Source organism: Pandoraea nosoerga (assembly GCF_902459585.1).
In the GTDB taxonomy this organism is placed as follows: domain Bacteria; phylum Pseudomonadota; class Gammaproteobacteria; order Burkholderiales; family Burkholderiaceae; genus Pandoraea; species Pandoraea nosoerga.
The window spans coordinates 1-57671 of record NZ_CABPSC010000015.1; the positions used below are offsets into that span (position 1 = coordinate 1).

Sequence of the window (57671 nt, forward strand, 5' to 3'; positions counted from 1 at the left end):
CCAGACGCGGATCGGCCAGATTGACGTAACGGCGCACGAATTCCGGTGCGTTCGGATCTTGCGGGGCGAGGGCCATGTAGTTCTTGACTCCAGATAAGGATGCCGACGCGCCGCGCCGGCCGAAGGTTGTTTCAGTCGTTCATGCCAATTCGCACGGCGTGCTCAACGCGTGAGCGCCGCATTGGCCGGCGTGGAAGTCTCGACGCCGTCTTCGTGCGCAACGGCAATCGGCTCGTAGGGCAGGGCGCCGTCGAGGACGTTGTGCGCCCTCGCAAAGTCGACGTCTTTTTCCCACGCGGCAACGACCAGCGTCGCCACGCAGTTGCCCAGCAAGTTGGTAATCGCCCGGGCAATGCCCACGAACCAGTCTACCGGCAGGATCAACACCAGGCCGATGACGGGAATCGCCGGAATGGCCGCCAGCGTCGCCGCCAGGATCACGATCGCCGAACCCGGAATGCCATGCGCGCCCTTGGACGTGAGCAAGGACACGAGCACCACGAGGATCAGGTCGTGCGTGGACAGCGGCGTGTTCGTCGCCTGTGCAATGAAGATGACCGCCAGGGTCAGGTAGATGGAGAAGCCGTCGAGGTTGAAGGAGTAACCCGTGGGCACCACCAGACCGACCGTCGACTTCCTGATGCCCAGCCATTCGAGCTTGCGCATCACCGCCGGCAACACGGCGTCGGACGAGGCCGTGCCCAATACGATGGACAGCTCTTCACGGAAGTACTTGATGAACTTGAAGATGTTGAAGCCCGCCAGGCGCAACACCCCGCCGAGCACCACGGTCACGAAGACGAAGCAGCTCAGGTAGAACACGAGCACGAGCAAACCCAATTGCTTGAGCGACGCCGCGCCGTATTTGCCCGTGGTGAACGCCACCGCACCCAGCACGCCCAACGGCGCGAGCCGGATGATGAACGCCATCACGCGAAAAAAGACATGGCTCAGGTCTTCGATGAATCGGGCTACCGGCCGGCCACGCTCGCCGATGGCCGCCAACGCACACCCGAACATCACGGAGAACACGAGAATCTGCAGAATGTCGCCCTTGGCAAAGGCGTCGGTCACGGTGTTCGGAATGATCTTCAGCAAGAATCCCGCCGTATCCTTCAAGCTCTTCGCGTTCTCGGTGTACGCCGCCATCGCGCTCGGGTCGAGGCCGCGAACGTCAATGTTCATGCCCTCGCCAGGACGCGTGACCCACGCCAATACCGCGCCAATGACGAGCGCAAAGGTGGTGATGATCTCGAAATAGACGACGGCCTTCACACCCACGCGGCCCACCTTGCGCAAATCGCCCGCACTCGCCATTCCGCTTACCACCACGCAGAACACGATCGGGCCAATCACCATCTTGATCAACTTCAGGAAGCCATCGCCCAACGGACGCAACGACTCTGCCAACTGCGGAAACCAAATGCCGAGCGCCACACCCACTATCAACGCTAGGACGACTCGGCCAAACAACGAACGGAACAGCTTGGGCATGGTTTGTCTCCTGTGCCTGCGCAATCGCTCTCTTGCATTGCGCAATCTCTACGTTCTCTACGTCCGACGGACAACGCTCGGGGGCTGATTTCTGTACGGCGGCTTCTCGAACAACACATCGCCAACACCCTCGCACTTCCGGCTGCTTCAACAAGTCATACCGGTCTGACCAGTGGTGTTATGAGCAATATTAGAAAGCCAATATGGTGGGGTCAAGGCGCGTCTTCTGAGGGGATTCCCCAGGAATTGGACGCAAACGGGCCGCAAGTGGGGCGTCAAGTGGGGCGTCGAATGGGGCGTCGATTGGGGTGCAGATGGGTCGTAGATGGGCCGCAAATGGGCCGCAGACGGGCCGCAAATTGGCTGCAATTTGGCCTCGAACGGGGTCATCAAATGGCCGTCGGCGGAATGCCGTCTTCGGGCCGGAGACGCGGTTCCGGTCATGGAACCGGTGTCGTTCATGTCGCGTTGCGCCGGAACTTCGGTTTGCGCGCCGGGGTCGCATTTGCATCCGCCGCGCCCGCCTCGCGTGCGTGACGGTCCTTCGGCACGTATCGACAGGAGGCGCCATGCGAATGAAAGACACGGTTGTGCTGGTGACCGGCAGCGCGCAAGGCATCGGCCGCGCCATTGCCATTCGCCTCGCCCAGCAAGGCGCGCGTATCGTGGTGGAAGATCGCCAGGACAGCGCCATGGCGCAGCAGACGCTCGAAGCCGTGCGCACCGCCGGGAGCGACGGCTGCGTGATCGCCGGGGACGTCGGCAACGCGCAATGCGACCGTGCCATTGTCGAGCGGGCAGTCGCGAAGATGGGTCGCGTCGACGTGCTCGTCAACAATGCCGGCGTGGAAAGACGCGCCCCGTTTGTCGACGTCACCGAAGGGGATTACGACCTCGTGATGAACGTCAATCTCAAAGGCGCGTTTTTTCTCACGCAGGCGTTCGTGCGCCATTTGCGAGACACGAAGCGCGGCGGGCGCATCATCAACGTCAGCTCCGTTCACGAGGAACTGCCGTTTCCGCACTTCACGAGCTACTGCGCCAGCAAGGGCGGCATGAAGATGATGATGCGCAACCTCGCCATCGAGCTCGCGCCCCTCGGCATCACGGTCAACAACGTCGCGCCCGGCGCCGTCGGCACGGCGATCAACCAGCAACTGCTCGGCAACAAGGCGCAACGCGAAGCGCTCCTCGCCAATATTCCTCTCGGACGCCTCGCCGAGCCCGGCGAAGTCGCCAACGCGGTGCTGTTTCTCGCATCGCCCGAAGCCAGCTACGTGACTGGCACCACGCTGTTCGTCGACGGGGGGCTGCTCTGGAACTACGCGGAGCAATGACGATGACGCAGGCCGCACAGCGCACGCTCGCCGCCGGCGGCATGACGCCGGACGTCGCCCACTCGGCCCCCTCGGACGTGCTCTCACCCGCCGAGCGTTATCAGGAACTTTTCGTTGCGGTCCAGACGCAGCGCGTCTTTCCGGACAGCAAGACGTTCGTGGACTGTGTGCCCACGCGCGCGCCGCAGGAAGTGCTGCGCCGCTACCGCGAGGAGGCGGCGCAGCCCGGCTTCGATCTTTCGCGCTTCGTGGCGGCGCATTTCACGCTGGAGCGCACCCCGCCCAGCCACTATGTGTCGATCCCCGGGCAGGGGCTGGTCGAGCACATCGACGGGCTCTGGGACGTGCTCACGCGGCTGCCGCGCGCGCATCCGGCGCAAAGCTCGCTTCTGCCGCTGCCACAGCCCTATGTCGTGCCCGGCGGCCGCTTCCAGGAGCTCTATTACTGGGATTCGTACTTCACGATGCTCGGCCTCGCGCATAGCGGACGTCACGATCTGCTCGTGAACATGGCCGACAATTTCTCGTTCCTGATCGACACCTACGGTCACATTCCGAACGGCACCCGCACCTACTACCTGAGCCGTTCGCAACCCCCGGTGTACGGCCTGATGGTGGAACTGTTCGAGTCGCACGGGGTGGCGCGTGCGCTGCGCTATCTGCCGCATCTGGTGCGCGAATACCAATATTGGATGGAAGGCGAGGACGCGCTGGCCCCGGGACAGGCGCACGCCCATCTGGTCAGGCTGCCGGACGGCGCCCTGCTCAATCGCTACTGGGACGAGCGCGATACGCCGCGCGAGGAGGGCTATCTCGAAGACGTCAATACCGCCAGCCTCGCCCCCAAACGTGCCGCCGGCGAGGTCTACCGCGACCTGCGCGCGGGCGCCGAGTCGGGCTGGGACTTCAGCTCGCGCTGGCTTGACGATGAGAAGGATCTGTCCTCGATTCGCACGACCGCCATTCTGCCCGTCGACCTGAACAGCTTCCTGTATGCCACCGAAGTTCACATCGCCCGGCTCAGCGGCGCCGGCGGCGACGCTGGCGCCGCCCAGGCGTTCGCGCGACGGGCGCAGGCGCGCCGGGACGCCATGACGCGCTACCTCTGGCGCGACGATCCGGGCGCTTTCGTCGACTACGACTGGCAGCGCGGCGAGCAACGCCCGGCCCTGTCGGCCGCCATGGCCGCGCCGCTCTTCGTCGGCCTGGCCTCGGCCGAACAGGCGCGCCGCTCGGCGCGCACGATAGCCGGGTTCATGGTGGCGGCGGGCGGCTTGCGCACGACGCAGAGGTCGAGCCTCCAGCAATGGGACCCGCCCAACGGCTGGGCGCCGCTGCAGTGGATCGCCATTCGGGGCCTGCGCAGGTATGGGCAAGGCGCGCTCGCCAGCGACATCGCCCAGCGCTGGCTCTCGACGGTCGGCGCGCTCTACGCCCGCGAGAGCAAGCTCGTGGAGAAGTATTCGCTACATACGAGCGATGCAATGTGCGCCAGCGGCGGGGGCGGGGGCGAATATCCGCTGCAGGACGGCTTCGGCTGGACCAACGGCGTGGTGCGCCGGCTGCTCGGCGAACATCCGGACCACCACGCCCATCGCGTGGCCGCCGCGGGCCGCCCCGCGCGCAGCGGCGACGTCCGGTGAAGTCGAGCGAAGTGCCGCGAGGTGTCGTGAAGTGCAGCGAGGTGCAGTGAGACGCATGAGATGCATGAGACGCAATGAGGGGCAATGAGGGGCAATGAGGGGCGGCGCGCCGGCGGGAGTGAACCGGCAGGCGCGCCATTGCGGCCCCGGCGGTGCGGCGCAACGTGCGGCGCAACGTGCGGCGCGCCGGCCGCGCGGGAAGGCCAGCGCGGCGATGGCCGGGGCGGCTCTCCCGACGCAGGAAGGCCGGGGCGCGTGAGGGGATTTGGCGTCGTACAATGCGCCATACGTATCCCGCAATTCCAGTGAGGCCTCATGAAGCACTCGGCGCATGCCGTCACCGACGCCGCCGTCGCGACCATTCGCGAGCGCATCGAACGCCAGGTCTACCCGGCTGGCGCCATGCTGCCCTCGCAGCGCCAGCTCGCCGAAGAACTGGCCATCAGCCGCGCCTCGCTGCGCGAAGCGCTATCGACGCTCGAAGCGCTCGGCATGGTCGCAATCCGCCCGGGCAAGGGCGTGTACGTGAACGATGCCTCGGCGCGCGTCGGCGTGGCCTGGCGCTTCGCCGACCAGATCTCGCTTGCCGACACCTACCAGCTGCGCTACGCCCTCGAAGGCTTCGCCGCCCGTCTGGCCGCCCACGCCGCCAGCCACGAGGAGATCGAGTGGCTCACGGATAACGTCGAAACGATGAGGTCCGCGCTCATCGACGGCGATGTCGACACCGCCGCCCAGCTCGATTTCGCCTTCCACCTGCGCATCGTCGGACTGGCCGGCAACGGCGCGATCGCCGACATCCTGCGCGGCAGCACGGACATCGTCATGGAGAGCCAGCGCCTGCCGTTCTACCAGCGCGAACTCGTGCTTTCCACCTATCATGAACATCTGGAGATTCTCGAGGCCCTGCGCCGGCGCGACGGCGCCGCCGCAGGCAGTGCAATGGAGCGCCATATCGTGCTGGCGGCACAGCGGGCGGGCATTCACTTCCCTATCCCCTCTGCGTATTCGTCCGCCGGCAGCCTCCCCCCTCGTGAGAACGCAGAGCGTACTGGTGCCCCACACGTTCAGCTTTGAGAAGATCGGGATTTGCGCTATACTTTGAAGGTTTTAGTCATTTAACCCTCACCCTAGCGCCTACCCGCCCGACATCTCGTCCGCAGCCCGAGCATCCGCTGTGCGCATATTCCGCGCAATTCCGGTGCCCGCGCTGATGTCATCGCTAGCGGACGATGAGGCTGGCAGCCGGGGTGAACCCTTCAGGAGTTTCCCGTGCTGCCGTCATTCCCACCCGCCATTCTCGCGCTCGCTGACGGCACGGTCTTTCGTGGGTACGCCATTGGCGCTGCCGGTCACACCATCGGTGAAGTCGTTTTCAACACCGCCATCACCGGCTATCAGGAAATCCTCACCGACCCGAGCTATGCGCAACAGATCGTCACGCTGACGTATCCGCACATCGGTAACACGGGCGTCAACGGTGAAGACGTCGAAGCCACGAAAGTCCATGCCGCCGGCCTGATCATCAAGGATCTGCCGATCCTCGAATCGAACTTCCGCGCCGACAAGACCCTGTCGCAGTACCTGAAGGACGAAGGCGTGGTTGCCATCGCCGGTATCGACACCCGCCGTCTGACCCGTATCCTGCGCGAGAAGGGCGCCCAGAACGGTTGCATTCTCGCCGGCGACGACGAAGCGAAGGCCATCTCGCTCGCCCGGTCGTTTCCGGGCCTGGCCGGCATGGACCTCGCCAAGGTCGTCTCGACTACGGAAAAGTACTCGTGGACGCAGACGGAATGGCGCCTCGGCGAAGGCTACGGTGAGCAGAAGGATCCGAAATTCCACGTGGTCGCGCTCGACTACGGCGTCAAGCGCAACATCCTGCGCATGCTCGCCGAGCGCGGCTGCAAGGTCACGGTCCTGCCCGCCCAGAGCTCGGCTGACGACGTCTTCGCGCTCAACCCGGACGGCGTGTTCCTCTCGAACGGCCCCGGCGACCCCGAGCCGTGCGATTACGCCATTGCCGCCACGAAGACGTTTCTCGAGCGCCGCATTCCGACCTTCGGCATCTGCCTGGGCCACCAGATCATGGGCCTGGCCGTCGGCGCGAGGACGCTCAAGATGAAGACCGGCCACCACGGCGCCAACCATCCGGTCAAGGACCTCGCCACGGGCCGCGTCGTGATCACGTCGCAGAACCACGGCTTCGCCGTGGACGCCGACAGCCTGCCCGCCAACGCGCGCGTGTCGCATGTGTCGCTGTTCGACGGCACGCTGCAGGGCTTCGAGATGACGGACCGTCCGGCGTTCTGCTTCCAGGGCCACCCGGAAGCCTCGCCGGGCCCGCACGACATCGGCTACCTGTTCGACCGCTTCGTGCAGTCGATGGCCGACGCGAAGCAGCCGGCCTGACACCCGACGCAACGGCAATACGGACAAGGAAACGCGCACCATGCTTGGACACTCGCTCGGCATCGTCGACCTCTGGACCTATCTGGCCGGGGTTGTCGTCGTCATCCTGCTGCCGGGGCCGAATTCGCTCTACGTGCTTGCGGTCGCGGCGCAGCGCGGCGTGCGTCAAGGCTACGCGGGTGCATGCGGCGTGTTTCTCGGCGACACCATCCTGATGACGCTGGCTGCCGCCGGCGTGGCGTCGCTGCTGCACGCGCAGCCGGCGCTGTTCTTCGTGGTGAAGTACCTCGGGGCGGCCTATCTGTGCTGGATGGGGCTGAACATGCTGCGCGGCGCACTGGCCAACCTGCGGGCCGCGCGCGCCAATCCCGGCGCCCCGGTCGCGCCGCCCAGGCGCGTGGACGCCGATCACCCCTTCAGGCGGGCGCTGTTCATCAGCCTGCTCAACCCGAAGGCGATCCTGTTCTGCGTGTCGTTCTTCATCCAGTTCGTCGACCCGGGTTATGCCTATCCGGCCGTCTCGTTCGCGGTGCTCGGCGCGATCGTACAGACCTTCAGTTTCCTTTATCTGAGCACGCTGATCCTGGTCGGTTACCGCCTGGCCGCGCACTTCCGGGCACGTCGCCGGTTGAGCGCCGGGGCAACCGGCGGCGTGGGCGCGCTGTTCGTCGGCTTCGGTGTGAAGCTCGCGACCGCGACGCTGAGTTAAATTTTTGTTGAGAACGTTATGCCAAAGCGCACAGACATCAAGAGCATCCTCATCATCGGCGCCGGCCCGATCATCATCGGTCAGGCATGCGAGTTCGACTATTCGGGCGCACAGGCCTGCAAGGCGCTGCGCGAGGAAGGCTACAAGGTCATTCTGATCAACAGCAACCCGGCCACGATCATGACCGACCCGGATACGGCCGATGTCACCTACATCGAGCCGATCACCTGGGAAGTCGTCGAGCGCATCATCGCCAAGGAACGCCCGGATGCCATCCTGCCGACGATGGGCGGCCAGACCGCGCTCAACTGCGCGCTCGACCTGCATCGCCACGGTGTGCTCGACAAGTACAAGGTGGAACTGATCGGCGCCTCGCCGGAAGCCATCGACAAGGCCGAAGACCGTCTGAAGTTCAAGGACGCAATGACCAAGATTGGTCTCGGTTCGGCCAAGTCGGGCATTGCCCATTCGATGGAGGAGGCGCTTGCCGTGCAGGCGCAGATCGCCGCGGAAATCGGCGGCAGCGGCTACCCGATGGTGATCCGCCCGTCGTTCACGCTCGGCGGCTCGGGCGGCGGCATCGCCTACAACCGCGAAGAGTTCGAAGAGATCTGCAAGCGCGGCCTGGACCTCTCGCCCACGCGCGAACTGCTCATCGAAGAGTCGCTGCTCGGCTGGAAAGAATACGAGATGGAGGTCGTGCGCGATCGCGCCGATAACTGCATCATCGTCTGCTCGATCGAAAACCTCGACCCGATGGGCGTGCACACCGGCGACTCGATCACCGTGGCGCCGGCCCAGACGCTCACCGACAAGGAATACCAGCTGCTGCGCAACGCCTCGCTCGCGGTGCTGCGCGAGATCGGCGTGGAGACGGGCGGCTCGAACGTCCAGTTCTCGATCAACCCGAAGGACGGCCGCATGGTCGTCATCGAAATGAACCCGCGCGTGTCGCGCTCGTCGGCGCTTGCCTCGAAGGCCACCGGCTTCCCGATCGCGAAGGTCGCCGCCAAGCTGGCCGTGGGCTACACGCTCGATGAATTGCGCAACGAGATCACGGGCGGCGCCACGCCGGCGTCGTTTGAGCCGACCATCGACTATGTGGTGACCAAGGTGCCGCGCTTTGCCTTCGAGAAGTTCCGCGAAGCCGACGCCCGCCTGACCACGCAGATGAAGTCGGTCGGTGAGGTGATGGCCATGGGCCGCACGTTCCAGGAATCGTTCCAGAAGGCCTTGCGCGGCCTCGAAGTCGGCGTGGACGGCCTGGACGAGAAGTCGACCGATCGCGACGAGATCGTGGCCGAAATCGGCGAGCCGGGCCCGGACCGCATCTGGTACGTCGGCGACGCATTCCGCATCGGCATGAGCCTCGACGAGGTCTACGCCGAGACGAGCATCGATCCGTGGTTCCTCGCCCAGATCGAGGCCATCGTCAAGAAGGAAAAGGCGCTGGCCGGGCGCACGCTGGAGAGCCTGAGCACCGAAGAGCTTCGCTTTCTCAAGCAGAGCGGCTTCTCGGACCGCCGCCTGGCCAAGCTGCTGGGCACCGATCAGACCGCCGTGCGCCGTGCGCGCATCGCGCAGAAGGTTCGCCCGGTCTACAAGCGCGTGGATACCTGCGCCGCCGAATTCGCGACCAACACTGCTTACATGTACTCGACCTACGAGCAGGAGTGCGAAGCGAAGCCGACCGACAAGAAGAAGATCATGGTGCTCGGCGGCGGCCCGAACCGTATCGGCCAGGGTATCGAGTTCGACTACTGCTGCGTGCATGCCGCGCTCGCGCTGCGCGAAGACGGGTACGAGACCATCATGGTTAACTGCAACCCGGAGACCGTGTCGACCGACTATGACACGTCGGACCGCCTGTATTTCGAGCCCGTCACGCTCGAAGACGTGCTGGAAATCGTCGACCTCGAGAAGCCGGTCGGCGTGATCGTCCAGTACGGCGGCCAGACGCCGCTCAAGCTCGCCCTCGATCTCGAGGCGAACGGCGTGCCCATCGTCGGCACGAGCCCGGACATGATCGACGCGGCCGAAGACCGCGAGCGCTTCCAGAAGCTGCTGCAGGACCTCGGCCTGCGTCAGCCGCCGAACCGCACGGCGCGCACGGAAGACGAAGCACTCGTGCTTGCCGCCGAAATCGGCTATCCGCTGGTGGTGCGTCCGTCCTACGTGCTGGGCGGGCGCGCCATGGAGATCGTGCACGAGCCGCGTGACCTCGAGCGCTACATGCGCGAGGCCGTCAAGGTGAGCAACGACAGCCCGGTGCTGCTCGATCGCTTCCTCGACGACGCGATCGAGTGCGACGTCGACTGTATCTCGGATGGCAACGACGTCTATATCGGCGGCGTGATGGAGCATATCGAGCAGGCAGGCGTGCACTCGGGCGACTCGGCCTGCTCGCTGCCGCCGTATTCGCTGTCGGCCGACACGGTCGCCGAACTCAAGCGCCAGACGGCCGCGATGGCCAAGGCCCTGAACGTGGTCGGCCTGATGAACGTGCAGTTCGCGATTCAGCAAGGCAACGGTGTGGACACGATCTACGTGCTCGAAGTGAATCCGCGCGCCTCGCGCACGGTACCGTATGTCTCGAAGGCCACCGGCCGCCAGCTCGCGAAGATCGCCGCGCGTGCGATGGTCGGCCAGTCGCTCAAGTCGCAGAACGTGACGAGCGAAGTGACGCCGCCATACTACAGCGTCAAGGAAGCGGTGTTCCCGTTCGTGAAATTTCCGGGCGTCGATCCGGTGCTCGGACCGGAAATGCGCTCGACCGGCGAGGTGATGGGCGTAGGCCGCACGTTCGGCGAAGCGCTTTTCAAGTCGCAACTGGCCGCGGGCTCGCGTCTGCCGGCCTCGGGCACGGTGCTGCTCACGGTCAAGGACGCCGACAAGCCGCGCGCGGTCGAAGTCGCGCGCATGCTGCACGCGCTGGGCTACCCGATCGTGGCCACGCGCGGCACGGCAGCCGCCATCGAGGCGGCCGGCATCCCGGTGCGCGTGGTCAACAAGGTGAAGGACGGCCGTCCGCATATCGTCGACATGATCAAGAACGGCGAAATCGCGCTGGTCTTCACGACCGTGGACGAAACGCGCACGGCGATCGCCGATTCGCGCTCGATCCGTATGTCGGCGCAGGCACACAAGGTCACGTACTACACGACGATCTCGGGCGCCCGCGCCGCCGTGGAAGGTCTGAAGTATCTGCAGAATCTGGAGGTCTATGACCTGCAGAGTCTGCACGCCCAGTTGCCGGCCGGAACGCCGGCGGCCTGAGGGCCGACAGCCCGGCGGCGGTCCGCCGCGCCGGGCGACGTCGCAGCATGATGGCGCACCGCCGGGGAACTGATCCGGCAAAGGTGCGCCAAATACGTTTGTGAATGGCGCGAGGGCTCGGAGGTGCCGGATGACCCTGCCGGTTGGCAGCGCCGGCAACTCTGCTACACTAGCGCCATATAGGTGTCACAGCCGCGGTCAAGCGGCGTTCGCGAAAAGTGCGAATGCGGCTTTGCTGCGGCAATTTTTTTGTCTTTCGGAACAACGCGCATGAGTACCATTCCTCTGACCAAGCGGGGCGCCGAGCTGCTCAAGGATGAGCTGCACCGCCTGAAGACCGTCGAACGTCCGAACGTGATCACTGCGATTGCTGAAGCCCGTGCGCAGGGTGATCTGTCGGAAAACGCGGAATACGATGCCGCCAAGGAAAAGCAGGGCTTTATCGAGGGGCGCATTGCCGAGCTCGAGTCGAAACTGTCCGCGGCGCAGATCATCGATCCGGCGGCGCTCGACGCCGAAGGCCGCGTGGTGTTTGCCGCGACCGTCGAACTCGAAGACCTCGAGAGCGGCGGCACGGTGCAGTACCAGATCGTCGGCGACGACGAAGCAGACCTCGAGCACGGCAAGATCTCGGTGAGTTCGCCGATCGCGCGTGCGCTCATTGGCAAGTACGCGGGCGATGTGGCCGAAGTGCAGGCCCCGAGCGGCGTGCGCGAGTACGAGATCATCGATGTCCGCTACGTCTGACGCGTCCGGCGGCGCGCCCCGGCTGGAGCGATTGTTCCGCCTGATCGCCACCGTCTGGTGCGGAAGCCAGTGGGCAATCGGCTATATCGTCGCGCCCACGCTCTTTGCCGTTCTGGAGTCTCGCACGGTCGCCGGCACGGTCGCCGGCAGGCTGTTTCACACGCAGGCGTGGCTCAGCCTGGTGTGCGGCGCGCTGCTCGTCTGGCTCGCCACGGCGCTCATCGCGCGCTCGGGCGACGCCGGCGTGGCGCGCGGCTACCGCGTGTTGCGCTGGCTGGCGGCGGCCATGGTGGTCTGCGTGCTGGTCAGCTGGTTCGGCCTGCAGCCGTTCATGGCGGATCTGCGCGCGCAGGCCGAAGCGGCGGGCGTAGAGATCGGTCAGTCGGCCTTCGCGGCGCGCTTCGGCATGCTGCACGGCATTTCGAGCGGCATCTATCTGGTGCAGAGCCTGCTCGGTGTCGTTTTCATCTGGCGTCAGCCGGTGCGCGGCTAAATGCCGCGGGGCGAGGGGGCAGGCCCCGGTGGGGCGCCACGATTTCCCTCGTCCATGAAAAAACGCGCCCGACATTGTCCGGGCGCGTTCTTTTGTGGGGGTGACGGCGGAGACTGACGTGGCGAACGACGTCCTTCAGTCGTTGCGCTGGCGCTTCACGCTGGTCTGGCGCTTCTTGGCGCGCTTGACGATGCCCCCCGCGGTCATGCGCTGGTTGCCGGCCACCGTGACCTTCTTGACGGTGGGGCGGCGGCCCGAATGCGGGCTGCTCTTGACGACGGTGACCGTGCGCGGCGCCCGCCCCTTGACCGTGGCGCCCGTGCCGCCGGACTTGCCACGGACGGGCGTCGAGTCTTCGTCCGGGGTGGGGCGGTAGAGCACGAGCAGCTTGCCGATGTGTTGCACCGGCGCGGCGCCGAGCTGGTCGCAAATGGTTTCGTAGATGGCAACGCGCGTGTCGCGTTCGTCGCCGAATACACGCACCTTGATCAGTTCGTGGGCCTTCAGGGCGCCGTCGATTTCCTTGAGCACCGCCGGCGTCAAGCCGTCGGCGCCGATCAGAACAACGGGATTCAGCGCATGGGCGGCGGAGCGCAAGTCGGCGCGTTGCGCCGGGGTCAGGGTCAAAGCGGGCATAGAAGACAGACGAGACAAACGAGTTAGGATGCGCCCTCGGGCGGCGGCCGGGAATTCCGGAGTTACCGGGCCGGCTCGCGGATTTTAGGCGCGCAAGGGCGTATTATCCTGCAAAAATGCAGTGTTTTTGAAGAATTATGGCAAAAAACCGTTTCAGCCACGCCTGGCTGCATGATCACATCAACGATCCCTACGTCAAAATGGCGCAGCGCGAGGGCTATCGCGCCCGCGCCGCATACAAACTCAAGGAGATCGACGAACAGGACCGGCTGATCAGGCCTGGACAGGTGGTTGTCGATCTGGGCGCCACGCCCGGCAGCTGGAGCCAGTACGTGCGCAACAAGCTGGCGGCCGGCAAGCGCGTGGACGGCGGCATCGACGGCACCATCATCGCCATGGACATCCTGCCGATGGAGCCGATCGCCGACGTGACCTTCCTGCAGGGCGACTTTCGCGAGGACAGCGTGCTCGAGGCGCTGGAGGAAATCGTGGCGGGGCGCAAAGTCGACCTTGTGCTTTCCGACATGGCCCCCAACTTGTCAGGGGTCGCAGTGGCCGACGCCGCGCGAATCGAGCATCTGTGCGATCTGGCGCTCGAGTTTGCGCAACGGCACCTGAAACCGGAGGGAGCGTTGCTGGTCAAATGTTTTCACGGCAGTGGCTACAGCCAGATCGTCGAAAAATTCAAACGCCAGTTCAAAACCGTGGCGCCGCGCAAGCCGAAGGCGTCCCGAGACAAATCTTCCGAAACGTTCATTCTTGGACGGGGTTTGAAAAATCCGGCTTGATGCCCGTCAAACCGGCGCACTGGCGCTATGGTGGCGGTAAAGAATCACTATGGCGGTGCGCCTGCGAGTGGATTAGAATGAATTCCTGGCGCGAAGCGATTTCATGAAGGAGCAACGCTTTGAACAATAATATGTTTTCCAAAGCGGCGGTGTGGTTAGTCATCGCGCTAGTCTTGTTTACTGTTTTTAAACAGTTCGACAAGCCGCACGTCCAGGAGGGCGTGACGTACTCCCAGTTCATGGACGATGCCAAGAACGGCAAGATCAAGAACGTGGTGGTGCAAGGGCGCAACCTTCAGGTCACGCCCAGCGACGGTCAGAAGTACACCATTGTGTCGCCGGGTGACATCTGGATGGTCGGCGACCTCATGAAGTACGGCGTTCAGGTGTCGGGCAAGGCCGACGACGAACCGAACGTGCTCATGTCCGCGCTCTACTACCTCGGGCCGACGCTGCTCATCATCGGATTCTGGTTCTACATGATGCGACAGATGCAGGGCGGGGGTAAGGGCGGCGCCTTTTCCTTCGGCAAGTCCCGCGCGCGCCTCATCGACGAGAATGCCAATCCGGTCACCTTCGCCGACGTCGCCGGCTGCGACGAAGCCAAGTACGAAGTCGGCGAACTGGTCGACTTTCTGAAAGACCCCCAGAAGTTCCAGAAACTCGGCGGCCGCATTCCGCGCGGTGTGCTGCTCGTCGGCCCGCCGGGAACCGGTAAGACGCTGCTCGCGCGCGCCATTGCGGGCGAAGCCAAGGTGCCGTTCTTCAGCATCTCGGGTTCGGACTTCGTGGAAATGTTCGTCGGCGTGGGCGCTGCCCGTGTGCGCGACATGTTCGAGAACGCGAAGAAGCAGTCGCCGTGTATCGTGTTCATCGACGAAATCGACGCGGTGGGCCGCCATCGCGGCGCCGGCATGGGCGGCGGCAACGACGAGCGTGAACAGACGCTGAACCAGATGCTCGTGGAGATGGACGGCTTCGAAGCCAACTCGGGCGTGATCGTGATTGCCGCGACCAACCGCTCGGACGTGCTCGACAAGGCGCTGCTGCGTCCGGGCCGCTTCGACCGTCAGGTCTACGTCGGTCTGCCGGACATCCGCGGCCGCGAGCAGATCCTGAAGGTCCACCTGCGCAAGGTGCCGATCGCCAACGACGTGGACGCGTCGGTCATCGCCCGCGGCACGCCTGGCATGTCGGGCGCCGATCTGGCCAACCTGGTGAACGAAGCTGCGCTGTTCGCGGCGCGCCGTAACAAGCGCATCGTCGAAATGCTGGACTTCGAAGACGCAAAGGACAAGATTTTCATGGGGCCGGAGCGCAAGTCGGCCGTGATGCGCGACGAGGAGCGTCGTGCCACCGCCTACCACGAGTCGGGCCATGCCGTGGTCGCCATGCTGCTGCCGGAAGCCGATCCGGTGCACAAGGTCACGATCATCCCGCGCGGCTGGGCGCTTGGTCTGACGATGCAGTTGCCGGAACACGACAAGTACTCCGAGTATCGCGACACGATGCTCACGCAGATCGCCATTCTGTTTGGCGGTCGTGCGGCCGAAGAGGTGTTCATCAACAAGATGTCGACCGGTGCGTCGAACGACTTCGAGCGCGCTACCAAGCTCGCCCGCGACATGGTGACCCGCTACGGCATGTCGGACGCCTTGGGTCCGATGGTCTACGTCGACACGGAGCAAGACTCGGTGTTTGGCCGCATGTCGGCCAAATCGGTCTCGGAGGCCACGCAGCAGAAGGTCGATGCGGAAGTTCGCCGTATCCTGGACGAACAGTACGCGCTGGCCAAGAAACTGCTGGAAGACAACCGCGAAAAGGTCGAGTCGATGACCCAGGCCCTGATGGAGTGGGAGACGATCGACGGCGATCAGATCAACGACATCATGGAAGGCCGTCCGCCGCGTCCGCCCAAGAGCGGTCCCACGAGCGGCGGCGCTTCGGGCGGCAATCCGCCGCTCAAGCCCAGCAGCACCCCGGCAACCGTCTAAGCGGTCGCCATCTCCAGAAAGGCCGGCATTTGCCGGCCTTTTTGCATGTTGGCGGACGAGATGAACGGCAGGTAATGGGTAACGGGCAATGGGTAACGGGCGGGGGCGATGACCGGGTGATGGATAGAGCGTGGGAGAGCATCAGAGGGGGGGGGAAGGATGGGTGAGGGAAGTGACGGGGGAGGGCGGGCGGCGACCCGCGGCACCCCGCGGCGCAAACCGTAGCGTGCGCCGGAAATCAAGGAAACACGGTGTTACCGAGTGTTTCTGCCGTCGATGCGAGGCGCGATTCCGGTAACATTACGGCCATACACCGGGCGATACACCGGGCGATACACCGGGCCATACACCGAGCCACGCCGGAGACCAGGCCGCGTATGGATCGGGCGTGTGGGCCGCGCCACTGGTGCTGCTGGTGTCCCGGCCGCACTCCGGCCGCACTCCGACTTACCGAACCACGAGCTTCCGAATGTCCACAGAGCCATTGCCCACCACCGCATCGCTATCTCCGGCGGCCCCGGTCGCCGACGATGGGGCGCCATCCGGCGGTGAGCCGTCGGACGCCCCCGCTAGCCCTGCCAGGCCCGACACGTTGCGGCTCGGCCCGCGCTTCGCGCTGGACGCCCGCCGCGTCCACGTCATGGGCATCCTGAACGTGACCCCCGACTCGTTTTCCGATGGCGGGCGCTTCGTCGCCCGCGACGCCGCCCTGCGCCATGCGGAGCAGCTCATCGCCGACGGTGCGGACATTCTCGACATTGGCGGCGAATCGACCCGTCCGGGCGCCGAAGCGCTGCCTGAGGACGCCGAGCTGGAGCGCGTGGTGCCGATCGTCGAAGCGCTGCGCGATTGCGGCGTGCCGCTCTCGGTCGACACGTACAAGCCCGGCGTGATGCGGGCGGTGCTCGCCGCGGGCGCCGACATGATCAACGACATTTGGGGCTTTCAGCAGCCGGGCGCCATCGACGCGGTCCGCGACAGCGAAGCCGCGCTGTGCATCATGCACATGCTGCACGACCCCAAGACGATGCAGGACGCACCGATCTATACCGACGTCGTGACCGAAGTTGCGGCGTTTCTCGACGGACGCGTCGACGCAATGCTCGCGGCCGGTGTCGCACCGCAGCGTCTTTATCTCGATCCCGGGTTCGGCTTCGGGAAGAATCTCGCGCATAATCTCGCCTTGCTCAAACACCTTCGGGTGCTCTCGCGCGACGGTTTGCCGCTGCTCGTGGGGATGTCGCGCAAGCGCATGCTAGGCGAGATCACGGGACGCGAGACGCCGACGCAGCGTCGCGCGGCGAGCGTGGCCGCAGCGATATGCGCCGCGCAACAGGGCGCGGCCATCGTTCGCGTGCATGACGTCGCCGAAACCGTCGACGCGCTCAAGGTATGGCAGGCCGTGCGCAACGCCGGGTGAGCTGGCGGGTGAGCCCAGCGGCACGGCGAAACGGAGCAAGTCCGTCAGGCGGGGACCGAACGGGGACGCTGCGCGGCGAAAATGGCGGCGCGCCGCCCAAGGGCCTTCACCTCTGACGGCGCAAGACACGACGAAAAAGAAGGACGCGCGCCAAGGGATTGTCGTCTCTCGCGACGCTTCAACTGGGAACGAAACAACGATGAAACGACGCTATTTTGGTACCGATGGAATTCGCGGTACGGTCGGCCAGGGCCCGATCACGCCGGAATTCGTGCTGCGCCTGGGATACGCGGCTGGCCGCGTACTGGCTTGCAACCAGACGCTGGGCCGCCCGACGGTATTGATCGGCAAGGACACGCGAGTCTCGGGTTACATGCTCGAAGCCGCGCTCGAAGCGGGCTTTGCCGCCGCGGGCGTCGACACCATGATGGCCGGCCCCATGCCCACGCCGGCTGTGGCCTATCTGACCCGCGCGCTGCGCCTGGCGGCCGGCGTGGTGATCAGCGCCTCGCACAACCCGTATCAGGACAACGGCATCAAGTTCTTCTCCGCCGACGGCAACAAGCTGCCGGATGCGACGGAACTGGCCATCGAGGCCGAGCTCGACAACCCAATGGTCTGCGTGCGCTCGGAGCAGCTCGGCAAGGCGCGCCGTCTCGACGACGCCGCCGGGCGCTACATCGAGTTCTGCAAGAGCACGTTTCCGAACGAGTTCGATCTGCGCGGCATGAAAATCGTCGTCGACTGCGCGAACGGCGCGGCGTACCACATCGCCCCGCACGTCTTCCACGAACTGGGCGCGGAAGTCATCGCCATCGGCAATCAGCCGAATGGTTTCAACATCAACGAGGACTGCGGCGCAACGTCGCCCGACGCGCTCATGCGCGCAGTGCGGGCCAATCACGCGGACCTGGGCGTGGCACTGGACGGCGATGCCGACCGTCTGCAGATCGTCGACAGCGCGGGGCGCCTCTACAACGGCGACGAATTGCTGTATCTGCTGGTCAAGGACCGGCTGGACAACGGCGGCGTGCCGGGCGCCGTGGGCACGCTCATGACCAACATGGCCGTCGAAGTGGCGCTCAGGAGCCTTGGCGTGCCCTTCGTGCGAGCCAAGGTGGGCGACCGCTACGTGCTCGAGCAACTGCACAAGCATGGCTGGCAGCTCGGCGCCGAAGGCTCCGGGCACATTCTCTGCCTGGACAAGCACACCACCGGCGACGGCATCATCTCCGCGCTGCAGGTGCTCGCCGCCATCCGTCGTGCGGACAACAAGCCGCTCACCCAACTGCTCGACGGCGTGCGACTGTTTCCGCAGCACATGATCAACGTGCGAACGCCGGCCGGCTATGACTGGCAGGCCGACGCGCGCCTGGCGGCGCAGCGCGAGGCGATCGAGGCGAAGCTCGGCGACACGGGCCGCGTGCTGATCCGCGCCTCGGGCACCGAGCCGGTGCTGCGCGTGATGGTCGAGGCGCGCGACGAGGCACAGACTACGTCGTTCGCCCAGCAACTGGCCAGCATCGTCAAAACGGCCGCCTGACGCAGCAGGGCCTGGTCCGCGGGGCCGGCCGCGCATTCAACCCCCCGTTTTCTAGACGCCTTCCTTCCAGCGGTCATCCTCCCGGCGGCCCTTCCTCCCGGCGGCCTTCCTTCCGGCGGCCGCCGCCCGGACGGCCGCCACCGCCAACCGTTGCCCGGTTGCGCGACTTCCCGCCTCCTCATCCTTCCCGGCATGGGAGGCGCCTCCTGTCTTCCGCCTCCTGCCTTCCACCTCCTGCCTCTGCCCGCTGCGTCCGTTTATGACAGCCGAACGGCCGCCGTCGGCGAAATTCCGACACGGCCGCGTCATTGTCATCGGCCTGACATTCACGCCGAAGATGGCGAATCGCGCTCTCCCACGCCCTCCAAACTCCCACGGGCGCCGCGCCAATAAAGGGTTTCGTCGAATCCGGGCGCCCGTGCCGACGTGCATGCACTGTGACGTTTTCGGGGCGGTTTCGTGACATTGGCATGGTGAGCTTTCACGAATGACACATTACTGTCACATTCGAACTCTATTCTTCGAGCCATCCACACGCTGTACCACACCAACTCGGAGAGATCCATGAAGCTGATGAAGACTGCGATTGCCGGCCTGGCTGGCGTTCTGTTCGCCGCTGGCGCGATTGCGGGCGAGATTACCGGTGCCGGTAGCACGTTTGCCGCTCCCATCTACACGAAGTGGGCCGACGCCTATCAGAAGGCGACCTCGAACAAGGTCAACTATCAGGGCATCGGTTCCTCGGGCGGCATCAAGCAAATTCAGGCCAAGACGGTCGATTTCGCCGGCTCGGACGCCCCGCTGACCGATGAAGAACTGGCCAAGCAGGGCCTGTTCCAGTTCCCGACGGTCGTTGGCGGCATCGTGCCGGTCATCAACGTGCCGGGCGTGAAGGCCGGCGAGCTCGTCCTGTCGGGCGAAGTGCTGGGCGACATCTACCTGGGCAAGATCAAGAAGTGGAACGACCCGGCCATCGCCAAGCTCAACCCGAAGCTCAAGCTGCCGGACACCGATATCGCCGTGGTCCGCCGCGCCGACGGTTCGGGCACGAGCTTCGTGTTCACGAACTACCTCTCGAAGGTCAACGCCGAGTGGAAGAGCAAGGTCGGCGAAGGCACCACGGTCAACTGGCCGACGGGCACGGGCGGCAAGGGTAACGACGGCGTCGCGGCCTTCGTGCAACGCCTGCCGGGCGCCATCGGCTACGTCGAGTCGGCCTACGCCAAGCAGAACAAGCTGACGTACACGGCCCTCACCAACGCCGAGGGCAAGACCGTCGAGCCCGATGCCAAGACGTTCGCCGCGGCCGCCGGCAAGGCCGACTGGTCGAAGTCGTTCTACCAGATCCTGACCAACGAGAAGGGCGCCGATTCGTGGCCGATCGTGGCCGCCACGTTCGTGCTGGTGCATCAGAAGGCGGATGCCGGCAAGGAAGCGCAAAGCGCCGACGTGCTCAAGTTCTTCGACTGGTCGTTCAAGAACGGCGTGAACACCGCCAAGGAACTGGACTACATTCCGCTGCCGGAAGACGTTCTGAAGCAGATCCGCGCGGGCTGGAAGGCGAAGGTCGCCGATTCGGCCGCCAAGGCCGGCATCTAAGCGCCTGGCAGACACCGGGCAATGGACCGCTCCGTTGCCCGGCGCCGCAACACCGGCATTCTCCGCGCCGCCTGTTCCGAAACCCGGGTCCCGATCTGGCAACGGCTGGCGGCGCGCTCACGCTGAGACGACATCATGGCAGAAGCCACCAGCCCCCTCGCAACACCGGGCGCCTCCACGCAGCGCGCTCCGTCTTCCGTAGGCGACTTTCTCTTCGCATTGCTCACCCGCGGCGCGGCGCTCGTGACGCTGCTGCTGCTCGGCGGCATCATCGTGTCCCTGATCATCAGCGCGCTGCCGTCGATCGAGAAGTTCGGCTTCGCCTTCCTGTGGACGAAGGACTGGGATCCTCCCGCGGAACAATTCGGCGCGCTCGTGCCCATCTACGGCACCATCATCACGTCGGTGATTGCGCTCATCATCGCCGTGCCGGTGAGCTTCGGCATCGCGCTTTTCCTGACTGAACTCTCGCCCGTGTGGCTGCGCCGTCCGCTCGGCACCGCCATCGAGCTGCTCGCCGCCATCCCGAGCATCGTGTACGGCATGTGGGGCCTGCTGGTCTTCGCGCCGATCTTCAGCCAGTACTTCCAGAAGCCGCTGCAGACGCTGCTCGGCAACGTGCCCGTGATCGGCGCGCTGTTCCAGGGCCCGCCGCTGGGCATCGGCATTCTGCCGGCCGGCGTGATCCTCGCGATCATGATCATTCCGTACATCGCCTCGGTCATGCGCGACGTGTTCGAGGTCACGCCCGTGCTGCTCAAGGAGTCGGCCTACGGCATTGGCTGCACGACCTGGGAAGTGATGTGGCGCGTGGTGCTGCCCTTCACGAAGACGGGGGTCATCGGCGGCATCATGCTCGGCCTGGGCCGCGCGCTGGGCGAGACGATGGCCGTGACGTTCGTGATCGGCAACACCAACCTGCTCGACAACGTCTCGCTCTACTCGCCGGGCAACAGCATCACCTCGGCGCTCGCCAACGAGTTCGCCGAAGCCGCACCGGGCCTGCATACGTCTGCGCTGATGGAGCTCGGCCTGATCCTGTTCTTCATCACCTTTGTGGTGCTGGCGCTGTCCAAGCTCATGCTGCTGCGCCTCGAGAAAAGCGAAGGTAAATAATGACCCAACAAGCGCTCGAACTGGAAACGCCCGTCGTGAAGCCTACCGACGCCTTTACCCGCGTGCGGCTGCAGGCCTACCGCCGCCGCAAGAACATCGTCGCGATCGCGCTCTCGCTCGCGGCCATGGCGTTCGGCCTGATCTGGCTGCTGTGGATTCTCTACACCACGCTCTCGCTGGGCGTGGGCGGCCTGTCGCTGTCGCTGTTTACCGAGATGACGCCACCGCCGAACACCGCGGGCGGTGGTCTCGCCAACGCCATCGTAGGCAGCCTGGTAATGGTCGGCGTGGCCACGGTCATCGGCACGCCGCTGGGCATTCTGGCCGGCGTGTACCTGGCCGAGTACGGCCAGAAGTCGTGGCTCGCGAGCATTACGCGCTTCATCAACGACATCCTGCTCTCGGCGCCGTCGATCGTGATCGGCCTGTTCGTCTATGCCCTGGTGGTCGCGCAGATGGGCCACTTCTCGGCCTGGGCCGGCATCGTGGCGCTGGCGCTGCTGCAAGTGCCGATCGTGATCCGCACCACCGAGAACATGCTCAAGCTCGTGCCGAACAACCTGCGCGAGGCCGCCTTCGCGCTCGGCACGCCGAAGTGGCGGATCATCGTGAAGATCACGCTCAAGGCGTCGATTGCCGGGATCGTGACGGGCGTGCTACTGGCCGTGGCGCGTATCGCCGGCGAGACGGCGCCGCTGCTCTTTACCGCACTGTCGAACCAGTTCTGGTCGCTGAACCTGAATCAGCCGATGGCCAACCTGCCGGTCACCATCTTCAAGTTCGCCATGAGCCCGTTCGCGGAGTGGCAGGCGCTGGCCTGGGCGGGCGTGTTCATCATCACCCTCGGGGTGCTGTTCCTGAACATTCTGGCGCGCTCGCTGTTCGCGAAGAAGTAAAGCGCCGCGCGACCTCACGACGAATACCTGACGGTAGAGACCGAACATGACGAATCCGACGCAAGAAATCAAGCTGCCCTCGAAGATCGAAGTCAAGAACCTGAACTTCTTCTACGACAAGTACCACGCGCTCAAGAACATCAACCTGCGCATTCCCGACCGCAAGGTCACGGCCTTCATCGGCCCGTCGGGCTGCGGCAAGTCCACGCTGCTGCGCACGTTCAACAAGATGTACGCCCTGTACCCCGAGCAGCGCGCCGAGGGCGAGATCAACATGGACGGCGAGAACCTGCTTACCAGCAAGCAGGACATCGCGCTGCTGCGCGCCAAGGTCGGCATGGTGTTCCAGAAGCCGACGCCGTTCCCGATGTCGATCTACGACAACATCGCGTTCGGCGTGCGTCTGTTCGAAAAGCTCTCGCGCTCGGAAATGGACGACCGCGTGGAATGGGCGCTGACCAAGGCGGCGCTGTGGAGCGAAGTGAAGGACAAGCTGCAGCAGTCGGGCTACGGCCTGTCGGGCGGTCAGCAGCAGCGCCTGTGCATCGCGCGCGGCATCGCCATCCGCCCGGAAGTGCTGCTGCTCGACGAGCCGTGCTCGGCGCTCGATCCGATTTCCACGGGCCGCATCGAAGAGCTGATCGCGGAGCTCAAGGACGACTACACCGTCGTGATCGTCACGCACAACATGCAGCAGGCCGCACGCTGCTCGGACTTCACCGCGTACATGTATCTGGGTGAGCTGATCGAATTCGGCGAGACCGAGAAGATCTTCATCAAGCCGGACCGCAAAGAGACCGAAGACTACATCACCGGCCGTTTCGGTTGATGCCCACGAGGAAATCCGCGATATGAACGACAAACACCTTTCCAGCCAGTTCGATAGCGACCTGAACCAGGTTTGCTCGCGCGTCCTCGAAATGGGCGGCGTGGTCGAATCGCAGATCGTGACGGCCATGCAGGCGCTCAACACGTTCGACCGTGCGCTGGTCGACGAAGTGATCGCCAACGAGCACCGCCTGAACACGATGGAGGTCGAGATCGACGAGGAATGCAGCAAGATCATCGCCCGCCGTCAGCCGACCGCGCGCGACCTGCGCCTGCTGCTCTCGATCTCGAAGACGATCACCAACCTCGAGCGCGCCGGCGACGAGGCCGAGAAGGTCGCCAAGCGCACGCGCCATCTGCTCGAAGACGGCGCCGCGCAGAACGTGAATTTCGCCGAGATCAAGCTCTCCGGGGAGATGGCCGCGCAATTGCTGCGCCGCACCCTGGACGCCTTTGCGCGCCTGGACGCGGTCGCCGCCGCCGACATCGTGCGCGACGACAAGGCCATCGACAATGAATTCCGCGGCTTCGTGCGAAAATTGGTCACGTACATGATGGAGGACCCGCGCACCATCTCGGCAGGCCTGGACTTCCTGTTCATTGCCAAGGCGATCGAGCGTATCGGCGACCACGCCAAGAACATCGCCGAATTCATCATTTACATTGTCAAAGGCACCGACGTCCGGCATATTTCGCGCGAGGATCTCCAGCGCAAAGTGCAAGGCGAATGAGCGCCAGACATTACTGAAGGTTTGAGAGGGAACCGATGCCCAGCAGCATTCTGATCGTGGAAGACGAGCCGGCCATTTCCGAGCTGATCTCCGTCAATCTGCAACACGCCGGTCACTATCCGATCCGGGCGTACAACGCGGAGCAGGCGCTCACGCTGATCAGCGACGTCCTGCCGGATCTGGTACTGCTCGACTGGATGTTGCCCGGCAAGTCGGGCGTGACGTTCGCGCGCGAGCTGCGCGCAAACGAGCGCACCAAGCATGTGCCGATCATCATGCTCACCGCACGCAGCGAGGAGCAGGACAAGGTGATGGGCCTGGAGATCGGCGCGGACGACTACGTGACCAAGCCGTTCTCGCCCAAGGAACTGATGGCGCGCATCAAGGCGGTGTTGCGCCGGCGCGCGCCGCAACTCACCGAGGACGTGGTGAGCGTGAACGGCCTGAAACTGGACCCGGCCACGCATCGCGTGACGAGCCATCAGTCGAGCGGCGACATCAAGCTGGACCTGGGCCCGACCGAGTTCCGTCTGCTGCACTTCTTCATGACGCACCCCGAGCGCGTGCACAGCCGTTCACAGTTGCTCGACCAGGTCTGGGGCGATCATGTGTTCGTCGAGGAGCGCACGGTGGACGTGCACATCAAGCGCCTTCGCGCCGCCCTCAAGCCGGCGGGCCACGATGCTATGATCGAGACCGTGCGCGGCAGCGGCTATCGCCTGACGAAGTCGGTCTGAAGCGGCGCCGCGCGCCGGCTCGGTAGCGATCGACAGCGATCGCCCTCCGCCGCGCCCATGCCGCTCGCCCCCGCCGGGGCAGCGAGCGGCCACCCTCCTGTGCATCGTTTATGAACATCATCTGGGCCCGTGCGCTGGCGTTTCTGATCCTGCAGGCGGCCATCTCGGTGGCCGTGGGCTGGATCTTTGGCGCGCGCGCCGGTTACGTCACTGCGATCGTCCTTCTGGTGACGCAGCTCGGTTTCAACGTCCATCACGCCCAACGTCTGTGGCGCCTGCTCGACGCGCCGGTGTACGGCGAAGTGCCGAGCGCGATCGGTCTGTGGGGCGAAATCTACTATCGGCTGCACAAGCTGGCCAAGCGCTGGCATAACCAGGTCAAGCAGGTGGAACAACAGCACGCGCGTTTCATCCAGGCGATTCAGGCATCGCCCAACGGCGTGATCATGCTCGACGAGCAAAATCAGATCGACTGGTGCAACGCGATCGCCGAGGCGCATTTCGGCATCGACGCGCGGCGCGATCTGCGTCAACAGATCACTCATCTGCTGCGCACACCGGCGTTCGTGCACTACCTGTCTTCCGAGCGATACGACGAAGCACTGCTCATGCACCACATGGGGGTCAAGCGCAACAACGTGCTCTCGGTGCAGGTGTTTCCCTACGGCGACAACCGAAAGCTGATCATCTCGCTCGACGTGACCGACCTGGAGCGCACCGACGCCATGCGCCGCGACTTCGTCGCCAACGTGTCCCATGAGCTCAAGACGCCGCTTACGGTGCTGTCCGGCTTCCTGGAGACCGTGGGCGAGCTGCCGCTCTCGCCGGAGGAGATCCAGCGGTACGTCGAGATCATGCGACAGCAGGCGTCTCGCATGCAGAACATCGTGAACGATCTGCTCACGCTCGCCAAGCTCGAAGGCAGTGGCAAGCCGCCGGGCGACGATCGCATCGACATGGGCATGCAGATGCGCTCGTTGCGCAGCGACGCCGAAGGGCTCTCGCAGGGCCAGCACGTCATTGAAGTGGCCGGCGCCGAGGGCCTGGACCTGCGCGGTGCCGAGGGCGAACTGCACAGCGCGTTCAGCAATCTCGTGAGCAACGCGGTGCGATACACGCCGCAGGGCGGCAAGATCCGCATCGAATGGGGGGCGACGGACGATGGCGGCGCTCGCTTTGCCGTGATCGATTCGGGGCTCGGCATTCCGGCGGAACACATCCCCCGTCTGACCGAACGTTTTTACCGGATCGACCGCAGCCGGTCGCGCGATACGGGCGGCACGGGCCTGGGGCTCGCCATCGTCAAGCACGTGCTCACGCGGCACCAGGCGGATTTGCAGATCACGAGCGAGGAGGGGCGCGGCAGCACGTTTGCGATTCGCTTTCCGCCCACACGCGTGGTGCATCGCGCCCCGGTCGACGCCGCGCACGGCGTGGCGGCGAACGGGTAGGCTCGGCGCCGCCAGCCGCCCGTGGTGGCCCCAACAGCGGCCCCAACAGCGGCCCAAACAGCGGCCCAAACAGCGGCCCCAATAGCGGCCAACGACCGGTATTCAGTTGCCGGACTGTAGGTGTTGCGCGATTTCCTTCATCAGCGCCATCTGGCTGTTGAACGGCTTCTTGCCGGGGCGGCGGCGCAAATAGCTGCCGTCCGGGCGCATCATCCACGACGCCGTGTTATCGCGCAGGTGCACCATCAGCCCTTCGCGAATCACGCGCGCTTTCAGGCGCTTGTCGCGCACCGGGAACGCCACTTCCACGCGCCGGAAGAAATTACGTTCCATCCAGTCCGCGCTCGAGAGCAGCACCTGCTCCTGGCCGTGCGCGTAGAAATAATAGATGCGGTGGTGCTCGAGGAACCGTCCGACGATAGAGCGCACGGTGATGTTCTCCGACAGGCCCTTCACGCCGGCGCGCAACGCGCACACGCCGCGCACGATCAGGTCGATCTTCACGCCGGCGCGCGACGCCTTGTAGAGTTCGGCGATGATGGTCGGCTCGAGCAGCGCGTTCATTTTCGCAATGATGCGGGCCTTCTTGCCGGCGGCGGCCGCTTCGGTCTCGCGGCGAATCGCTTCGAGCAGATGCGTGTGCATCGTGAACGGCGATTGCCATAACGCGTGCAGCTGCGTTTGCCGGCCGATGCCGGTGAGCTGCTGGAAAACGACGTGGACGTCCGCGCACAGTTGCTCGTCGGCCGTCATCAGGCCGAAGTCGGTGTACAGGCGCGCGGTGCGCGGATGGTAGTTGCCGGTGCCCAGGTGCGCGTAGCGCTTGAGGAAGGTCTTCTTGCCCTGGCGCGTGCGGCGCACGACGAGCAGCATCTTCGCGTGGCACTTGTGGCCGACCACGCCATAGACCACATGCGCGCCGACCGCCTCGAGCCGTGCGGCCCAGTTGATGTTCGTTTCTTCGTCGAAGCGCGCGAGCAGCTCCACCACCACCGTGACTTCCTTGCCGTTGCGCGCCGCTTCCATCAGGGCGTCCATCAGCGCGGACTCGTTGCCGGTGCGATAGATCGTCTGCTTGATGGCGACCACATCCGGGTCGCGCGCGGCCTGCAGCAGCAGTTCGAGCACAGGCTGGAAGCTGTCGTAGGGGTGGTGCAGCAGCAGGTCGCCCTGATCGATGAGATCGAACATCGCGGGCGACGCGCTCATGCGCGGCGGCAGCGCCGGCACGAACGGCACGAACTTCAAATCCGGACGATCGACCATCTCGGGCAGCGGCATGAGGCGCACGAGATTGACCGGGCCCTTGACACGGTAGCAGTCGGAGTCGGTCAGGCCGCACTCGGTTTGCAGACGCCGCACGAGCCGCGCCGGCGCGCCGGCGTCCACTTCGAGACGCACGGCGTCGCCGAGGTGGCGCGCCGGCAGTTCGCCTTGCAGGGCCGTGCGCAGGTTGGTGATTTCGTCTTCGTCGACGAACAGGTCGCTGTTGCGGGTCACGCGGAACTGATGGCAGCCCTTGGCGGTGAGCCCGGGGAACAGTTCGCTGGCAAAGCGCAGCATGAACGAGCTGAGCAGCACGAAACTGTTGGGCAGCGGGGCGAGGGCGGCGGGCATTGGCACGAGCCGGGGCAGGGCGCGCGGCGCCTGCACGATGGCGAGCTCGGCGTCGCGCCCGAAGGCGTCCTTGCCCTCGAGTTCGACGGCGAAATTCAGGCTCTTGTTGAGTACGCGCGGAAACGGGTGGGCAGGGTCCAGGCCGATCGGCGTGAGCACCGGCACGAGCTCGCGAAAGAAGTAGTCGCGGGCCCATTCGACCTGCGCGTCGTTCCATTGCCCGGACGGATGAAACGCGATGCCTTCGGCTTCGAGCTTCGGCAAAAGGCTGTCGAACATGGCGTATTGCTTTTCGACCAGCGCCTGTGCCCGCGCGCAGACTTGCGTGTAAACTTGCTGAAACGTCATACCGTCGGGCGTGAGCATGCCGGGATTTTCCCGCATTTGCTCTTTCAGCCCGGCAACGCGGATTTCGAAGAATTCATCCAGATTGCTACTCACGATACACACGAAGCGCAGGCGCTCGAGCAGTGGCGTGGCCGGATCGGCTGCCTGGGCGAGTACGCGTTCATTGAACGCCAGAATGCCCAGCTCGCGATTGAGCAGCGGGTAATTCATAGGAAACGTGCGAAAGACATTGGATTGTCGTGAATTCTTCATCCGTATTGTTACAGTTATATGACATTCACATTTGTCAACGACGTGTCATATTGGATTTGTAACGTATTCGTCATTTATTTGTCGAGTGCACGTCATGCGTTTAATGTGATGCATCGTGCATACCGGCACTCCTCGCCCAGGCGCATCCTCACATGAGTACCCCATCGCCTTCACCAGCGCCTTGCCCAGCGCCTTTGCTCGCGGCCGTCGATCTCGGTTCGAACAGTTTTCGCCTGATCATCGGCCGGGTGGAGGAAACGTCCGCCGGGACGCAGATCTATCAGGTCGACGCCTTGCGCGAGCCGGTGCGACTTGCCGCGGGCCTGAACGCGCAGAAGTATCTCGACCATCCGTCGCAGCAGCGCGGCTGGGAGGTGCTCAAGCGTTTCGGCGAACGCCTGCGCGGTTTTCATCCCGATCAGGTGCGCGCGGTAGCGACGAACACGCTGCGCGTAGCCAAGAACGCGCAGGACTTTCTCGGCGAGGCGCAGCGTGCGCTCGGTTTCCCGATCGAAGTGATCGCCGGCCGCGAAGAGGCGCGCCTCATCTACGCCGGCGCGGCGCATTCGGTGCCGACTTGCCCGGGCAATCGCCTGGTCGTCGATATCGGCGGCGGCTCCACGGAATTCATCATCGGCCAGGATTACGAGCCGCTCATCATGGAGAGCCTGTATATCGGCTGTGTGAGTCACAGCCGGCAGTTCTTCCCGAGCGGCAATGTCGACGACTACGCCATGAAACAGGCCGAGCTGGCCGCGCGGCGTGAGATCCAGATCATCTCGGCCACCTATCGCGAGGCGGGATGGTCGCAGGCGATCGGCTCGTCGGGCACGGCGCGCGCGCTGGCCGAACTGCTCGAAGCCAACGGTTTCAACGACGGTGGCGTACACGGCTTGACGCGCGGCGGGCTGGAGCGCCTGAAGCGGGCGCTCATCAAGGCGGAGAACGCCAACCGTCTCAAGCTGGCCGGACTCAAGCAGGATCGCATTCCGGTGTTGCCCGGCGGGCTGTCGATCATGCTGTCGGTCTTCAACGAGCTCGAAGTCGAGCATATGGAGACGACGGATGCCGCGCTGCGCCTGGGCGTGATGTACGACCTGCTGGGGCGCACCCAGCATCAGGACATGCGTGCGGTGACGGTGGAGCAGTTCGTGCGCCGCTATGGCGTGGACCGCGCCCAGGCCGATCGCGTGGGCCGTCTGGCGGTGGCTTTGTACCGTCAATTGCCGGTCGATATCGACGCTGACGCTGACGCCGGCGGGCGGGGCGAAGGCGCCGAGAGCGATGGCCGTGAGGAGGGCGAGGCGCTGCTCGGCTGGGCCTCGGCGCTGCACGAGATGGGGTTGTCCATTTCCCACAGCGCATATCACAAGCACTCGGCGTATATCGGCAGCAATGCCGACATGCCGGGCTTCTCCCGGCCGGACCAGGCGCGGCTGGCGGAACTGCTGCTCGGGCATGTCGGCAAGCTGGGCAAGCTCGCGTCGCAGTCGCAGCAGGTGGATTGGCAACTTCTGTTCTGCCTGCGCCTGGCCGTGTTGTTCTGTCGGCGCCGTACCGACGCGCTGCCCGAGCGCATCGAAGTCGAGCGTCTGGCCGACGGCTTTCAGGTGTCGGTGCCGCGAACGTGGATCGACGCCAATCCGCTCACGGATTACAGCCTGCAGCGAGAGGCGCAGGAGTGGGAGAAGATCGGCATGCGATACAAGGTGGTATACGCATGAGCCTGCTTGCGTCGGCCGAGCCGCCGGACGTCCATCGACGCGGAGCCGAAGATCAATCCGCAGGTTCGCATGAGGAAAGCAAAAGCCCGGCATTGCCGGGCTTTTTCGTGCCGCCGCCATCCGACGGCATGTACTCGGGTGTGTGGACGCAGAGCGGTGCCGGTCAGGCCTGCTTGAGTTTGTTGACGAGTTCCGGTCCGAGGAAGTGGCGCGCGTAGCGCGGGTTCATGTCGGCCAGACGGAACAGCGTGAGGAAGTCTGCGGTATTGAAGTCGGGATCCCAAGCCGGTGCGCCGCAGATGCGCGCGCCCAGGCGCAGATAGCCTTTGACCAGTGCGGGCGGCTCGACGTCGAGCGTCGATTGCAGCTCGTCGACGGGCAGGGCGATGCGGGGCACGGCGTGGTACTCGGCAGGGGCCATCGCGGTGCCCTGGAGCTTGCGATAGAGGCTCGCGGCGTAGTGCCCGCCGTCGGCCATCGGCACGCTGGCGCAGCCGAGCATCGTCTCGAGCCCGTGGCGCAGCATGTACTCGGCCAGGCCGCTCCAGAGCGCCATGATGACAGCGCCGTTGCGATAGTCCGGGTGTACGCATGAGCGGCCGGTTTCGAGCATCTTGGGGCGCAGATGGTCGAGGCGCGAGAGGTCGAATTCCCCTTCGGAGTACAAACGGCCGAGGCGTTTGGCCTGAGCCGGGGGCAGTACGCGATAAGTGCCGACGACCTTGAGCGAGTCCTGATCGCGCACGAGCAGGTGGTCGCAATATTGGTCGTACTCGTCGACGTCAAGGCCTGCCGGACCCTTGACCGATGCGCCCATTTCTTCGGCGAAGACCTGATACCTCAGGCGTTGCGCTTCGCGAAGCTCGCTTTCGTCGTGTGCCCACGCCACAGCCAGATTCGGTTTGACAGGCGTTTCAGGGCGAGGAAGACGCCTCCGCGACGTAGGGGTCAACGAAGAAAGCGGCATGGTGGGGTTCGGCAGGTCGCGCATAAAGGCCCTTTTTGTGACGGTCGCGTTGCGACGTACTTTAAAAAGCATCAATGTCGATTCCGTGAACGGTAGGCGACAATTCTATGACAAAACTCGCAATGTCATGAGCCAGGTCCCAAGGTTCACGCCTTTCAGCGTCCGATTCGGGCGCCGTTTCGCCGACCGCGGGAGCGACGAAATTACAACAGATCGGGGTTGACGACGGCGCGCACGACGACCTGGCTCTCGTCTTCGCGTCGGCGTGAGGCAAGCCACCAGATGCCGGCCTTCTTGATGGTCCAGTAGGCCTCCTGACCCGTGATGAGCAGACTCGCGAGCTGGCCGAGGGCGGGCTGGTGACCGACGAGCACGATGGTTTGCGCGGTGCCGGGCCAGTCGATGGCGCCGAGCAGCGTCAGCGCGCTGGCGCCGGGGGCGAGGTCGCGCACGATGCGCGCGCCCGGTGTGAGCGCCTGAGCGGTCTGGACGGCGCGCACTGCCGGGCTGCAGAGGATGATGGCGTCGTCGGGCAGGCGGGGGCGCAGCCATTGGGCGGCCTTTTCAGCTTGCTTGCGACCGCGATCGGTGAGTTCGCGCGCCAGATCGGCCTGGGCGCTGAGCGCGAGGGAGGCGGGCAGGTTTTCGGCGTCGGCGTGACGCCAGAGAATCAGGTTCATCGACACGGGTTCGAACATGGTGAACCTCTCACTATGGCGGGACTTCATGGCGACGTCGTGACTGTCGGCGAGCGCCCGGCAGACAGCGGCGGCGCCGGACAGGGGACCATTGTGCCAGCGCGAGCCTGGCGGCACCGTAGTGCGTCGGTGCGTCGGTGCGTCGGTGCGAAGCGCGTCCATTTGACGCATTGCACATAACCCTCTAGAATCTCCCCTCTTTGTCGGAGCGTAGCGCAGCCTGGTAGCGCATCTGATTTGGGATCAGAGGGTCGTAGGTTCGAATCCTATCGCTCCGACCAGCAGGATTGAAGGGGTTAGCTTCGGCTAACCCCTTTTGTTTTTGGTGCGAGTTTTTGGCACGAGGGTGCGCAGCGGCATGATGACGCCTTCGCGCCGTCCCCTCGCGCCCAATGCGAACCCGCCATGAGCAACGTTGCAGACGCGGGAACGTGACAACGCCAAATCCTTCTGAACCCGGAACGATTGACATCAAACCGACCAACTAGTAGATTGGTTGCCAGTATGCCTTGGCCCTGTGAACGCGTTGAAACCGTTGCACTCGCGAGGGCATTGCCAGAGGACTCATCGAGTGAGAGGACCCATGAGTATCGAGTTGTCCCCGAGAGCGCTTGAAATCGTGCAGCACACGAGGCAGTTGCTCGCCGCCGGCGGATATCACGGGTTCAGCTACGCGGATCTGTCCGAGCGAGTGCATATCGGCAAGGCCAGCATTCATCACCACTTTCCGGGCAAGGCGGATCTGGTGCTGACCGTCGTCAGGATGCACCGCGCCCAGACGCTGGAAGGACTGGCGGCGCTCGACACGCGCGTCGAAGACCCGTTGGCGCGGCTGAGCGCGTACACCGATTACTGGGCCGAGTGCATTCGCGACGCAACGTTGCCGATCTGCATTTGCGCAGTGCTTGCCGCGGAATTGCCGTTGATCCCGCCCGAGATCGCTTCCGAGGTGCGCCGCTATTTCGACGACCTCGGCACGTGGATCGCGACGGTTCTGGCCGAAGGCGCGGCGCGAATGCGATTGACGCTGTACGGCGACGCCCGCACGCAGGCCCAGACCTTCATGTCGACGGTATATGGCGCCATGCTCACGGCGCGGGCGTCGGGCAATGCCGAATCGTTTCAGGCAGTCTCACGAATGGCCATAGAACGCTTTCGCAAGTCGAATTGATCGCCGATTTGCGCGGTGGAGCGCAATAGCGCTCCTCTTTTTTCCCCATGCCACCAACCAACTAGTTGGTTGGTAGGTGGTTGACAGTGTGGCACTGCCGGCCGGACATGTTTCGATGCGTTCGTGCCATGCCGGCGCAGGGCTGTGCCTTGAAAAGGAGTCGTCTCATGCCTCACCCCATTTCCGCGCTGGGCGCGGCTCATACGGTTGCCAGTCTGGTGACGTTCGCGGCCGGCGTCTACAGCTTTGTCCGGCATCGGACGATCGACATCGGTACGTCGTGCGCGAAGGTTTATCTGGCGGGCATGGTCTTGTCGGTCTTTTCGTCGTTCGGCTTGTCGAGCACGGGCCGCTTCAATGCAGGGCACGCGCGGGGCATATTGGCGTTGCTTGCAACGTCGGGCGGGTGGCTGGCCCCGCGCATGCGCTTGCTGGGACGCGCACGGATGTACCTCGCCCAGTTCTCATTCACGTTCAGCTTTTTCCTGTTGCTGGTGCCGGGGATCAACGAGACGCTGACACGGCTTCCGGCAGATCGCCCTCTGGCGGCCGGACCGGAATCGCCGCTGGTGCGCGGTGCGCTGCTGGCGTGGCTGGGTATCTTCGCCCTGGGCGCCACGATCCAGCTCCTTTGGCTGCGCGCACGCCGTGCTCGCGCATAGCGTTCGCGCCGAACTCAAGCCGCCCCCGGCACGAGGGCTTGTCCGCCCGTGCCTGCAAACCGGGTGTCCTTTGCCGCCACGTACTCGACGAACTCGTTCGCGGGCACGGGGCGGCCCAGGAGAAAGCCCTGCAGCGAGTCGCAGCCCAGGTCCGTGAGGAAGGCCTGCTGCTCCGCGGTTTCCACGCCCTCCGCGACAATACGCAAATTCAGTGACTGGCCGAGTGCGACGATGGCCGACACGATAGCGGCGTCTTCCGAATCGTGTGCCAGCTCGCTGACGAACTCCCGGTCGATCTTGAGCTCCGTCGCCGGAAGGCGTTTCAGATACATCAGGCTCGAGTAGCCCGTGCCGAAATCGTCGATCGAGATCTTCACGCCCATCTCGCTGAGTTCGCGCAGGATCCGAAGGCTCGTCTCGACGTCGCGCATGGCGGTCGACTCCGTGACCTCGATGGTCAGGCAGCTCGGGTCCAGTCCGTGCCGCTCGAGCGTCGTGCGCACCGTCTCGGTGAATCGCGCATGCGCGAACTGCAGTGAGGAGACGTTGACCGACACATCCCATTTCGTGAGCCCGCGCTCGCGCCATTCCTTCATCTGACGGCAGGCTTCGTTGAGCACCCATTCCCCCAGGGGGATGATCAGGCCACCCTTTTCCGCGATGGGGATGAACTGGTCGGGCGAGATGAGGCCGCGCGACGGGTGAATCCAGCGCACCAGCGCCTCGGCGCCGGTCACCGGGCCGTCAGGGGCGACGAATTTCGGCTGGAAGTGCAGCACCAGTTCGCCGCGGGCCAGGGCCGAGCGCAGGTCCATGACGAACTGCAACTGCTCGTGTACGTTGGCGTTCATCGACGCATCGAAGAAGCAATACGTATTCTTGCCGAGCGATTTGGCGTGATACATGGCCGCGTCGGCATTCGAGAGCAACGCTGCTTCGGACACGCCGTTATCTGGGTACATCGCGATCCCCACGCTGCCCGACACGAACAGGTCGTGCCCATGCACCGAGACCGGCTTCCGGATTTCGGCGAGGAGCTTGTCTGCCAGCGTGGCGGCATCCGTCGGCTCGCTCACGTCGCCGAGCAGCACGAACTCGTCGCCGCCGACGCGCGCGATGGTGTCCCGGCTTCTCACGCATTTGGAAATACGCCGCGATATCTCTTGCAGCAGAAGATCGCCAATGGCGTGGCCGAACACGTCGTTGACGGCCTTGAAGCCGTCGAGATCGACGAACATCAGCGCGAAGCGGCCGTTCGCGTTCTCCGCGCGCTGGATCGCCTGATCCATCCGGTCTTGCAGCAGTTCGCGGTTGGGAAGCTTCGTGAGCGGATCGTGGAGGGCCAGATAGGTGAGTTCCTGATTGGCTTCGGCCAGCGACTTCGCGAGTTTCGACGTCTGCGATTCGAGCCGGAAGTCGAGCACCGACACCGTCAGCGCAATGGCCAGCACGGCGAGCGTGCCGACCACCACCACGACGGCGAGCCATCCGGTGGCGCCCGTGCTGCCCGCGGCGCGGCACACGATCCCGAACGGGAACTCGGCGGCGGCCATGCCGGTGTAATGCATGCCCACGATCGCCAGGCCCATGACGACGGCAGCACCCGCGCGAAGCTGGCGGGTCCTGGGCGAATGGCGGCGCAAGCTGAAGGCGATCCAGAGCGCGGCGCCCGAAGCGGCGATCGCAATCAGCACCGACAGGCAGAAGATCCACGGCGTGTAATGAATGCCGGGCTCCATGCGCATTGCCGCCATGCCCGTGTAATGCATGCTGGCAACGCCAATGCCCATCAGAATCGCGCCGAACGCAAGGCGGTGCCAGGGCAGCGTGTCCAGGCACACGAGCCAGAGCGCGAAGGCCGAGAAGACCACGGCGATGAGCAGTGACAGCAGCGTGATGGCGGGGTCGTAGCCGAGCGGGATGGGCAGGTCGAACGCCAGCATCCCGATGAAGTGCATCGACCAGATGCCGACGCCCATGGCGAATGCGCCACCGGCGAGCCACCACCGGGCAACCGATCCGCGAGCGCTGACAATTCGTCCCGTCATGTCCAGCGCTGTGTAGGAAGCAAGCGTCGCTACAAGAATTGACAGGGCGACCAACAGCGGATCATAGGTACTGACGTACATGAAAAATCTCTAATGAGCTTCTTGCGCCAGGGCGGGCGTCGCTGATGCCGTGCGGCGTTGCTGCCGTCCCTGGCGTCCTCGCGGTGCGAATTGGCTACTGATAGTTCGTTTTCGATCACCGCGCTTTTGCGAATCCTAACAGGATGCTTTGGAATTGCAACGCGAGGGCCCGCTCTCGTGGCGCCTGAGCGTGGTACATCCGCACGCGCGAGCAGCGACTGAGCACGTTCGGATGGACGTACTGGGAGCGGTGCGTCGGAATGCTCGGGGGAATCGTCGGCCTGGCGCTCACCGCGTCGCTCCCGGACGATCCATTGCTGCGGTGGGGAGGGTGCGTGCCGTTTTCATCGGCTTGGCGCCGATGCCGCAGGGCCCCTGAACCCGCAGGCATCTCGACGAATTCCACGAGGCGATGCCGGCCAGACGCGCCGGGCGCAGCCCCGTGGCCGAAGTACCGGCCAATCACCGCCGCGCTACGATATCGGGCGGCAAGCGTTGTCGTTTTTGCCCGGCGATTGAAAATTCTACGAGGCGGGCCTCACGTGCGGCGCCCGCCGAGGCATCGCGCAAACGCTTATGCGGTATGGAATCAAGCCGTTGATTCTTTGGGGGATTCGCCGGCGCCGGCTGGTGCGCCCGGCTGAGCCGGCGCAAGGCCGGACGCCTGCCCGGCACGCCTCTTGCGAAAGCATCGGTTTTTGCTGCAGGAGGATTCCGTTTGAAAATCAGCACGCTGAGCTCGCTCAAAGCTTTCGAATCGGTCTCCCCGGCCGACTGGGTCTTCGCTGCGATCGCCGTCGCGGCAAGCTACGCCATCATGTCGGGCATCTTGCGTCTCGCGCTGGGCCGCTTCGGCGCGCTCACGCGGCGTTTGAAGTCGCCGGGCGCGAACATGTTCGCGGAAGTGCTCGGGGCGACCCGGCAATTCGTGCTGTTGTTCGCGGCGCTGCTCATCGGCCTGAAGTCGCTCGATCTCGGCAAGCGGTGGGATGCCGCCATCGTTCATTGCTGGACGGTGCTGTTTTGCCTGCAGCTCGCGCTGTGGGTCAATCGCGCGGTGAACGTGTGGCAGACGCGGCGGATGCAGCATCGCACGGCCGCGCCCGACAATCCGGTCATCGTGACGATGACGGCATGGACGCTGCGCGTGCTCGCCTGGGCGGTGCTGGTGCTCGCGATGCTGGCGAATTTCGGCGTCAACATCACCGCTTTCGTGGCCAGTCTCGGTATCGGCGGCGTGGCGGTGGCGCTGGCGGTGCAGAACGTGTTGAGCGACCTGTTCGCGTCGCTGGCCATCGGGCTGGACAAGCCGTTCGAAGTGGGTGACTTCATCGTCTTCAGCGACGTGGCGGGAACGATCGAGCGCATCGGGCTGAAGACCACCCGCATTCGCAGCCTGAGCGGCGAGGAGATCATCTGCGGCAATACCGAACTGCTCAAGAACACGCTGCATAACTACAAGCGCATGTCCGAGCGGCGCATCGTGTTTACTTTCAGCCTGTCGTACTACACCGTGCCCGACAAGCTGGCCCGCGTGCCGGCCATGGTGAAGCGCTCGGTGGAGGCGTCGGGCAAGACGCGCTTCGACCGAGCGCACTTCAAGCAGTTCGGCGTGAGCTCGCTCGACTTCGAAGTCGTGTACTTCGTGCTCAGTCCCGACTACAACCTGTACATGGATCTGCAGCAGGACATCAATCTGGCGCTCATGCGCGAATTCCTGCAGGAAGACATTCGGTTCGCGATTCCGGCGAGCGTGCAGTACTACGCACAGGCGCCCGAACCGCCTGCGGACGCGGCGCCGGCGCGCTGACTCCCGGGGCGGGCGCACGCCTGCCGGCTTGTCATATTGGCGTGGTACGATCGCCCACATCCACGTGACTCCACGCCGTGGCATCGATCCAGCCGGGGTTCGCCGCGAGGCGACAAGATCAGGAGGCCAACATGTCTGCCGAGCAGAAGACGTTGCATCGCGGGTTCACCATCATCACCGTTCTCGAGCGCCTGTCGAAGGGGCGGGCGCGGCTCTCGGCCAAGGTGCTGGCAAGCGACGAAGACCACAAGCGTCGCCTGGGCGGCAAGAAACTTCTGCAAGCCAAGCGCTGGTTCGATCACTACGCGGACGATCTCGCGGCGCCGGTGATCGCGGGCCTCAAGCACACCATCGATCTCGAACTGGCCGCGGCCGGCAAGGCGCCGGCAAAGGCGGACGCAAAGGCAAAAGCGCCCGCCGGGTCGGCATCGGAAGGGATGAAGGACGGCAAGGGCGGTAAGGGCGGCAAGGGCGGTAAGGGTGGCAAGGGCGCCGAGGGCGGCAAGGGCGACAAGGGCGACAAGGGCGCCGAGGCCATCGTGGCCACCGAAGCGCCCGCAGCGGCCAAAGCCGTGAAGGCGTCCAGGGCGGCAGAAGTGGGCAAGCCTGTCAGGCTTGCGAAGGGCGCCAAAGCGTCGAGGGCGATCGAGCCGATCAAGCCGATCAAGCCGATCAAGGGGGCGAAGGTGCAGGGCCCGCGCGTGGGTAACGGCGCGCCCGCGTCCGCGCCGGTGCGTCGCCCGGCATAACGTCTCTCGCAACATCTCTCGCGGTCCCGGGCACTGCGTTTTCTCGTCAAGCGCCCGCTCCGATCCATTCCGATCCGTTCCGACGGCGCGCGCCTCCTGGCGACGCGCCGTTTTTCATTGCGCCGTTGAAACAGTCATGGCGGCCGGTAACGGCATGGCGCCCGGCGTGCCCAGGGGGCATCGGACAACGAGATATGGCATGCGTAATGCCCATCATTACGTTGGCCAAATCGATCCCGGGGCGCGCGGCATATGTCGCCGATTTCATGTGTTGCAAAGGCACCACTGGCGTGCCGAGTGTGACGGGAGCGTGTCAGAATGCACCGGCTTGCACAACACCGACGGTGCTTTCCCGCGAAGGAAAGCGCCGTTTGTCGTTTGGTAAGTACTCCATTGCATATGCGGTTGCAGCAAAACGCGTCCCGCGAGGGGCGTGTGCCACCGACGTCAACGGGGGACGCCCGCCCAGGCGGGGCGAACAAATACAAGATCACTACCAAAGAGGATAACGATGAAGCGCTTCCCACTCACGGTGCTGGCTGCGGCCAGCGTTGCCGTCGCCGCACCGGCGATGGCCCAGAGCAACGTCACGCTGTACGGTGTCATCGATGCCGGTATCGGCTATGTGAACAATGTCGCGTCCGGCCTGAACGCCAAGGGCGCGCACAACGTCCAGGCCGTGAGCGGCATCGGCCAGGGCAACCGCTGGGGCCTCAAGGGCTCCGAAGATCTGGGCGGCGGCCTCAAGGCCGTCTTCCTGTTGGAAAACGGCTTCAGCCTGACCAATGGCAACTTGCTGCAGAACAGCCGCATGTTCGGCCGTCAGGCCTATGTGGGGCTGCAGAGCGCGCAGGCCGGCACGGTCACGATCGGCCGCCAGTACGACTCCGTCGTCGACTTCGTGAGCCCGATCACGTCGGCCAAGCAATGGGCTACGCAGTATGGCGCGCACGTGGGCGACATCGACAACCTCTACAACTCCTTCCGCATCAACAACTCGATCAAGTACACGAGCGCCAACTACAGCGGTTTCTCGTTCGGCGCGCTGTACGGCTTCAGCAACGAAGCCAATACGGGCAATGGCACCGGCTTCTCGCATAACAACGCGTTCAGCCTGGGCGCTTCATACGCCAACGGTCCCCTGACGGCCGCGGTTGCGTACCTGCATCTGGCGAGCCCGGGCACGGCGAATGCCGGCGGTGCGGTCACCAACGATTACTCGAGCGCGACCGACATCTTCTACACGAGCGCGGTCGAGAAGCACGATATCGCCGCGGCCGGTGTGTCGTACCAGATCCAGGCGGCCACGGTCGGGTTCGTGTACAGCTATGCGAAGGTGCGCTACGCGAACCAGTCGTCGATTCGTGTGAATACGTTCGAGCTCAACGGCAAGTACCAGGTCACGCCGAATCTGCTCGGCGGGCTCGCCTTTATCTACAGCGACGGCAGCGTGGGTGGTGCAACGGCCCTGAGCGGCATCAGCAACGGCACCAAGCCGCGCTGGTTCCAGATCAACGCGGGCGGCGTGTACGCGTTCAGCAAGCGCACCGAATCGTACCTGACGGGCGTCTATCAGCGTGCGACCGGCGATGCCGTGGTGGCGGCGATCGACAACGTGGGCGGGCCGACCGGCACTGGCGCCCAGTCGCAGATTGCCGTGATCGCGGGCCTGCGCCACAAGTTCTGATCTTTGCCGGCATCCAGCGCCCTGTTTCGGGCCGAAGACGGGGGCCGTCGCGAGCGACGGGCCCCGTTTTGCCTTGTGGGCGGGGCGTGCAATTCACGCGTTTTACGTGTATAATCCGCGTCTTGTCCAAATTTGGGCATTGCGGGAAGGGATCCTCACTGACGAACGATGAGGGTCTGCTTCGCCATCAATCAACCGTTCAGCCAGTCTGGAAGGCACGATGCGGGGCTCGCGGATCGCGGGCGTGGCGTCGAGAGCCGATCGGGAGATCGCAGAGGAGGTGAGTCGCGGTCCCGCCGGATGTGGTGTAGTGCAGTCCGTCGCACGTCCGTTCGTCGCGCCCGGCAGGAGGGGACTCCAGCGGGGCGGTGAAGGGTATCGTTGCGCGGTAAGTTAAATTTCCGGCTTTCGAGAGCCGAATCACTATACGAGATATTGCATGACCAAGATCGTTATCAAAGACGGTGAACCCGTAGAAGTCGCACTGCGTCGCTTTCGCCGCGCCATCGACGGCACGGGCCTGATCAAGGAAGTCAAGGCACGCGCCGCTTACGAGAAGCCGACGGCCGAGCGCAAGCGCAAGAAGGCTGCCGCCGTGGCCCGCCTGCGCAAGCGCCTGCGCAGCCAGACGCTGAAGAAGAAGATGTACTGAGCGTGTCGTTGCGCCCTGGTGGCGCAGCACCATGCGAAGTGAAAAACCCGCCGTGAGGCGGGTTTTTTTATGTGCCGGGGCGACGAGCCGGTTTGATAAACTCGTCGCCTTCACCGCGCCCCGCCACCGGCCAATGCTGCGGATGCCCGACTCACGGTTCGATTCTCACGACTCGCCCACGACTCACCCACGGCTCAATTCCCCGATTCCCTATGAAAACACTGACCACCGCCGCCCTCGACGCGCTGACCCAGCAAGCGGAGCAGTCGCCGCGTCTGCGCATGAACCAGAACCTGCATGAATCGCTGGACGATCCCATCCAGCGTCTGACCATTGCGATGGAGCCGGCGACGTACATTCGTCCGCACCTTCATCGTTATACGTGGGAGCTGCTCACCGCACTGCGCGGGCGGTTTGTCGTGCTGACGTTTGACGAGGCCGGTGTCGTTACGGACCGTCAGGTGCTTGGCGAGGGCGCCGTGGCGATCGAGACGCCCGCGTGCGTGCACCATACGGTGCTCTCGCTGGACCCGGGCGCGGTCATCTTCGAGGTCAAGCACGGCCCGTATCGTCCGTTCGTCGAAGCCGACTATGCGAGCTGGTCGGCGCCCGCCGATACCCGCGAAGCGGCGTCGTTCATGGAATGGGTCAAAACGGCGCAGGTGGGCGAGCGCTGGGCGACGGCCTGAGGCCCAGACGGTGCAGGTGGGGGCGGGGGCGCCAGACATCATTGCGGCCGGCCCTGGAATTCCCCCGGCGCCATCGCGAGCCAGGCGTTCGCCGATATATCGGGTGAGCTCGCCGGTTGTGGCGCATTGGCTGGTTCAACTGGGCTAAACCAGGCTGAACGTCCGCAGCTACCGCTGCCGCCCTTCTGGGGCCGAAAGAAAAACGGGCCAGCACAATGCCGGCCCGTTTTGCACGTCGATGAAGACGATGACTTCTTCTGGCCGATTACTTCTTCCTGCGAACGGTCTTCTTCGGTGCCGGCGCGTCGTCATCCTGGACGGCGAGTTGCCCGCCGGTGCCCAGACCGCCCGCGACCGTCTGCTGCTTGTAGTTCTTCACGGCGCGCACGACATTGTTGTACGAGTCGGTGAAGGCCGCCACGATGACCTTGCCTTCGGCCGTGTTCGAGTAGCCCCCGAGCGAGCCGCCGGCCGAGCTGCCGACGATGCGACCCAGCGCGCCGAAGTCCATGGCGCTGGCGCTGCCTTCCGCGGCGGCGATCTGCACGCTCGAGCGGTTGTCGATCACCGTCAGCAGGGTGCTGGCTTCCTTCGAGTTCATGCTGCCGGCAAGTGCGCCGATGGCCGAACCGATGCCGCCCGGCAGGAGCCCGGCGATGCTCGCACCGGCGCCGCCAGCGTTGTTGTTCGTGAACGTGATCGACGGGCTGATCGCGTAATCGGCGGCCACCATCTTGCCCTTGCCGAAGTTCGACTTGCTGCGCAGTTCCCCCGAATCGTTCAGCGCGCGCTCGCCCATGATCGTGTTCATGCCGCGACCGCGGTCAACCACCACGAAGCAGTTCGACTGTTGCACCAGGAGCTTGAGCACCGGCACCGTCGAGCCGAGCTTGTACTGACCCGTCAGCACCCCGTACCAGGGCGCGGATGTATCCTCGATCACGGCGATCGTGCCCAAAGGACGGTCGCACTTTTCCAGCGTGGCGTTGGCGTTTTCCGAATTGGCGCCGCCGGCGGAGCCGGTGGCGGCGGTCTTGGCGCTGCTGCTGCCCATGTTCATGGTCGAGCAACCCGCCATGATGCCGGCTGCGAGCAGCAGGCCCGTGATTTTTGCGAGATGGTGTGCCATTTTCCTAGTTCTTTAGAATGTTGTTCTGGAAGTGGCGGCGCTGCTCTGCCCGCGGGTGCGGCGGGCTCGGCCGGGTCGGTGACGCCGCCAGATGCCAGGAGTCCAAAAAAGCAGGAGCGAAAGCGAGTTACCGTAGGACTCCTATGCTGAAATGCTCCGTAAGAACATTCCGCGCCGCATGCTAGCACGGCGGCAAACCACGGATCCCCTATCAAAAATCATGGGGATTACGAACGGATTAAGGATGGGATTGCAAGGGGCTTAGGTAAGGATTAGGTATTAACCATAATCCATTCGAACCTGTTGACGAAGATCGGCGGGGGACGCGAGCGGAGTCGGGACGTCGGGCACGGAACGCGGTAGATCCGATGGAACGTTTTCTCCGGACGTTCGCCCTTTCTCACCGTGATCATTCTTGCGAGCGCCGATAAGAAAGCCCGGAGGCGAGGCCGGTTGGGCTGCGCGGGACGCGTGCGAGGTGGGGGTTTTTGGTCCCCCCGACAGGAATCGAACCTGTATCTAGCGCTTAGGAGGCACTCGTTCTATCCATTGAACTACAGGGAGATGGACCATTCGCTGGCGTAGGCCGGTACGCGAGCGAGGGCAGAGTATAGCAAAAACGGTATCGCGATGGCCGCTTTGCTTCACGAGCGGCGCATTCGGGCATTGCATCCTGAGCGCATGCAACCTCCGGGACCACTCGGTTACCCGGCCGCCGGCGCAGAGTCCCGCACCCCTCGCATCATCCCCTCAGGCCCTCCTCCTCAGGCCTTCCCTTCACACCTTTCCCTCACACCTTCCCCTCACACCTTCCCCTCACACCTTCCCCTCACACCTTCCCCTCACACCTTCCCCTCACATCCGTCCCGCCACTCGGTCGCTTGACATGCCAGCCCCTTTCCGGAAACAATTCTGTCCATATTAAGGACGTTGAGTCCATAATATGGACATTAAAGGAGATCCCCAAATGCAATCGACGCGTCCCATCGAGCCCTCGCGGCAGGGCGGCGAGGGCGGTAGCCACCCGGCCACCATGCCGTACCAGTTTCCCAATCCCCCCGAAGCTCTGAAGGAAATCGTGCAGCCGCACGCCATTCCCGAAGATGAGCGCATATGGGTGCCGCAGGCCGAGAACGTCTGGTTCCGTCCGCTCTGCCTGAACGTATCGCAGGGCTATTGGATGAACCTGCTGCGCGTGCGCAAGTCGGGTGTGCTCTCGCGACACCGTCATCCGCAGGCGGTGCACGGCATGGTCCTCAAGGGCAAGTGGCGCTATCTCGAACACGATTGGGTCGCCACCGAGGGCAGCTACGTGTTCGAGCCGCCAGGGGAAACGCACACGCTCGTCGTGCCGGAAGACGTTGAAGAAATGATCACGATGTTCCAGGTCAACGGCGTGATGTTCTACGTCGACCCGTGGGGCCAATACATGGGCTACGAGGATGTCTTCACCAAGCTCGACATGTGTCGCAAGCACTACGAAGCCGTGGGTCTGGGCGCCGACTACGTCGACCAGTTCGTGAGGTGAGCATGGCACCGGCTCCTGTGCGCGGCACACCGCGCTATGACTTTACGGGCTCGGTTGCCGTCGTGACCGGCGCGTCCGGCGGCATCGGGCTCGCGCTCGCCGGAGCGCTGGCCGGCGCCGGCGCCACCGTCGTCAACTGGGATCTCAATCCGGTCGGGCACACCGGCATCCATGGCATGGCGCTCGACATTACCGACGACGGCGCCGTCGCCAATGTCGTGCGCGACACGCTCGAACGCTTCGGGCGAATCGACGTGCTCGTGAATAACGCGGGCTTCGCGGGGCCCACCATGCCGCTCACCGAATTCGATCCGCAGGTGTGGGCGCGCGTGATCGAAGTGAACCTCACCGGCGTCTATCGCGTATGCCGCCATGTAGTGCCGTGCATGCAGGCGAACGGCTACGGCCGCATCGTCAATATCGCCTCGCTCGCCGGCAAGGAAGGTACGCCGAATGCCTCCGCCTACAGTGCGGCCAAGGCCGGCGTGATCGCAATGACGAAGTCGCTCGGCAAGGAACTGGCGAAGACGGACGTGCGCGTCAACGCCATTGCGCCGGCCGCCATCGAGACCGCGCTGCTCAATCAGATGGCGCCGCAGCACGTGCAGACGATGATCGACAAAAGCCCCATGGCGCGGCTGGGAACGGTCGATGAAGTGGCGCAGCTGGCCCTGTGGCTGGCGAGCGGCGCGTGCACATTCAGCACGGGCGCCGTGTTCGATGTGTCCGGGGGGCGCGCAACGTACTGAGTGCGCGAGCGCCGCGGCGATCGCGTCCCGCGTCCCGGCAATCGGCCTCGGCCGCACGCTCGCGCTTTCCGACGTGTGGCGGCGCCTGGCCGTGGTTTTTATCAACACCTAAAGCTATAAGCACACTGGAGACAATCAATGGACTCTTTTCCCACACCAGCGGGACAGGCGGCTCGCACCGCCGCGGACGCCAGCGCGAAAAGCGCGCGCATCAAGCGCATGCAGTGGATCGCGGTCGTGTTTCTCACGCTCGCGGGCATGGTCAACTATCTCGATCGCAGCACGTTATCGATCGCCAACCATTCCGTTTCGCAGGAGCTCGGCCTGTCGGCTTCGGAGATGGGGCTGTTGCTCTCGTCATTCTCGCTCGCCTACGCGTTCTCGCAGTTGCCCATCGGCGTCATGCTGGACCGCTTCGGCGCACGCATCATGCTCGGCCTCGGCATGTTCATGTGGTCGGTGGCGCAGTTGGCCGGCGGCTTCGTGCACACGCTGCACCAGTTTCTCGTAGCGCGCGTGTTCCTCGGCATCGGCGAGGCGCCGCAATTTCCCGCAGGCGCGAAAGTCGTGAGCGAGTGGTTCGCCAAGCATGAGCGCGGCGGGCCGACGGGCGTGTTCGTCGCCTCCTCGACCATCGGCCCCATGATTGCACCTCCCATACTGACCGCGCTGATGCTGGCCTTCGGCTGGCGCACGATGTTCGTCATCATGGGCGCGCTTGGCATCGCGGTGGCGATCGGCTGGTACATCGTCTATCGCAACCGCAACGAGATCGCCCTGAGCCAGGCCGAGCGCGGCTATCTGGCCAGCGGCGAGCTCGAAGACAAGCGCGAGACGCGCATGACCTTCGCCGACTGGCGTGGCTTGTTCGCCCACAAGACGACGTGGGGCATGATCTTCGGCTACATGGGCGTGATCTACATGGTGTGGCTGTATCTGACCTGGCTGCCGGCGTACCTGGAACACGAACGTCACCTGTCCATCGCGAAGACCGGCTGGATTGTCTCGATTCCGTACCTCTTCGGCACGCTGGGCATGGTGGGCTCCGGCTACTTCGCCGACTGGCTGATGGGGCGCGGCGTGAAGCCGGTCACGAGCCGCAAGTGGCCGATCTGCATCGGTCTGATCGGTGCGGCCGCCTTCACGGTGCCGGCGGCGTTCACGCCCAGCACGCCGCTTGCCGTGACCTACATCAGTGCCGCCATGTTCTTCGTGAACTTCGCCAGCGGTGGCGGCTGGGCGCTGGTGAGCGTGGCAGCCCCGCGCCGCCTGGTGGGGTCGCTCTCGAGCCTGCAGAACTTCGGTGGTTACTTTGGCGGGTCGTTTGCCCCGCTGATTACCGGCATTGTCGTGGACCGCACCCATTCGTTCGTCAACGCATTGCTCATCAGCGCGGCGCTCGCCGTAGTGGCCGCATTCATTTACCTGCTGGTCGTGCGCGAGCCGATCGGCGAACGCGACGCGCCGCAGCCCCATGGCGGCCGGTCGCCCAAGGAAGCCTGAACCATGACTTATCGACCCGATCTGCTCGCCGGCAAGGTGGCCCTCGTCACCGGAGGCACGACCGGCATTGGCGCTGCCGTCGCCGCAGGCCTCGCCGCGCTCGGCGCTCGTGTGAGCGCGGCGGGCCTGCCGGCCCCGCAAGGCACGCCTGTGCCGCCGGCCGGCGTGTCCGTCGTCGCGCTCGACGTGTCCGACGACGCGAGCGTCACCCAGGTGGTCGGCGCCCATGACGCGCTCGACATCGTGGTGAACTGCGCCGGCGTGATTCGCCGCAACGCCGAACTCGACCCCGCGGTCTTCGCGCAGGTCATCGACATCAACCTCACGGGCACGATGCGCGTGTGCGCGGCGGCGCGCGAGAAGCTCCGCGCGAGCGGCGGTTGCATCGTCAATACGGCCTCGATGCTGAGCTTTTTCGGCGGCGGTCTCGTGCCCGGCTACAGCGCAAGCAAGGGAGGGGTCGCACAATTGACCAAGTCGCTGGCCATCGCCTACGCGGCCGACGGCATCCGCGTGAACGCCATCGCGCCGGGCTGGATCGCCACGCCGCTCACGCAGGCATTGCAGGAAAACGACGAACGCTCGAAGGGCATTCTGGAGCGCACGCCGATGAAGCGTTGGGGCACGCCGGAAGAGGTCGCGAACGTTGCCGTGTTCCTCACCACGCCGGCGGCCTCGTTCATGACGGGCGCCGTGGTGCCGGTGGATGGCGGCTATCTGAGCGTCTGACCCTCATTCGGCGCGCATTCGGGCGCGTTCGGTGAGCATTCGGCGCGCTCCCGCAGGCGGGGCGTCCAGGCGCTCGGCGGCGGCCCGTCCCACGCAGGGCAGGTCTTCGCCGGGCGGACGTCCTTCCGTCCCGTCCGCCGCTTCCGCTACTTCTGCTACTTCCGCCGCTCCCGCTGCGGCCAGTGCTTCCATTTACGGTTCCCGACGCGGCTCGCGCGCCACCATGCCAACGTCGCCGCGGCGCGCACCGCCCACCCCGGCAACGCTATAATCGCGCCTTCCGGGCATTGCCCGGTCGTGTCCGCCAGCGCCCGGCAAGCGTGTCGTTCGTCGCTCGCTGCGCGGCTGAATTGTCCGGCTTCCGAATCCTCGCACGCTGCCCGTCAGACATGCCCAAGTCCGCTACCAAACTTCCCGAGACGACTGATAACGACGCCGCACCGCTGGCCCGGCGCGAGGCGGCGGGTGCGTCGAAGGCAACAGGTACGCAGGCATTCTCGAAGTTCATGGCGGTGTTGCAATTGATCGCGGACGCCGCCGAGCCGCAGACGATTCCGCAACTGAGCCGCGCCAGCGGTTATCCGCGCCCGACCGTCTATCGCATTGTCGGTGCGCTCGTCGCCGAGGGGCTCGTCATCGAAAACCCACGCACGGGAACGCTCACGCTCGGGCCGCGCCTGATCAATCTGGCAAGTCGCAGTTGGGGCCGCTCCGACCTACGCGTTGCCGCCGCCGATGCGCTCAAGACGTTGCGCGACACCGTGCGCGAGACGGTTCACCTGGCGGTGCCGAGCGAGCTGGGCATGGTCTACATCGAGAAACTCGAAAGCCCGCAGGCCGTGCGTATGACGTCGCGCATCGGCACGCGCGTGACACTGTATTCGAGCTCGGTCGGCAAGGCGTATCTCTGCGCATTATCGGAGCCGCGGCGCGAGGCGCTGCTCGCGCAAATCAAGCTCGAGCGCTTCACCGCCAACACCATCACGGATCTCGACGTACTGCGCCGCGAACTCGCCGAGACGGCGCAACGCGGCTACGCCGAGGACCGCGAGGAGAACGAGCCGCAAATCTTCTGCTATGGCTCGCCGATTCTCGGACATGACGGCCAGCCCGTCGCGGCGATCTCTATTTCCATCCCGCTGTTTCGCCGCAGCGACACTCCGCTCGAAACCTATGTCGTGCCGCTCAAGGCCGCGTGTCGGGCCATCAGCGACCTGATTGCGCCGGTGCCCGGTGACTTGCTTTGACGCACTGGCGCGGCGCGTGATGTCTCCCGCTCCCGCACCCGCGCCTTGCAGCCGGCGTCCCATCTGAGGCGAATTCCGGACGGCGCCCCGTCTGCGCGCATCTCGGGAATTTCCCGATGGAACAACTGCGCGCGCCGTTTGTTCCATTGACGCTACAAATTGGCGCTCCTAGAGTCGGTGCCATGATCCATCGTACCGACGCTCTCATGACTCTCCGTGCTCCGCAGCGCGCGGCGCATCGCGTACTGCGCGAATAGCCCGCCGGCCAGCGCTGCGCGAATCGCGTCGCACAGTCGCCGCCATCACGCGATGGCCGAGATGCTGCGACGGCCCGCTGCCAACGCGGTTCGCACACGCTCCTTTTCCTGACGCCCCTGGCCGCTCGACGTGCCGACTCTCGCACGTCGCGGCATCGTGCGCCCTCGCGTTAGCCTGCCTGGCCAGTTCAGCGAATGTCGCTGCCGGCCGCGCAAGACGCGCGGCGCCGTGGGGCCCTGTTTTCTTCAACAAAAGAAAGACGCCCAGCCTCATGACGCCCCTCGCACGCAAAACCCTCGCTCGCGGAACTTTCGCACGCAAAACGCTCGCACGCAAAACCCTGCCTCTGGCCGGCGCTGCCTTGCTGCTCGCCACTGCCGCATCGCCGGCGCTCGCCCAGTCCAGTGTCACGCTCTACGGCGTGATCGAGGCGGCCATCGTTTCACAGAACCACGCGAGCCCCGACGGTGGGCGCATTGACTCCGTCAATCAGGCCGGCGAGGGTTTCCTCTCGGCGAGCCGCTTCGGTCTGCAAGGCATCGAAGACCTCGGCGGCGGCACCAAGGCGCGCTTCGTGCTCGAGAACGGCTTCAATTCCCAAGCGGGCACGTTCGATCAACAGGGGCAGCTCTTCGGCCGTCAGGCGTTCGTCGCGCTGCAAGGCGTCTGGGGCGAAGTGGCGCTCGGGCGGCAGTACACCGGCGCCGTGGTCGCCATCTCCATGGTCGACCCGATCTTCATCGGTGCGCCGCCCACCAACTCGTGGCTCGTCTTCCTCACCGGGCAGCGCTACAACAACGCGCTTACGTGGACGAAAAAGTTCGGCCCCTTCGGCATGAACCTGCAATACGCATTCGGTGGCATCGCGGGGCAGGGCTCGGCCCGCTCTTCCGCTTCGGGAGGGCTGTCCTGGGAGCAGGACGGTCACGTCTTCACCGGTCAATTGCAGCAGACGCACGACTCGCAGAGCCGCACTGCGAAGACGTGGTCGCTCGGCGCCAAAGTGAGCTATGGCAAGTGGAAGTTCCACGCCGACTATCTGCAAAGCCAGCGCGACGCCGGCTTCGACGTGACCAACGGGGGTGCCGACTACGCGTCGATCACCAACATGAGCACGGCCGCCACACCGACGACCGTTGCCGCCATCGGCTCGGTCTTCTCCGCCGCGCGTCGCGATCAGTTCTTCACGCTGGGGGCGAGCTACCTGCTCAACCCGTCATGGCAGTTCATCGTGGCGTATATGCAGGACAACACCAGCGCCGTGAACTTCAGCGGCAAGCGCCAGACGGTCTACGGCGTTGTCGATTACTTCTTCTCCAAACGCACCGACGTGTATTTCGCCACGGCGTATGAGCGCGTCGACGGCGGATGGTCCGGACTCTTCGGCACCACGACCACCGACTGGACCGGCGGCAACGGCGTGAAGCTCAACGGTTACGACAATCAAATGAGCTACTACGTCGGCTTGCGTCATCGCTTCTGACGCCAGCGCAACGCCTGTGCTTCGCGCACGAACCGTGCTGCGAAGACGCCGCGAGAAAACGCGTGCGGCGCAGCGGGAAGATTGCTGCGCCGCACCGTGAAATCCCTTGCCGTGCCTGCGTTTGCAGGCGCTGCCTTCAACCATTGCCGAAGGCTTAGGTGTTTTCCCGATAGGACATTTTGTCCGTCCGTTTGTTCTATTGACCGGACATTATGACACTTCCAGAATCGCCGCATGGACACCCCACTTCCGCTTCCGAAGTACCACCAGATCTACCTCGTGCTGCGCGAGCAACTGCAGGAGGGACGCTTCGACCGTGACGGCGTGCCGGGCGAGCATCTGCTGGCCGATCAGTTCAGCGTTGCGCGCATCACGATCCGCAAGGCGATGGAGATGCTCGTGGCCGACGGTCTCGTCGTGCGGCGCCCCGGGCTCGGCACCTGGCCGCTGCACGCGGGGCAGCGCACCGGCGGCGGCAAGGCGCCCGGCATCTCGCGCGAGAAGGCTCACCTCACGGGGCTGCTGGAGAACATCGTCAACATGGGGTTGCGCACGAGCGTGTCGGTGCTCGAGTCGTCGGTCGTGGGCGCCAGCGAAGCGGTTGCCGAAGCGCTCGCACTCGCCCCCGGCGCGCCGGTCTACAAGAGCATTCGCGTGCGCAGCACGCAGGCCGGCCCGCTGTCGTACATCACCACGCACGTGCCGGAGGGCATCGCCCGCATCAATCGCGAGGAGCTCGAGCGCAAGCCGCTGCTCATGCTGCTCGAAGCCGCGGGCGTCGAACTGGGCGGCGCCACGCAAACCATTTCCGCGCGTCTGGCCGATGCCGTCGTGGCGCGCCATCTCGACATTGCCGTCGGCTCCGCGCTGCTCGCGGTCACGCGCCTGGTGCGCGATGTGGCCGATCGCCCGGTGCAACTGCTGCAAGGCCTGTATCGCCCCGACCGCTACCAGTACCAGCTCCAGCTCTCGCGCGTCGGCGACATCGACGCCAAGGTCTGGGTCAGCGAAGAGCTGTCCGCCCAATTCCACTGATCACGTCCGGAGAATCGCCAATGAGTTCGCGTCGCACGTTCCTGCGTCAGTCCACCGCCCTGGCCGCGCTTGCCGCCGCCACCACCGCGCCCTGGGCCGCGCGCGCCGCCGGCAAGGCCGTGAAGATCGGCGTGCTGCATCCGGTCACCGGTGCGCTCGCCTATTCGGGCCAGCAATGCCGCCTCGGCGCGCTGCTGGCCGTCGACGACATCAACGCTGCCGGCGGCATCAGGTCGCTTGGCGGCGCGCCCATCGAAGCCGTGCTCGGCGACGCGCAATCGCGCCCGGAAGCCGGCTCGGCCGAAGTCGAGAAGATGAACGAGGCGGGCGTGTCGGCCATCGTTGGCGCGTATGCGTCGGCCATATGCCTCGCCACGACGCAGACCGCCGCGAAATACAACCTGCCTCACGTGGTGGACGTGGGCGTTGCCGACCAGATCGTCGAGCGCGGCCTTGCGAACACGTTCCGTTTCGGCCCGGGCTATCGCATGTGCTCGCTGCGCGCCGTCGACGATCTCGCCGCGCTTAACGCCGCGGCCGGCAAGCCGGCGAGGACGGTCATGATCGTGCACGAGGAGTCGCTCTTCGGCACCGGCACGGCGGCGCTGCTGCAAAAGGAGCTGCCTGCGCGCGGCTTCGAGATCAAGGAAATCATCAAGCACGCCAACCCCACGCGCGACTTCAACAACATCGTGCTGCGCATGCGCTCGGTCAACCCGGACATCGTGATTCCGGCGAACTACTACAACGAGTACGCACTGCTGCTGCGCGCGATGAAGCAACAGAAGGTGCGCCCGAAGGCGATCTACTCGGTCCTGGGCGGTGCGGCGTCGAGCTACAAGTTCCTCAAGGAGTTTCCGGACATTGCCGACGGCATCATCGACTGCAACCACTGGTTCAACCCGAAGGACGCACGCGTGGCCTCGCTCAAGCGGCGCACGGAAGCGAAGGGCGCTTTCTTCAGCTACGAAGTCTTCATGACATACACGGCGATGATGCTGCTCGCCGACGCGATCGAGCGCGCCAAGTCGGTCGACCGGGCCGCGATCACGGCAGCGCTGGCCTCGAGCACGTTCAAGGACCACCTGATGCCGTATGGGCCGACCAAGTTCGTGAACGGCCAGAACACGGGGGCGCAGCCGCTGCTCACGCAGGTCTCGGGCGGCGATATCAAGGTCATTCTGCCGGACGGCTACCGCCAGGTCGCGCCGGTGTTTCCGCTCAAGGCCTGACGCGATGCTCGATCCCGTCATTCTGCTCTCGGCGTTGCTCAACGGGCTGACGACCGGCGCGGTGTACGCCCTCATCGCGCTCGGTCTCACGCTCGTCTACGGCGTGCTGCACATCATCAACTTCGCGCACGGCGCGGCATTGATGGTGGCGCTCTATGCCGTGTGGCTGCTCAGGGAGAAGCTCGGCGTCGACCCATACGTCGCGCTGCCGTTCGTCACGCTCGGCATGTTCGCCCTCGGCTATGCGCTGCAGCGCGTCGTGATCGAGCGCGCCAGTCACGGCAAGGACGAGAACATCCTGCTCGTCACGCTGGGCCTGGCCATCGTGCTCGAGAACCTGGCGCTCGTGTGGTTCAAGTCCGACACGCACACCATCGACACGCCCTACACGCTCGCCACGGTGGACGTGGGCCCGGTGATGCTGGCCGTGCCGAAGCTGATCGCGTTCGGCGGCGCGCTGGCGGCCGCGGCGATTCTGTTCTGGCTGATGCGCGCGACCGATCTTGGCCGCGCGATTCGCGCGGTCGCCAAGGAGAAGCACGGCGCGAAGCTCATGGGCATCGACGTCGAACGCGTGTACGCGGTGTCGTTCGGCATCGGCATGGCCTGCGTCGGTGCGGCGGCGTGCTTCCTGCTGCCGACGTACTACGTCAATCCGCAAGTGGGCGGCGGCTTCGTGCTGGTGGCCTTCACGATCGTGGTGCTCGGCGGCATGGGCAGCTTCACCGGCGCGCTCATCGGCGGGCTGCTCATCGGCGTCGTGGAGTCGCTCAGTGGCCTGTGGCTCGGCGATTCGCTCGGGCAGATCGGCATCTTCGCCATTTTCATCATCGTCGTGCTGCTGCGCCCGCAGGGGCTGTTCGGCGCGCAGGCCTGAAGGGACGGGAGAGCAAAGATGCAAAGCATGAGCAGGAGCAAGCGATGAGAGATCTTCGATGGATCGTGTTGTTCGGCGTTGTCGCGACGGCGCTACTCGTCACGCTGCAGTCGGGCGTGTGGCTGTCGTTTCTGATGATGACGCTCTACACGGTGCTGCTCTCGCAGTCGTGGAACATTCTGGGCGGTTTCGGCGGACAGTTGTCGTTCGGCCACGCGCTCTTCTTCGGCGTGGGCGCCTACGCACAAGCGATCGCGCAACTGCGCTGGGGATGGAACCCGTGGGCGGCCATGCCTTTGGCCATCGCGACGGGCACGCTGGTGGCCATGGTCATCGGCGCGGTCACGTTCCGCTATGGCCTCAAGGGGTCGTACTTCGCGCTGGTGACGCTCGCGTTCGCGGAGGTGTTCCGCATTCTGGCCGTCTCGCTGCCATTTACCGGCGCGGGCGTGGGCCTGATGGTGCCGTTGCACCAGGGCGTGAGTCAGTTGCAGTTCGCCTCGCCGCGCGGCTATGCGTTCGTGCTGCTCGCGTTCGTGGTGGCCGCGTTGCTGGTGACGGCATGGTTGCGGCATTCGCGCTTCGGCGCCTGGCTACAGGCGGTGCGCGACAACGAGAGCGCCGCGCGCGCGGTGGGGGTGAACCCGCTGCGCGTGAAGCTCGGCGCGATCGCGCTGTCCGGCGCGTTCATGAGCGCCGCGGGCGTGTGCTACGTGCAGATGTTCCAGTACATCGACGCGGGCATTGCCTTCGGTTCGACGATCTCGGTCGAGGCGCTCGTCGGTGTGATCGTCGGTGGGCTCGGCACGCTGTGGGGACCGGTGCTCGGCGCCGCCGTGCTGTACACGCTGGGCGAGCTCACCCGCAACCTTTTCGGTGAATTGCCGGGGCTGTCGATGGTGATCTATGGCGCCGTGCTGATTCTGATCGTGATGTTCCTGCCGCGCGGCATGACGGGCGCCGGGGCATCGGTGCGCCGCCTGTTCGGCATGGACAAAACCAGCACGCGAGCGCACGGCGAAGGGCGCAACGACGCACGAGCGGCCGCGGCGCGCGAGGAGAAGGCCCGTGTCTGAAGCCTTGTTGAAAGCCGATGGCCTGTCCATCACCTTCGGCGGCCTGAAGGCCGTGCAGGACGTCAGTCTCACGATCCGGCCGGGCACGCTGAGCGCGCTCGTCGGGCCGAACGGCGCGGGCAAGACCACGTTGTTCGGCCTGCTCTCGGGGTTCCTCACGCCGAGCGCCGGCCGGGTCGAATTCCAGGGGCGCGACATCACCGGCCAGGCGCCGTTCGTGACGGCGCGCCAGGGCCTCACGCGCACGTTCCAGATCGTGCAGCCGTTCGGCGCGCAGACGGTGCGCGAGAACATTGCCGTCGGCGCGCATCTGCACGAGAGCAATCGGCGCGCTGCACTGCGTGAGGCCGAGGCCATCGCCGTGCGCACCAACCTGCAGGCGCAGCTCGACAAGCCGGCGGCCGATTTGACGGTGTGCGGGCGCAAGCGCCTGGAACTGGCGCGCGCGCTGGCCACGCGCCCACGCCTGCTGCTGCTCGACGAAGTGCTCGCCGGTCTCAATCCGAGCGAGATCGACGAAATGATCCCCGTGGTGCGCGACATCGCGGACAGCGGCGTGACGGTGCTGATGATCGAGCACGTAATGCGCGCCGTCATGAGTCTTGCCGAGCACGTGTGGGTGCTCGCGCAAGGCCGGCTGATCGCCGCGGGCACGCCGCGGGAGGTGACCTCCGATCCCGCCGTCGTCGAGGCCTATCTCGGGCATGGCACGGCGGCGCGTCTGGCCGCGCATGCTGCCCAGGCAGCCCAGGTCGGGCAGCTCGGGGCGGTTGGGCACAAGGGAGGCATGCAATGAGCCATCTGCTCGAAGTCGAAGGCCTGCGCACCGGCTACGGCCGTGTGGAAGTGCTGCGCGGTGTTGATCTGACGGTCGGCGAGGGAGAGATCGTGGTGCTGCTCGGCAGTAACGGCGCCGGCAAGTCCACGCTCAACAACACGCTCTCGGGCATCAACCCGGTGTGGGCCGGACGGGTGCGGTTCGACGGCCACGATCTGACCGGACGTCACTACCGCGAGGTCGTCAAGGCGGGCTTGATTCAGGTGCCCGAAGGCCGGCGCATCTTCCCGAACCTCAGCGTGCGCGAGAACCTCGCCCTCGGCGCGTTCGCCCGCGCTCGCGCGCAGCGCGAGCGCAGCCTGGAGCGCATGCTCGATCTGTTTCCGCGTCTGCGCGAGCGCATCGCCCAGCCGGCCGGGACGATGTCCGGCGGCGAGCAGCAGATGCTCGCCATCGGGCGCGGCCTGATGGCCGAGCCGCGGCTGCTGATTCTCGACGAACCGTCGCTCGGGCTCTCGCCGCTCATGGTCGAGGAACTGTTCTCGCTCATCGCGCGTTTGCAGCGCGACGGTCTGTCGATCCTGCTCGTCGAGCAGAACGTCGGCCAGTCACTCGAGACCGGCCAGCGCGGCTACGTGCTCGAGAACGGCGCCATTGGCCACAGCGGTACGTGCGCGGAACTGCTCGCCAGCCCCGAGCTGCGCCGCGCCTATCTCGGAATGTAAGGGACTCATCGTGGCTCAAACTCTCACGCAAAAGCTGCTGGCCGCCGCCTGTGGGCGCGCCGAGGTAGCCGTCGGCGAGATCGTGACGTGCAAGGTCGATCTCGCCATGTTTCACGACTCGAGCGGCCCGCGCCGCCTCCAGCCGATGCTCGAATCGCTTGGCGCTCAACTGTGGGACAAGTCGAAGGTCGTGCTCGTGATCGACCACTACGTGCCCGAGTCGGACGACGAATCGCGCCGCATCGTGCGCATCGCGCGCGACTGGGCGCGGGCGCAGGCGCTGCCCAACGTCTACGACTCGGTCGGCATCTGCCATGTGGTCGTGCCCGAGCACGGCCACCTGCGCCCCGGCATGTTCTGCGTGGGCGGCGACTCGCATTCGCCGACCGGCGGCGCGTTCGGCGCGTACATGTTCGGTATCGGCAGCACGGAAATGCTCGGTGTGGCCGTGTCCGGCGAAATCTGGGTGAAGGTGCCCGACACCCTCCAGATGCGTTGGGACGGGCGGCTCGCCGACGGCGTCACGGCCAAGGACATGATGCTGCACATGATCGGCCGCTTCGGCATGAACGGCGGGCGCTATCAGGCCATCGAGTTCTGCGGCGAGGCGGTGCGTGCGCTGTCGATGCAGGAGCGCATGACGCTCTCGAACATGAGCGCCGAACTGGGCTCGCAAGTCGGGCTGATCGCCCCGGATGCGACCACCGTCGACTACCTGCGCTCGGTTGGCGTGACGGGCCCGATCGACGTCGGGCGCTGGCAAAGCGACGCGGGCGCGCGGGCCGAAGTGCACGCGTTCGACGCGAGCAAGCTCGCCCCGCAGGTCGCCGCGCCACACAGTCCCGCCAACACGCGCGCCATCGACGCGTTTGCCGACGTGGCAATCGATGTGGCCTATCTCGGCGCGTGCACGGGCGCGAAGCTCGACGACCTGCGCGCCGCCGCCCGTGTCCTCAGGGGCCGGCGCATTGCCGACGGTATGCGCTTCGTCGTGGCGCCGGCATCCGCGCGCGATCAGGCGCAGGCGGCGAGCGAGGGCGTGATGGACGTGCTCGTCGCGGCCGGTGCGCAGGTGCTCGCCAGCACCTGCGGCGCCTGTGCGGGCTATGGCGGCTCGATCCCGGAAGGGGCGACCGTCATGTCGAGCACCGCGCGCAATTTCAAGGGGCGCATGGGCGCGGAGAGCGCGCAGGTCTATCTCGGCTCGCCCTACGCCGTCGCCGCCGCCGCGCTCACGGGCCGCATTGCCGATCCACGCGACGTCCTCGCCTGATTCCGTACCGACAACGCTCTCCATGACATTGCCAAGGTCTACTCCTGCTTTCGCCGCGCCCGCGCATCGTGCGTGGGTGGTCGGCGCCGACATCGACACCGACGCGCTCGCGCCGGGCGCGTACATGAAATTCGGCATCGACGAGATCGCCCGTCACTGCCTGCATCGCGTGCGGCCCGAATTCGCGGCCGGGGTCGCGCCGGGCGACGTGCTCGTGGCCGGACCGAACTTCGGTATCGGCTCCTCGCGCGAACAGGCGGCCGCCGCGCTCGTACACCTCGGCGTGCGCGCCGTGATCGCACCGTCGTTCAACGGCCTGTATTTCCGCAACGCCTTCAACGTGGGGCTGTTGCTGCTCACGTGCGCCGAGGCGCATCGCATCGCCGAGGGCGAAGCGGTGCGGCTCGCGCCGCGCGAAGGCTTCATCGAGCGCGCCGACGGCACGCGTCTGGCCTGCGAGAACGTGCCGGGCTTCCTGCTCGACATGGTCGAGGCGGGCGGCCTGCTCAATCTGCTCAAGCGGCGCAGCTCGACATCTCACGCGACACCTAACGGAGTTTCTTCATGCTAGATCCCGTCACGCTGGCGGTCCTCAAGGGCCGGCTGGAGCAGATCGCCGACGAAATGGACGCGACGCTCTACCGCAGCGCCTTCAACCCGATCATCGCCGAGGCCCATGATGCCTGCCACGGCATCTACGACGCGGCCAGCGGCGCCACGCTCGTGCAGGGCAAGTCGGGCCTGCCGGTCTTCGTCGGCGCCATGGCCTTCGCCGTGCAGGCGGCCGCGCGCGCCGCGGCCGAGCGCGGCGGCATGGTCGAGGGCGACGTCTGGCTGTTCAACGACCCCTACGAAGGCGGCACGCACGCCAACGACTTCAAGCTCGTTCGCCCCGTCTTCCGTGACGGCCGGCTGTATTGTTTTCTCGCTTCGGCCGCGCATTGGCACGACGTGGGCGGCGCAGTGCCGGGCAACTACAACCCGGCGGCGACCGAGTGCTGGCAGGAGGCGGTGCAGATCCCGCCGGTGCGCATCGTGCGCGGC

49 protein-coding genes and 2 tRNA genes (1 of these 51 running past the window's edge) are annotated in these 57671 nt (G+C 65.2%); 43 read left to right on the plus strand and 8 right to left on the minus strand.

What is annotated here, in order from left to right:
• Positions 1 to 162: 162 nt before the first annotated feature.
• A complete protein-coding gene (locus tag PNO31109_RS17660; protein ID WP_150556777.1) occupies positions 163 to 1494 on the minus strand; it encodes a C4-dicarboxylate transporter DctA in 1332 nt (443 codons plus the stop codon).
• A gap of 575 nt (positions 1495 to 2069) precedes the next feature.
• Here PNO31109_RS17660 and PNO31109_RS17665 point away from each other — a divergent pair.
• The 8 genes from PNO31109_RS17665 (at position 2070) to PNO31109_RS17700 (ending at position 12111) form a co-directional block, all read left to right on the plus strand.
• Positions 2070 to 2831: an SDR family NAD(P)-dependent oxidoreductase gene (locus PNO31109_RS17665; RefSeq protein ID WP_217433190.1), complete on the plus strand. Its 762-nt coding sequence runs from the start codon at positions 2070 to 2072 to the stop codon at positions 2829 to 2831.
• A 2-nt stretch (positions 2832 to 2833) separates the two neighbouring features.
• On the plus strand, positions 2834 to 4474 hold the full coding sequence (gene treF, locus PNO31109_RS17670) for an alpha,alpha-trehalase TreF (protein WP_306440562.1): 1641 nt from the start codon (positions 2834 to 2836) through the stop codon (positions 4472 to 4474).
• Between the two features lie 315 nt (positions 4475 to 4789).
• Positions 4790 to 5551, plus strand: coding sequence for a FadR/GntR family transcriptional regulator (locus PNO31109_RS17675; RefSeq protein ID WP_150556780.1), 762 nt, complete (start codon positions 4790 to 4792; stop codon positions 5549 to 5551).
• Between the two features lie 195 nt (positions 5552 to 5746).
• Positions 5747 to 6886 carry a glutamine-hydrolyzing carbamoyl-phosphate synthase small subunit gene (gene carA / locus PNO31109_RS17680; protein ID WP_150556781.1) on the plus strand — a complete coding sequence of 380 codons (1140 nt, stop codon included), beginning with the start codon at positions 5747 to 5749 and terminating at the stop codon, positions 6884 to 6886.
• 40 nt (positions 6887 to 6926) lie between these two features.
• Positions 6927 to 7595 (plus strand): leucine efflux protein LeuE, encoded by a 669-nt coding sequence (gene leuE, locus PNO31109_RS17685; RefSeq protein WP_150556782.1) that lies wholly within the window; start codon positions 6927 to 6929, stop codon positions 7593 to 7595.
• An 18-nt stretch (positions 7596 to 7613) separates the two neighbouring features.
• A complete protein-coding gene (gene carB / locus PNO31109_RS17690) occupies positions 7614 to 10871 on the plus strand; it encodes a carbamoyl-phosphate synthase large subunit (protein WP_150556783.1) in 3258 nt (1085 codons plus the stop codon).
• A gap of 270 nt (positions 10872 to 11141) precedes the next feature.
• Positions 11142 to 11618 carry a transcription elongation factor GreA gene (greA, locus tag PNO31109_RS17695; RefSeq protein WP_150556784.1) on the plus strand — a complete coding sequence of 159 codons (477 nt, stop codon included), beginning with the start codon at positions 11142 to 11144 and terminating at the stop codon, positions 11616 to 11618.
• Positions 11602 to 12111: a DUF4149 domain-containing protein gene (locus PNO31109_RS17700; RefSeq protein ID WP_150556785.1), complete on the plus strand. Its 510-nt coding sequence runs from the start codon at positions 11602 to 11604 to the stop codon at positions 12109 to 12111. Before greA ends, PNO31109_RS17700 begins: the two co-directional genes overlap by 17 nt.
• Positions 12112 to 12246: 135 nt before the next feature.
• Here the strand turns inward: PNO31109_RS17700 and yhbY are convergent, their stop codons facing one another.
• On the minus strand, positions 12247 to 12747 hold the full coding sequence (gene yhbY / locus PNO31109_RS17705; RefSeq protein ID WP_150556786.1) for a ribosome assembly RNA-binding protein YhbY: 501 nt from the start codon (positions 12745 to 12747) through the stop codon (positions 12247 to 12249).
• Positions 12748 to 12884: 137 nt separating this feature from the next.
• Between yhbY and PNO31109_RS17710 the strand changes: the two genes are divergently transcribed.
• The 11 genes from PNO31109_RS17710 to phoR all read left to right on the plus strand — a co-directional run bounded on the left by PNO31109_RS17710 (position 12885) and on the right by phoR (position 25850).
• On the plus strand, positions 12885 to 13535 hold the full coding sequence (locus PNO31109_RS17710; RefSeq protein WP_150556787.1) for an RlmE family RNA methyltransferase: 651 nt from the start codon (positions 12885 to 12887) through the stop codon (positions 13533 to 13535).
• A gap of 119 nt (positions 13536 to 13654) precedes the next feature.
• Complete coding sequence (gene ftsH / locus PNO31109_RS17715; protein WP_150556788.1) at positions 13655 to 15529, plus strand: ATP-dependent zinc metalloprotease FtsH; 1875 nt, start codon at positions 13655 to 13657, stop codon at positions 15527 to 15529.
• A gap of 640 nt (positions 15530 to 16169) precedes the next feature.
• Complete coding sequence (gene folP / locus PNO31109_RS17720) at positions 16170 to 16949, plus strand: dihydropteroate synthase (protein ID WP_241013987.1); 780 nt, start codon at positions 16170 to 16172, stop codon at positions 16947 to 16949.
• 199 nt (positions 16950 to 17148) lie between these two features.
• On the plus strand, positions 17149 to 18492 hold the full coding sequence (gene glmM, locus PNO31109_RS17725) for a phosphoglucosamine mutase (protein WP_150556790.1): 1344 nt from the start codon (positions 17149 to 17151) through the stop codon (positions 18490 to 18492).
• 564 nt (positions 18493 to 19056) lie between these two features.
• Positions 19057 to 20091 (plus strand): phosphate ABC transporter substrate-binding protein PstS, encoded by a 1035-nt coding sequence (gene pstS, locus PNO31109_RS17730; RefSeq protein ID WP_150556791.1) that lies wholly within the window; start codon positions 19057 to 19059, stop codon positions 20089 to 20091.
• A gap of 135 nt (positions 20092 to 20226) precedes the next feature.
• Complete coding sequence (gene pstC, locus PNO31109_RS17735) at positions 20227 to 21207, plus strand: phosphate ABC transporter permease PstC (protein WP_150556792.1); 981 nt, start codon at positions 20227 to 20229, stop codon at positions 21205 to 21207.
• On the plus strand, positions 21207 to 22103 hold the full coding sequence (gene pstA, locus PNO31109_RS17740) for a phosphate ABC transporter permease PstA (protein ID WP_150556793.1): 897 nt from the start codon (positions 21207 to 21209) through the stop codon (positions 22101 to 22103). Before pstC ends, pstA begins: the two co-directional genes overlap by 1 nt.
• A gap of 46 nt (positions 22104 to 22149) precedes the next feature.
• Complete coding sequence (gene pstB, locus PNO31109_RS17745) at positions 22150 to 22932, plus strand: phosphate ABC transporter ATP-binding protein PstB (RefSeq protein WP_023595192.1); 783 nt, start codon at positions 22150 to 22152, stop codon at positions 22930 to 22932.
• A 22-nt stretch (positions 22933 to 22954) separates the two neighbouring features.
• Positions 22955 to 23662 (plus strand): phosphate signaling complex protein PhoU, encoded by a 708-nt coding sequence (gene phoU, locus PNO31109_RS17750; RefSeq protein ID WP_150556794.1) that lies wholly within the window; start codon positions 22955 to 22957, stop codon positions 23660 to 23662.
• Positions 23663 to 23697: 35 nt separating this feature from the next.
• Entirely contained in the window at positions 23698 to 24399 is a 702-nt protein-coding gene (gene phoB / locus PNO31109_RS17755; RefSeq protein ID WP_010805263.1) for a phosphate regulon transcriptional regulator PhoB, read from the plus strand.
• A 110-nt stretch (positions 24400 to 24509) separates the two neighbouring features.
• Positions 24510 to 25850 carry a phosphate regulon sensor histidine kinase PhoR gene (gene phoR, locus PNO31109_RS17760; protein ID WP_150556795.1) on the plus strand — a complete coding sequence of 447 codons (1341 nt, stop codon included), beginning with the start codon at positions 24510 to 24512 and terminating at the stop codon, positions 25848 to 25850.
• 102 nt (positions 25851 to 25952) lie between these two features.
• Here the strand turns inward: phoR and ppk1 are convergent, their stop codons facing one another.
• Positions 25953 to 28025, minus strand: a complete 2073-nt coding sequence (gene ppk1 / locus PNO31109_RS17765; protein WP_150556796.1) for a polyphosphate kinase 1 — start codon at positions 28023 to 28025, stop codon at positions 25953 to 25955.
• Positions 28026 to 28219: 194 nt separating this feature from the next.
• Here ppk1 and ppx point away from each other — a divergent pair, with 194 nt between their 5' ends.
• A complete protein-coding gene (gene ppx, locus PNO31109_RS17770; RefSeq protein ID WP_150556797.1) occupies positions 28220 to 29791 on the plus strand; it encodes an exopolyphosphatase in 1572 nt (523 codons plus the stop codon).
• Between the two features lie 163 nt (positions 29792 to 29954).
• On the opposite strand, the gene PNO31109_RS17775 is transcribed toward ppx, so the two are convergent.
• Both PNO31109_RS17775 and PNO31109_RS17780 read right to left on the minus strand, forming a co-directional pair.
• Positions 29955 to 30782: a GNAT family N-acetyltransferase gene (locus PNO31109_RS17775; RefSeq protein WP_150556798.1), complete on the minus strand. Its 828-nt coding sequence runs from the start codon at positions 30780 to 30782 to the stop codon at positions 29955 to 29957.
• A 179-nt stretch (positions 30783 to 30961) separates the two neighbouring features.
• Positions 30962 to 31438, minus strand: a complete 477-nt coding sequence (locus PNO31109_RS17780) for a SixA phosphatase family protein (RefSeq protein ID WP_150556874.1) — start codon at positions 31436 to 31438, stop codon at positions 30962 to 30964.
• A 222-nt stretch (positions 31439 to 31660) separates the two neighbouring features.
• Between PNO31109_RS17780 and PNO31109_RS17785 the strand changes: the two genes are divergently transcribed.
• The 3 genes from PNO31109_RS17785 (at position 31661) to PNO31109_RS17795 (ending at position 33289) form a co-directional block, all read left to right on the plus strand.
• Positions 31661 to 31737 (plus strand) — tRNA-Pro (locus tag PNO31109_RS17785).
• A gap of 302 nt (positions 31738 to 32039) precedes the next feature.
• Positions 32040 to 32627 (plus strand): TetR/AcrR family transcriptional regulator, encoded by a 588-nt coding sequence (locus tag PNO31109_RS17790; RefSeq protein WP_150556799.1) that lies wholly within the window; start codon positions 32040 to 32042, stop codon positions 32625 to 32627.
• A gap of 167 nt (positions 32628 to 32794) precedes the next feature.
• Positions 32795 to 33289: a hypothetical protein gene (locus PNO31109_RS17795; RefSeq protein WP_150556800.1), complete on the plus strand. Its 495-nt coding sequence runs from the start codon at positions 32795 to 32797 to the stop codon at positions 33287 to 33289.
• A gap of 14 nt (positions 33290 to 33303) precedes the next feature.
• On the opposite strand, the gene PNO31109_RS17800 is transcribed toward PNO31109_RS17795, so the two are convergent.
• Complete coding sequence (locus tag PNO31109_RS17800; RefSeq protein WP_150556801.1) at positions 33304 to 35418, minus strand: putative bifunctional diguanylate cyclase/phosphodiesterase; 2115 nt, start codon at positions 35416 to 35418, stop codon at positions 33304 to 33306.
• A gap of 718 nt (positions 35419 to 36136) precedes the next feature.
• Between PNO31109_RS17800 and PNO31109_RS17805 the strand changes: the two genes are divergently transcribed.
• From PNO31109_RS17805 to PNO31109_RS17825, 5 genes are all read left to right on the plus strand, one after another.
• On the plus strand, positions 36137 to 37228 hold the full coding sequence (locus PNO31109_RS17805; protein ID WP_241013980.1) for a mechanosensitive ion channel family protein: 1092 nt from the start codon (positions 36137 to 36139) through the stop codon (positions 37226 to 37228).
• 131 nt (positions 37229 to 37359) lie between these two features.
• Entirely contained in the window at positions 37360 to 37977 is a 618-nt protein-coding gene (locus tag PNO31109_RS17810) for a hypothetical protein (protein WP_150556802.1), read from the plus strand.
• A 511-nt stretch (positions 37978 to 38488) separates the two neighbouring features.
• Positions 38489 to 39664 carry a porin gene (locus PNO31109_RS17815; protein ID WP_150556803.1) on the plus strand — a complete coding sequence of 392 codons (1176 nt, stop codon included), beginning with the start codon at positions 38489 to 38491 and terminating at the stop codon, positions 39662 to 39664.
• A 439-nt stretch (positions 39665 to 40103) separates the two neighbouring features.
• On the plus strand, positions 40104 to 40316 hold the full coding sequence (gene rpsU / locus PNO31109_RS17820) for a 30S ribosomal protein S21 (protein ID WP_010806331.1): 213 nt from the start codon (positions 40104 to 40106) through the stop codon (positions 40314 to 40316).
• A 212-nt stretch (positions 40317 to 40528) separates the two neighbouring features.
• The gene (locus PNO31109_RS17825; RefSeq protein WP_150556804.1) at positions 40529 to 41005 is read left to right on the plus strand and encodes a WbuC family cupin fold metalloprotein; all 477 of its coding nucleotides are present in this window, start codon (positions 40529 to 40531) and stop codon (positions 41003 to 41005) included.
• A 265-nt stretch (positions 41006 to 41270) separates the two neighbouring features.
• On the opposite strand, the gene PNO31109_RS22225 is transcribed toward PNO31109_RS17825, so the two are convergent.
• Positions 41271 to 42134, minus strand: a complete 864-nt coding sequence (locus tag PNO31109_RS22225; RefSeq protein ID WP_150556805.1) for a CsgG/HfaB family protein — start codon at positions 42132 to 42134, stop codon at positions 41271 to 41273.
• A 489-nt stretch (positions 42135 to 42623) separates the two neighbouring features.
• A tRNA-Arg gene (locus PNO31109_RS17835) sits at positions 42624 to 42698 on the minus strand.
• Positions 42699 to 43167: 469 nt separating this feature from the next.
• Here PNO31109_RS17835 and PNO31109_RS17840 point away from each other — a divergent pair.
• The 15 genes from PNO31109_RS17840 to PNO31109_RS17910 form a co-directional block, all read left to right on the plus strand.
• Positions 43168 to 43662: a 2,4'-dihydroxyacetophenone dioxygenase family protein gene (locus PNO31109_RS17840; RefSeq protein WP_150556876.1), complete on the plus strand. Its 495-nt coding sequence runs from the start codon at positions 43168 to 43170 to the stop codon at positions 43660 to 43662.
• 2 nt (positions 43663 to 43664) lie between these two features.
• Positions 43665 to 44411: an SDR family oxidoreductase gene (locus PNO31109_RS17845; RefSeq protein WP_150556806.1), complete on the plus strand. Its 747-nt coding sequence runs from the start codon at positions 43665 to 43667 to the stop codon at positions 44409 to 44411.
• A 138-nt stretch (positions 44412 to 44549) separates the two neighbouring features.
• Positions 44550 to 45914, plus strand: a complete 1365-nt coding sequence (locus PNO31109_RS17850) for an MFS transporter (protein ID WP_150556807.1) — start codon at positions 44550 to 44552, stop codon at positions 45912 to 45914.
• A gap of 3 nt (positions 45915 to 45917) precedes the next feature.
• Entirely contained in the window at positions 45918 to 46643 is a 726-nt protein-coding gene (locus tag PNO31109_RS17855; RefSeq protein ID WP_150556808.1) for an SDR family NAD(P)-dependent oxidoreductase, read from the plus strand.
• Between the two features lie 389 nt (positions 46644 to 47032).
• On the plus strand, positions 47033 to 47890 hold the full coding sequence (locus PNO31109_RS17860) for an IclR family transcriptional regulator (RefSeq protein ID WP_150556809.1): 858 nt from the start codon (positions 47033 to 47035) through the stop codon (positions 47888 to 47890).
• A 619-nt stretch (positions 47891 to 48509) separates the two neighbouring features.
• Entirely contained in the window at positions 48510 to 49631 is a 1122-nt protein-coding gene (locus tag PNO31109_RS17865; RefSeq protein ID WP_244958200.1) for a porin, read from the plus strand.
• 234 nt (positions 49632 to 49865) lie between these two features.
• The gene (locus tag PNO31109_RS17870) at positions 49866 to 50666 is read left to right on the plus strand and encodes a GntR family transcriptional regulator (protein ID WP_150556811.1); all 801 of its coding nucleotides are present in this window, start codon (positions 49866 to 49868) and stop codon (positions 50664 to 50666) included.
• Positions 50667 to 50686: 20 nt separating this feature from the next.
• Positions 50687 to 51898, plus strand: a complete 1212-nt coding sequence (locus tag PNO31109_RS17875) for an ABC transporter substrate-binding protein (protein WP_150556812.1) — start codon at positions 50687 to 50689, stop codon at positions 51896 to 51898.
• A gap of 4 nt (positions 51899 to 51902) precedes the next feature.
• On the plus strand, positions 51903 to 52775 hold the full coding sequence (locus tag PNO31109_RS17880; RefSeq protein ID WP_150556813.1) for a branched-chain amino acid ABC transporter permease: 873 nt from the start codon (positions 51903 to 51905) through the stop codon (positions 52773 to 52775).
• Between the two features lie 44 nt (positions 52776 to 52819).
• The gene (locus PNO31109_RS17885) at positions 52820 to 53851 is read left to right on the plus strand and encodes a branched-chain amino acid ABC transporter permease (RefSeq protein WP_150556814.1); all 1032 of its coding nucleotides are present in this window, start codon (positions 52820 to 52822) and stop codon (positions 53849 to 53851) included.
• Positions 53844 to 54647: an ABC transporter ATP-binding protein gene (locus PNO31109_RS17890; protein ID WP_150556815.1), complete on the plus strand. Its 804-nt coding sequence runs from the start codon at positions 53844 to 53846 to the stop codon at positions 54645 to 54647. Before PNO31109_RS17885 ends, PNO31109_RS17890 begins: the two co-directional genes overlap by 8 nt.
• The gene (locus tag PNO31109_RS17895) at positions 54644 to 55354 is read left to right on the plus strand and encodes an ABC transporter ATP-binding protein (protein ID WP_150556816.1); all 711 of its coding nucleotides are present in this window, start codon (positions 54644 to 54646) and stop codon (positions 55352 to 55354) included. Before PNO31109_RS17890 ends, PNO31109_RS17895 begins: the two co-directional genes overlap by 4 nt.
• Positions 55355 to 55361: 7 nt before the next feature.
• Entirely contained in the window at positions 55362 to 56627 is a 1266-nt protein-coding gene (locus tag PNO31109_RS17900; protein ID WP_150556877.1) for a 3-isopropylmalate dehydratase large subunit, read from the plus strand.
• A gap of 22 nt (positions 56628 to 56649) precedes the next feature.
• A complete protein-coding gene (locus PNO31109_RS17905; protein ID WP_150556817.1) occupies positions 56650 to 57198 on the plus strand; it encodes a LeuD/DmdB family oxidoreductase small subunit in 549 nt (182 codons plus the stop codon).
• On the plus strand, positions 57192 to 57671 hold the 5' end (the start) of the coding sequence (locus PNO31109_RS17910; protein ID WP_150556818.1) for a hydantoinase B/oxoprolinase family protein. Its footprint extends 1227 nt past the window's final position; 480 of the gene's 1707 nt are visible here — the first part of the coding sequence; the start codon lies at positions 57192 to 57194; its stop codon lies beyond the right edge, outside the window. The genes PNO31109_RS17905 and PNO31109_RS17910 overlap by 7 nt, the downstream gene beginning before the upstream one ends.

Coding starts and splice junctions, on each gene's coding strand:
- rpsU (WP_010806331.1), top strand. CDS start 40,104: ATGACCAAGATCGTTATCAAAGACGGTGAACCCGTAGAAGTCGCACTG.
- yhbY (WP_150556786.1), bottom strand. CDS start 12,747: ATGCCCGCTTTGACCCTGACCCCGGCGCAACGCGCCGACTTGCGCTCC.
- phoR (WP_150556795.1), top strand. CDS start 24,510: ATGAACATCATCTGGGCCCGTGCGCTGGCGTTTCTGATCCTGCAGGCG.
- PNO31109_RS17675 (WP_150556780.1), top strand. CDS start 4,790: ATGAAGCACTCGGCGCATGCCGTCACCGACGCCGCCGTCGCGACCATT.
- greA (WP_150556784.1), top strand. CDS start 11,142: ATGAGTACCATTCCTCTGACCAAGCGGGGCGCCGAGCTGCTCAAGGAT.
- PNO31109_RS17870 (WP_150556811.1), top strand. CDS start 49,866: ATGGACACCCCACTTCCGCTTCCGAAGTACCACCAGATCTACCTCGTG.
- PNO31109_RS17860 (WP_150556809.1), top strand. CDS start 47,033: ATGCCCAAGTCCGCTACCAAACTTCCCGAGACGACTGATAACGACGCC.
- PNO31109_RS17810 (WP_150556802.1), top strand. CDS start 37,360: ATGTCTGCCGAGCAGAAGACGTTGCATCGCGGGTTCACCATCATCACC.
- PNO31109_RS17800 (WP_150556801.1), bottom strand. CDS start 35,418: ATGTACGTCAGTACCTATGATCCGCTGTTGGTCGCCCTGTCAATTCTT.
- PNO31109_RS17850 (WP_150556807.1), top strand. CDS start 44,550: ATGGACTCTTTTCCCACACCAGCGGGACAGGCGGCTCGCACCGCCGCG.
- folP (WP_241013987.1), top strand. CDS start 16,170: ATGGGCATCCTGAACGTGACCCCCGACTCGTTTTCCGATGGCGGGCGC.
- pstS (WP_150556791.1), top strand. CDS start 19,057: ATGAAGCTGATGAAGACTGCGATTGCCGGCCTGGCTGGCGTTCTGTTC.
- PNO31109_RS17700 (WP_150556785.1), top strand. CDS start 11,602: ATGTCCGCTACGTCTGACGCGTCCGGCGGCGCGCCCCGGCTGGAGCGA.
- PNO31109_RS17775 (WP_150556798.1), bottom strand. CDS start 30,782: ATGCGCGACCTGCCGAACCCCACCATGCCGCTTTCTTCGTTGACCCCT.
- PNO31109_RS17790 (WP_150556799.1), top strand. CDS start 32,040: ATGAGTATCGAGTTGTCCCCGAGAGCGCTTGAAATCGTGCAGCACACG.
- PNO31109_RS17815 (WP_150556803.1), top strand. CDS start 38,489: ATGAAGCGCTTCCCACTCACGGTGCTGGCTGCGGCCAGCGTTGCCGTC.
- PNO31109_RS17825 (WP_150556804.1), top strand. CDS start 40,529: ATGAAAACACTGACCACCGCCGCCCTCGACGCGCTGACCCAGCAAGCG.
- leuE (WP_150556782.1), top strand. CDS start 6,927: ATGCTTGGACACTCGCTCGGCATCGTCGACCTCTGGACCTATCTGGCC.
- carB (WP_150556783.1), top strand. CDS start 7,614: ATGCCAAAGCGCACAGACATCAAGAGCATCCTCATCATCGGCGCCGGC.
- treF (WP_306440562.1), top strand. CDS start 2,834: ATGACGCAGGCCGCACAGCGCACGCTCGCCGCCGGCGGCATGACGCCG.
- PNO31109_RS17665 (WP_217433190.1), top strand. CDS start 2,070: ATGAAAGACACGGTTGTGCTGGTGACCGGCAGCGCGCAAGGCATCGGC.
- glmM (WP_150556790.1), top strand. CDS start 17,149: ATGAAACGACGCTATTTTGGTACCGATGGAATTCGCGGTACGGTCGGC.
- phoB (WP_010805263.1), top strand. CDS start 23,698: ATGCCCAGCAGCATTCTGATCGTGGAAGACGAGCCGGCCATTTCCGAG.
- pstC (WP_150556792.1), top strand. CDS start 20,227: ATGGCAGAAGCCACCAGCCCCCTCGCAACACCGGGCGCCTCCACGCAG.
- ppk1 (WP_150556796.1), bottom strand. CDS start 28,025: ATGAATTACCCGCTGCTCAATCGCGAGCTGGGCATTCTGGCGTTCAAT.
- PNO31109_RS17660 (WP_150556777.1), bottom strand. CDS start 1,494: ATGCCCAAGCTGTTCCGTTCGTTGTTTGGCCGAGTCGTCCTAGCGTTG.
- phoU (WP_150556794.1), top strand. CDS start 22,955: ATGAACGACAAACACCTTTCCAGCCAGTTCGATAGCGACCTGAACCAG.
- pstA (WP_150556793.1), top strand. CDS start 21,207: ATGACCCAACAAGCGCTCGAACTGGAAACGCCCGTCGTGAAGCCTACC.
- PNO31109_RS17885 (WP_150556814.1), top strand. CDS start 52,820: ATGAGAGATCTTCGATGGATCGTGTTGTTCGGCGTTGTCGCGACGGCG.
- PNO31109_RS17875 (WP_150556812.1), top strand. CDS start 50,687: ATGAGTTCGCGTCGCACGTTCCTGCGTCAGTCCACCGCCCTGGCCGCG.
- pstB (WP_023595192.1), top strand. CDS start 22,150: ATGACGAATCCGACGCAAGAAATCAAGCTGCCCTCGAAGATCGAAGTC.
- PNO31109_RS22225 (WP_150556805.1), bottom strand. CDS start 42,134: ATGGCACACCATCTCGCAAAAATCACGGGCCTGCTGCTCGCAGCCGGC.
- PNO31109_RS17845 (WP_150556806.1), top strand. CDS start 43,665: ATGGCACCGGCTCCTGTGCGCGGCACACCGCGCTATGACTTTACGGGC.
- PNO31109_RS17840 (WP_150556876.1), top strand. CDS start 43,168: ATGCCGTACCAGTTTCCCAATCCCCCCGAAGCTCTGAAGGAAATCGTG.
- PNO31109_RS17780 (WP_150556874.1), bottom strand. CDS start 31,438: ATGAACCTGATTCTCTGGCGTCACGCCGACGCCGAAAACCTGCCCGCC.
- PNO31109_RS17795 (WP_150556800.1), top strand. CDS start 32,795: ATGCCTCACCCCATTTCCGCGCTGGGCGCGGCTCATACGGTTGCCAGT.
- PNO31109_RS17905 (WP_150556817.1), top strand. CDS start 56,650: ATGACATTGCCAAGGTCTACTCCTGCTTTCGCCGCGCCCGCGCATCGT.
- PNO31109_RS17710 (WP_150556787.1), top strand. CDS start 12,885: ATGGCAAAAAACCGTTTCAGCCACGCCTGGCTGCATGATCACATCAAC.
- PNO31109_RS17895 (WP_150556816.1), top strand. CDS start 54,644: ATGAGCCATCTGCTCGAAGTCGAAGGCCTGCGCACCGGCTACGGCCGT.
- ppx (WP_150556797.1), top strand. CDS start 28,220: ATGAGTACCCCATCGCCTTCACCAGCGCCTTGCCCAGCGCCTTTGCTC.
- PNO31109_RS17855 (WP_150556808.1), top strand. CDS start 45,918: ATGACTTATCGACCCGATCTGCTCGCCGGCAAGGTGGCCCTCGTCACC.
- PNO31109_RS17880 (WP_150556813.1), top strand. CDS start 51,903: ATGCTCGATCCCGTCATTCTGCTCTCGGCGTTGCTCAACGGGCTGACG.